At 63.5% G+C, this 56596-nt stretch carries 53 protein-coding genes and 1 tRNA gene (2 of these 54 only partly in view); 32 read left to right on the top strand and 22 right to left on the bottom strand.

Annotated elements, in window-relative coordinates:
* The 3 genes from AC07NV_RS15390 to AC07NV_RS15380 all read right to left on the bottom strand — a co-directional run.
* Window positions 1–892, bottom strand: the 5' portion of a protein-coding gene (locus AC07NV_RS15390; RefSeq protein WP_495167237.1) for a FecR family protein. It extends 95 nt beyond the left edge of the window; the window shows 892 of its 987 coding nt (coding positions 1–892); it begins with the start codon at window positions 890–892; the stop codon falls past the left edge of the window.
* Entirely contained in the window at window positions 889–1467 is a 579-nt protein-coding gene (locus tag AC07NV_RS15385; protein ID WP_495167236.1) for an RNA polymerase sigma factor, read from the bottom strand. Before AC07NV_RS15385 ends, AC07NV_RS15390 begins: the two co-directional genes overlap by 4 nt.
* Before the next feature lie 530 nt (window positions 1468–1997).
* Window positions 1998–2240 carry a hypothetical protein gene (locus AC07NV_RS15380; protein WP_495167235.1) on the bottom strand — a complete coding sequence of 81 codons (243 nt, stop codon included), beginning with the start codon at window positions 2238–2240 and terminating at the stop codon, window positions 1998–2000.
* Window positions 2241–2368: 128 nt separating this feature from the next.
* Between AC07NV_RS15380 and AC07NV_RS15375 the strand changes: the two genes are divergently transcribed.
* From AC07NV_RS15375 to AC07NV_RS15360, 4 genes are all read left to right on the top strand, one after another.
* Complete coding sequence (locus AC07NV_RS15375) at window positions 2369–3496, top strand: helix-turn-helix transcriptional regulator (RefSeq protein WP_495167234.1); 1128 nt, start codon at window positions 2369–2371, stop codon at window positions 3494–3496.
* A gap of 284 nt (window positions 3497–3780) precedes the next feature.
* Window positions 3781–4923 carry an LLM class flavin-dependent oxidoreductase gene (locus AC07NV_RS15370; RefSeq protein WP_495167284.1) on the top strand — a complete coding sequence of 381 codons (1143 nt, stop codon included), beginning with the start codon at window positions 3781–3783 and terminating at the stop codon, window positions 4921–4923.
* A 116-nt stretch (window positions 4924–5039) separates the two neighbouring features.
* The gene (locus AC07NV_RS15365) at window positions 5040–5960 is read left to right on the top strand and encodes an NAD-dependent epimerase/dehydratase family protein (protein ID WP_495167233.1); all 921 of its coding nucleotides are present in this window, start codon (window positions 5040–5042) and stop codon (window positions 5958–5960) included.
* On the top strand, window positions 5953–6384 hold the full coding sequence (locus AC07NV_RS15360; RefSeq protein WP_495167232.1) for a nuclear transport factor 2 family protein: 432 nt from the start codon (window positions 5953–5955) through the stop codon (window positions 6382–6384). Before AC07NV_RS15365 ends, AC07NV_RS15360 begins: the two co-directional genes overlap by 8 nt.
* Window positions 6385–6600: 216 nt before the next feature.
* Here the strand turns inward: AC07NV_RS15360 and AC07NV_RS15355 are convergent, their stop codons facing one another.
* Together AC07NV_RS15355 and AC07NV_RS15350 are read right to left on the bottom strand one after the other, a co-directional pair.
* Entirely contained in the window at window positions 6601–6951 is a 351-nt protein-coding gene (locus AC07NV_RS15355; RefSeq protein ID WP_495167231.1) for a hypothetical protein, read from the bottom strand.
* Between the two features lie 292 nt (window positions 6952–7243).
* Window positions 7244–7384, bottom strand: a complete 141-nt coding sequence (locus AC07NV_RS15350) for a hypothetical protein (RefSeq protein ID WP_495167230.1) — start codon at window positions 7382–7384, stop codon at window positions 7244–7246.
* Window positions 7385–7617: 233 nt separating this feature from the next.
* Here AC07NV_RS15350 and AC07NV_RS15345 point away from each other — a divergent pair, with 233 nt between their 5' ends.
* Together AC07NV_RS15345 and AC07NV_RS15340 are read left to right on the top strand one after the other, a co-directional pair.
* Window positions 7618–8328: an EthD domain-containing protein gene (locus AC07NV_RS15345; protein ID WP_495167229.1), complete on the top strand. Its 711-nt coding sequence runs from the start codon at window positions 7618–7620 to the stop codon at window positions 8326–8328.
* Window positions 8329–8733: 405 nt separating this feature from the next.
* Window positions 8734–9261, top strand: a complete 528-nt coding sequence (locus tag AC07NV_RS15340) for a nuclear transport factor 2 family protein (protein WP_495167228.1) — start codon at window positions 8734–8736, stop codon at window positions 9259–9261.
* Window positions 9262–9386: 125 nt separating this feature from the next.
* Here AC07NV_RS15340 and AC07NV_RS15335 read toward each other — a convergent pair whose 3' ends face one another.
* Window positions 9387–10343, bottom strand: a complete 957-nt coding sequence (locus AC07NV_RS15335; protein WP_495167227.1) for an ABC transporter substrate-binding protein — start codon at window positions 10341–10343, stop codon at window positions 9387–9389.
* 714 nt (window positions 10344–11057) lie between these two features.
* Between AC07NV_RS15335 and AC07NV_RS15330 the strand changes: the two genes are divergently transcribed.
* The 5 genes from AC07NV_RS15330 (at window position 11058) to AC07NV_RS15310 (ending at window position 15124) form a co-directional block, all read left to right on the top strand.
* On the top strand, window positions 11058–11588 hold the full coding sequence (locus tag AC07NV_RS15330; RefSeq protein WP_495167226.1) for a VOC family protein: 531 nt from the start codon (window positions 11058–11060) through the stop codon (window positions 11586–11588).
* Window position 11589: 1 nt separating this feature from the next.
* Entirely contained in the window at window positions 11590–12381 is a 792-nt protein-coding gene (locus tag AC07NV_RS15325; RefSeq protein ID WP_495167225.1) for an SDR family NAD(P)-dependent oxidoreductase, read from the top strand.
* Window positions 12382–12384: 3 nt separating this feature from the next.
* The gene (locus AC07NV_RS15320; RefSeq protein WP_495167224.1) at window positions 12385–13407 is read left to right on the top strand and encodes an alcohol dehydrogenase catalytic domain-containing protein; all 1023 of its coding nucleotides are present in this window, start codon (window positions 12385–12387) and stop codon (window positions 13405–13407) included.
* Between the two features lie 17 nt (window positions 13408–13424).
* Entirely contained in the window at window positions 13425–14105 is a 681-nt protein-coding gene (locus tag AC07NV_RS15315) for a TetR/AcrR family transcriptional regulator (RefSeq protein ID WP_495167223.1), read from the top strand.
* 533 nt (window positions 14106–14638) lie between these two features.
* Entirely contained in the window at window positions 14639–15124 is a 486-nt protein-coding gene (locus AC07NV_RS15310; protein ID WP_495167222.1) for a nuclear transport factor 2 family protein, read from the top strand.
* Window positions 15125–15471: 347 nt separating this feature from the next.
* Here the strand turns inward: AC07NV_RS15310 and AC07NV_RS15305 are convergent, their stop codons facing one another.
* Window positions 15472–16710, bottom strand: a complete 1239-nt coding sequence (locus AC07NV_RS15305; RefSeq protein WP_495167221.1) for a tyrosine-type recombinase/integrase — start codon at window positions 16708–16710, stop codon at window positions 15472–15474.
* A gap of 165 nt (window positions 16711–16875) precedes the next feature.
* Window positions 16876–16962: transfer RNA gene (locus AC07NV_RS15300), tRNA-Leu, on the bottom strand.
* Between the two features lie 203 nt (window positions 16963–17165).
* On the opposite strand from AC07NV_RS15300, the gene AC07NV_RS15295 reads away from it, so the two are divergent.
* The 7 genes from AC07NV_RS15295 to AC07NV_RS15265 all read left to right on the top strand — a co-directional run bounded on the left by AC07NV_RS15295 (window position 17166) and on the right by AC07NV_RS15265 (window position 27587).
* A complete protein-coding gene (locus AC07NV_RS15295; RefSeq protein ID WP_495167220.1) occupies window positions 17166–18104 on the top strand; it encodes a complex I NDUFA9 subunit family protein in 939 nt (312 codons plus the stop codon).
* Window positions 18104–18904, top strand: a complete 801-nt coding sequence (locus tag AC07NV_RS15290) for an undecaprenyl-diphosphate phosphatase (protein WP_495167219.1) — start codon at window positions 18104–18106, stop codon at window positions 18902–18904. The genes AC07NV_RS15295 and AC07NV_RS15290 overlap by 1 nt, the downstream gene beginning before the upstream one ends.
* Window positions 18905–19063: 159 nt before the next feature.
* Window positions 19064–20506 (top strand): NAD(P)-dependent oxidoreductase, encoded by a 1443-nt coding sequence (locus tag AC07NV_RS15285; protein WP_495167218.1) that lies wholly within the window; start codon window positions 19064–19066, stop codon window positions 20504–20506.
* Window positions 20503–21732 carry a DUF2059 domain-containing protein gene (locus AC07NV_RS15280; protein ID WP_495167217.1) on the top strand — a complete coding sequence of 410 codons (1230 nt, stop codon included), beginning with the start codon at window positions 20503–20505 and terminating at the stop codon, window positions 21730–21732. Before AC07NV_RS15285 ends, AC07NV_RS15280 begins: the two co-directional genes overlap by 4 nt.
* Window positions 21733–21758: 26 nt before the next feature.
* The gene (gltB, locus tag AC07NV_RS15275; RefSeq protein ID WP_495167216.1) at window positions 21759–26285 is read left to right on the top strand and encodes a glutamate synthase large subunit; all 4527 of its coding nucleotides are present in this window, start codon (window positions 21759–21761) and stop codon (window positions 26283–26285) included.
* Window positions 26286–26404: 119 nt separating this feature from the next.
* Entirely contained in the window at window positions 26405–26836 is a 432-nt protein-coding gene (locus AC07NV_RS15270; protein WP_495167215.1) for a hypothetical protein, read from the top strand.
* A 79-nt stretch (window positions 26837–26915) separates the two neighbouring features.
* Window positions 26916–27587 (top strand): glutathione S-transferase family protein, encoded by a 672-nt coding sequence (locus AC07NV_RS15265; protein ID WP_248459872.1) that lies wholly within the window; start codon window positions 26916–26918, stop codon window positions 27585–27587.
* A gap of 124 nt (window positions 27588–27711) precedes the next feature.
* Here AC07NV_RS15265 and AC07NV_RS15260 read toward each other — a convergent pair whose 3' ends face one another.
* Both AC07NV_RS15260 and ubiG read right to left on the bottom strand, forming a co-directional pair.
* Entirely contained in the window at window positions 27712–28287 is a 576-nt protein-coding gene (locus AC07NV_RS15260) for a YdeI/OmpD-associated family protein (RefSeq protein ID WP_495167214.1), read from the bottom strand.
* Window positions 28288–28318: 31 nt separating this feature from the next.
* The gene (gene ubiG, locus AC07NV_RS15255) at window positions 28319–29044 is read right to left on the bottom strand and encodes a bifunctional 2-polyprenyl-6-hydroxyphenol methylase/3-demethylubiquinol 3-O-methyltransferase UbiG (protein WP_495167213.1); all 726 of its coding nucleotides are present in this window, start codon (window positions 29042–29044) and stop codon (window positions 28319–28321) included.
* A gap of 160 nt (window positions 29045–29204) precedes the next feature.
* Between ubiG and AC07NV_RS15250 the strand changes: the two genes are divergently transcribed.
* On the top strand, window positions 29205–30452 hold the full coding sequence (locus AC07NV_RS15250) for an aspartate kinase (RefSeq protein WP_495167212.1): 1248 nt from the start codon (window positions 29205–29207) through the stop codon (window positions 30450–30452).
* Window positions 30453–30578: 126 nt separating this feature from the next.
* Here the strand turns inward: AC07NV_RS15250 and AC07NV_RS15245 are convergent, their stop codons facing one another.
* Window positions 30579–31163 (bottom strand): inner membrane-spanning protein YciB, encoded by a 585-nt coding sequence (locus tag AC07NV_RS15245; protein ID WP_495167211.1) that lies wholly within the window; start codon window positions 31161–31163, stop codon window positions 30579–30581.
* 107 nt (window positions 31164–31270) lie between these two features.
* Between AC07NV_RS15245 and AC07NV_RS15240 the strand changes: the two genes are divergently transcribed.
* Window positions 31271–31861: a TetR/AcrR family transcriptional regulator gene (locus AC07NV_RS15240; protein WP_495167210.1), complete on the top strand. Its 591-nt coding sequence runs from the start codon at window positions 31271–31273 to the stop codon at window positions 31859–31861.
* 1 nt (window position 31862) lies between these two features.
* Here the strand turns inward: AC07NV_RS15240 and AC07NV_RS15235 are convergent, their stop codons facing one another.
* The 3 genes from AC07NV_RS15235 to AC07NV_RS15225 are packed head-to-tail and all read right to left on the bottom strand — an operon-like array spanning window position 31863 to window position 33975.
* Window positions 31863–32972 carry an HlyD family secretion protein gene (locus tag AC07NV_RS15235; protein ID WP_495167209.1) on the bottom strand — a complete coding sequence of 370 codons (1110 nt, stop codon included), beginning with the start codon at window positions 32970–32972 and terminating at the stop codon, window positions 31863–31865.
* Window positions 32969–33385: a PaaI family thioesterase gene (locus tag AC07NV_RS15230; RefSeq protein WP_495167208.1), complete on the bottom strand. Its 417-nt coding sequence runs from the start codon at window positions 33383–33385 to the stop codon at window positions 32969–32971. The genes AC07NV_RS15235 and AC07NV_RS15230 overlap by 4 nt, the downstream gene beginning before the upstream one ends.
* On the bottom strand, window positions 33382–33975 hold the full coding sequence (locus AC07NV_RS15225) for a TetR/AcrR family transcriptional regulator (RefSeq protein WP_495167207.1): 594 nt from the start codon (window positions 33973–33975) through the stop codon (window positions 33382–33384). The genes AC07NV_RS15230 and AC07NV_RS15225 overlap by 4 nt, the downstream gene beginning before the upstream one ends.
* A 56-nt stretch (window positions 33976–34031) precedes the next feature.
* Between AC07NV_RS15225 and AC07NV_RS15220 the strand changes: the two genes are divergently transcribed.
* From AC07NV_RS15220 to AC07NV_RS15210, 3 genes are all read left to right on the top strand, one after another.
* The gene (locus AC07NV_RS15220) at window positions 34032–35645 is read left to right on the top strand and encodes a DHA2 family efflux MFS transporter permease subunit (protein ID WP_495167206.1); all 1614 of its coding nucleotides are present in this window, start codon (window positions 34032–34034) and stop codon (window positions 35643–35645) included.
* Window positions 35597–36418, top strand: coding sequence for a hypothetical protein (locus tag AC07NV_RS15215; protein WP_495167205.1), 822 nt, complete (start codon window positions 35597–35599; stop codon window positions 36416–36418). The genes AC07NV_RS15220 and AC07NV_RS15215 overlap by 49 nt, the downstream gene beginning before the upstream one ends.
* Window positions 36419–36768: 350 nt before the next feature.
* A complete protein-coding gene (locus AC07NV_RS15210; RefSeq protein WP_495167204.1) occupies window positions 36769–37206 on the top strand; it encodes a hypothetical protein in 438 nt (145 codons plus the stop codon).
* A gap of 146 nt (window positions 37207–37352) precedes the next feature.
* Here AC07NV_RS15210 and katG read toward each other — a convergent pair whose 3' ends face one another.
* From katG to AC07NV_RS15195, 3 genes are all read right to left on the bottom strand, one after another.
* Window positions 37353–39536, bottom strand: a complete 2184-nt coding sequence (gene katG, locus AC07NV_RS15205) for a catalase/peroxidase HPI (RefSeq protein ID WP_495167203.1) — start codon at window positions 39534–39536, stop codon at window positions 37353–37355.
* A gap of 283 nt (window positions 39537–39819) precedes the next feature.
* Window positions 39820–42267, bottom strand: coding sequence for a TonB-dependent receptor (locus AC07NV_RS15200; RefSeq protein WP_495167283.1), 2448 nt, complete (start codon window positions 42265–42267; stop codon window positions 39820–39822).
* Between the two features lie 161 nt (window positions 42268–42428).
* Window positions 42429–42599, bottom strand: a complete 171-nt coding sequence (locus AC07NV_RS15195; protein WP_495167202.1) for a YezD family protein — start codon at window positions 42597–42599, stop codon at window positions 42429–42431.
* Between the two features lie 191 nt (window positions 42600–42790).
* On the opposite strand from AC07NV_RS15195, the gene AC07NV_RS15190 reads away from it, so the two are divergent.
* The 8 genes from AC07NV_RS15190 to AC07NV_RS15155 all read left to right on the top strand — a co-directional run bounded on the left by AC07NV_RS15190 (window position 42791) and on the right by AC07NV_RS15155 (window position 51036).
* The gene (locus AC07NV_RS15190) at window positions 42791–43795 is read left to right on the top strand and encodes an NAD(P)H-dependent flavin oxidoreductase (protein ID WP_495167201.1); all 1005 of its coding nucleotides are present in this window, start codon (window positions 42791–42793) and stop codon (window positions 43793–43795) included.
* 32 nt (window positions 43796–43827) lie between these two features.
* The gene (locus AC07NV_RS15185) at window positions 43828–44577 is read left to right on the top strand and encodes a hypothetical protein (RefSeq protein WP_495167200.1); all 750 of its coding nucleotides are present in this window, start codon (window positions 43828–43830) and stop codon (window positions 44575–44577) included.
* Between the two features lie 87 nt (window positions 44578–44664).
* A complete protein-coding gene (gene ptsP / locus AC07NV_RS15180) occupies window positions 44665–46965 on the top strand; it encodes a phosphoenolpyruvate--protein phosphotransferase (protein WP_495167199.1) in 2301 nt (766 codons plus the stop codon).
* A gap of 119 nt (window positions 46966–47084) precedes the next feature.
* Window positions 47085–48086: a glycosyltransferase family 2 protein gene (locus AC07NV_RS15175; RefSeq protein WP_495167198.1), complete on the top strand. Its 1002-nt coding sequence runs from the start codon at window positions 47085–47087 to the stop codon at window positions 48084–48086.
* Window positions 48083–48790 (top strand): class I SAM-dependent methyltransferase, encoded by a 708-nt coding sequence (locus AC07NV_RS15170; RefSeq protein WP_495167197.1) that lies wholly within the window; start codon window positions 48083–48085, stop codon window positions 48788–48790. The genes AC07NV_RS15175 and AC07NV_RS15170 overlap by 4 nt, the downstream gene beginning before the upstream one ends.
* On the top strand, window positions 48787–49176 hold the full coding sequence (locus AC07NV_RS15165; protein WP_495167196.1) for a GtrA family protein: 390 nt from the start codon (window positions 48787–48789) through the stop codon (window positions 49174–49176). The genes AC07NV_RS15170 and AC07NV_RS15165 overlap by 4 nt, the downstream gene beginning before the upstream one ends.
* A complete protein-coding gene (locus tag AC07NV_RS15160; RefSeq protein WP_495167195.1) occupies window positions 49173–49919 on the top strand; it encodes a TylF/MycF/NovP-related O-methyltransferase in 747 nt (248 codons plus the stop codon). The genes AC07NV_RS15165 and AC07NV_RS15160 overlap by 4 nt, the downstream gene beginning before the upstream one ends.
* A gap of 4 nt (window positions 49920–49923) precedes the next feature.
* On the top strand, window positions 49924–51036 hold the full coding sequence (locus AC07NV_RS15155) for a glycosyltransferase family 4 protein (RefSeq protein WP_495167194.1): 1113 nt from the start codon (window positions 49924–49926) through the stop codon (window positions 51034–51036).
* On the opposite strand, the gene AC07NV_RS15150 is transcribed toward AC07NV_RS15155, so the two are convergent.
* Window positions 51037–52497, bottom strand: a complete 1461-nt coding sequence (locus AC07NV_RS15150; RefSeq protein ID WP_495167193.1) for a glycosyltransferase family protein — start codon at window positions 52495–52497, stop codon at window positions 51037–51039.
* Between the two features lie 387 nt (window positions 52498–52884).
* On the opposite strand from AC07NV_RS15150, the gene AC07NV_RS15145 reads away from it, so the two are divergent.
* Entirely contained in the window at window positions 52885–53301 is a 417-nt protein-coding gene (locus AC07NV_RS15145) for a GFA family protein (protein WP_495167192.1), read from the top strand.
* A gap of 2 nt (window positions 53302–53303) precedes the next feature.
* Here AC07NV_RS15145 and AC07NV_RS15140 read toward each other — a convergent pair whose 3' ends face one another.
* From AC07NV_RS15140 to AC07NV_RS15125, 4 genes are all read right to left on the bottom strand, one after another.
* Window positions 53304–54665, bottom strand: coding sequence for a serine hydrolase domain-containing protein (locus AC07NV_RS15140; RefSeq protein ID WP_495167191.1), 1362 nt, complete (start codon window positions 54663–54665; stop codon window positions 53304–53306).
* A 13-nt stretch (window positions 54666–54678) separates the two neighbouring features.
* Window positions 54679–55032, bottom strand: coding sequence for an MmcQ/YjbR family DNA-binding protein (locus AC07NV_RS15135; RefSeq protein WP_495167190.1), 354 nt, complete (start codon window positions 55030–55032; stop codon window positions 54679–54681).
* A 14-nt stretch (window positions 55033–55046) separates the two neighbouring features.
* Window positions 55047–55793 carry a hypothetical protein gene (locus AC07NV_RS15130; RefSeq protein WP_495167189.1) on the bottom strand — a complete coding sequence of 249 codons (747 nt, stop codon included), beginning with the start codon at window positions 55791–55793 and terminating at the stop codon, window positions 55047–55049.
* Between the two features lie 75 nt (window positions 55794–55868).
* Window positions 55869–56596 carry the 3' portion of a replication-associated recombination protein A gene (locus AC07NV_RS15125; protein WP_495167188.1) on the bottom strand. It continues 592 nt past the right edge of the window, so 728 of the gene's 1320 nt are visible here — the last part of the coding sequence; its start codon lies off the right edge, out of view — the gene reads right to left on this strand; it ends in the stop codon at window positions 55869–55871.

Here is a 56596-nt window from a genome sequence, read left to right as displayed (position 1 = left end):
GGGGATCGTCGCGCCGGAACGCCCCCGAAAGGCGCCGCGAGGCCAGATCGCTTCCCTCCAGCCGGATGGCGCGCGCGCTCGTCCGGTTGAACGCAGCGACCGCCTCCCCGAGCGGCACGCCGTCGAAATCGATCATCGCATTCGGCCAGGACAGAAAGCCTGCGCTTGCCCGCGAGGGCGCGCGAACTTCGCCATGCGTCACCAGCAGTTGTTCGCCTGGCGCGAGGAAGCGCGATGCGCCTGCGGCAGGCTTCACCGCATCCCGGTCGCGTACTTCGACCGAACCCTTCAGAAGAATGACGCGGACGCTCCCGCCTTCAATTCCGACATCGAAGATCGTGCCATGCGCGACAACACGTCCCTCGCCGGCATCGACGAGAAAGGAACGCGAAGCGTCATGCGCCACCTCGAACCGCGCGCGTCCGCGCAGGAGGACGAAGCGTCGTTCGTCCGGCGTACTGAGATCGTTGAGTGCCGCGCCGCGATCGAGGGTGACGCGCGACCCATCGGGTAGCCGGATCGTCCGGACTGCATCGGAAGCCGCGAGTTGGGTGGGCGCCGACCGCTGGACCACCGCAGGACCGAACCACCCCATCCGTTCGGCGAACAGACTTCCCGAGAGCAATGTGAACAGTCCGATCCCCGCCGCGAGCAGTGCGGCAGGCGGAACTTTTCTCCGCGCCAGCGAAAGATCGCGTGCGCGGCCGACCGGGCGGTTGGCGAGAAACCGGCTTTCATCCCAGGTCGCCTCGAGCCGCGTATAGGCCGCGGCGTTGGCCGGCTGCGCGCACCAGTCCTCAAAGGCAGCGCGTTCTGTCTCGGCATCGGGCCCGTGCATGGCGGTGAACCATTCCGCCGCGCTGCGCCCGTTCTTTCCTGAAATTTCGGTCATGCTCTCACGCGGGATTGACCGAGATAGGCGATGGCGCGCGTCATATGCATTTCGACCGTCTTGATGCTCAATCCCGTGCGGGCGGCGATTTCGGCATAGCTATAGCCGTCAATCCGATGCGCGAGAAATATTTCGCGCGTCCGTGGCTTCAGGCGCATCAGCGCTTCTTCAAGACGTCGGAGCCGATCGCGCGCCTCGAGCGCTGCCAATTGATCGCTGGATTGAAGAGGGACGTCGTCCTCAGCCAGATGAAGGTTGGTCGAGCGCCGTTCGTCCCGACGCGCATCGTCGCGAAGCATATTATCGGCCGCACGCCTGAGATAAGCGCGGGGCGCAACGATTTCCTGCTGCTCCCCCTCGCTCAGACCCGCCAACCGGCAAAAGACTCGCTGAACGACATCCTGTGCCTGCTCGTCGCGCGCCCGGCGGCGAATGAAGCGCAGCAGCCCGTCATGATGCGCGCGATAGAGCCTGTCGAGAAACGCACCGCGCAAGCGCCGGTCGTCCGGCGGCAATGGATCTGACTCCGCGACGATGGCGACGGCCGAATGATCGGGAACGGAGTTCAGGCGCATGAACGCACCCTGGACACGCGAACGACGCGTCCCGCGTCTCGATCGCGCACGCGATGCACGATCGCAAAGCCCAAAGCCATGGGCACATCTCCGGCACGGAGGCCAACCGGCACTGCCGGTTGTCAGGCGCCGGCCCGGAACATACGCTGCCGCCTTTAGCCGCCTGCGCGGCTTGGACATTCGCGGCTGCGGCCCGGAAACAAGATGCTCCGGCCCAATTTCCCGTTTGCACGGCAGTCTTGCCTCATACGCCGCCGCAGGCAGCGCATTGCTTTATCATAAGCGGATATGGAAGCGACGCAAGCGGCCGGGAAACGGACGCCGGTTCCGTATCATCGCCAGCCAGTCGCAGGCCTGCGAAATCCTGACGACCATCCCGGTCTGGCGTCCAGACATCGGCAGCGATCGTTGCCGCAATAGATGAAGCTGGGCGGTTCCCAAAATCCAGCAATGCAGGGCATCGCGCCTCAGGCCACTAGATCGATCGGCATGACCCGTGACGCGCGCCCCGATCCGGCGGAAACGACCGATCAGCGTACCGAGGCAAGTGCGACCACGAATTTATTGATCGATGCATCCGCTGGCGGACGATGCCATCCTCCATTTGCCATGCCTGCCATTTCCGCATTTTCGGCCGCTTCTTCGGCTTTGGCTTGGTTGCCAGAGATTGGCGGCAATTCGGGGCCGGCACCGAATGACATCGGCGCAAACATGGCGGCGGCCGATGCCAAGGCGACTACGGTCAGGCTTGCCGCTACGAGTTTCTTCATCATCCCTCTCCCTTGAGGCAATATGCGTATTATTTTTTCCAATAAACTATGCAATACGTGCTCAAGTGGCAAGGGAAATGTCGAAATTGTCGGATAATGTCTCCGGCGCTACGCAAACGGCAGGATGTACAATGCGGCTGGACGGCGAACAGGTTTCGGAATTGCTATCAACATTGTTCGGAGGCCTGCTCACAGAACGGCCGTGGGAAGCATTCTTGCACGAACTGGGAGCAGCCCTGGACGCAACATTCGTGACCCTCAGTCTCAACCTGCCCGGCAAGAAACGACCGAGCCTATTATTGGCGCCGGGCGCGGATCCGCACAAAACGACGGAATATGCCAAAAGTTTCTACACAAGTGATCCGTTCACCGGGCTTCCGGAGGGTAAGGTCACGGCATTCACCGAATTTGTTCAGCGCGCAGCGCGTGATAGCGGCTTTTGGCGCGATTTCCTTGAGACGGCCGGTGGGGATCAAATCCTGGGTGTCGACCTGCGCTTCGAAAGCCGATTTGAGGCGAGATTGCGCGCGACGCGGGACAGCAGCCGTTCCGATTTCAGCAAACGCGAGCGCGAAAGACTCCAGGCGCTGGTCCCGCATCTTCGACATGCCCTCCAACTGTTTGAAAGACTGCATGCCTCGCAGGCCGAAGGGCGCATCTATCATGCGGCTGTGGAACAAATAGGGGTGGCTTCGATCATCCTCGATCATGATGGAAAGGTGATCCGAGCCAATGCCGTCGGCGAGCGACTGTTGGCCGAATCTGACGGACTGATCGTGTCGCACGGGCGATTGAGGTTGGTCAATGCGACCGCGCGCCGGGCACTTGAGTCGATTCTTCGATTGCTCAACGAGGCCGGTGATCCGATGACCCTCGCGCCACATCGTTTCAGGGTCGAGCGCGCGTCGGGACGACGGGACCTTGCCGTGGTAGCGAAGCCGGTTACGGCACCGGCCTTCATGCGCGGACGGGGAAGCGCAGCGCTTGCCTTGTTTATCCATGACCCGGACCAGGAAGAGCGACTGGATGCGAGCACGATCCGTGATCTCTTTCAACTTACCCGAATGGAGGCATCTCTTTGCGTCGAACTGGCGGGCGGCACTTCGTTGATCGAAGCCGCGGAGCGGCTGGGCATCGCACATAACACAGCCCGATCCCATTTGCGTTCTGTGTTCAACAAGACAGGGGCGCATCGCCAGTCGCAACTCATTCACCTCTTGAGCGCGGAGACATCAAAACTCGGCAATGCTCCGGTTTAATGCGTTCCGCCGCCCGTGCCGTCACAATAATAGTGACGTGGACGCTCCCCTTTCTGCATCGACCAATCCGTAGAGCGCTGCCGAATTCTGAATGTGATTTGACCCTTAGCTTGGCAGCAATGCCGGAAGCTGGAGCCTCGCCAGGAGTGTTGTCGCGCTGACCAAAGTCGCGCGATCGCCATCGGGAAAAAACCGCCGCCAATTGATCCAAACAGACGAAGTCCGCGGCGACATCCCTAACTTATGCTGCGCAGCATTATACGGCTGATGAGGATCGCATGACCATGAAATTTTCGATCATTTACGAAGCGCAGATGGTGGACACTTCGCGCGAAAATGAAGCGCGCTGCTTTCAGGAGATCATCGAACAATCGCTGCTCGCCGAGGAGATGGGGTTCGATACTGTCTGGGCGGTCGAGCACACCGCGCTCACCCAATATGCGCATATGTCGGCGCCCGAGACCTTCCTCGCCTTCCTCGCCGGCAAGACGACGCGTCTCGGCATCGGGCATGGCGTCGTCTGCCTCCCGCCCGCGATGAACCATCCGGTCAAGGTCGCCGAGCGCATCGCGACGCTCGATATTCTCTCCAGGGGCCGCGTCCATTTCGGCATGGGCAAGGGCGGGACGCAGCAGGAGGCGGGAACCTTCGGCTACGACCTGGGCGAACTTCAGCCGATGATCGATGAATCGATGTATCTGATCCCCAAGATCATGGTCGAGGACGAGATCGAGCATGACGGCGAGTATATTCAGATCCCGCGCCGCCCGATCCATCCCAAGCCGTATCAGGATCCGCACCCGCCGCTCTATATGGCGTGCACGCGCGCCGATGCGCTGACGACCGCCGGCGCGCGCGGCATCGGCGCGCTGGTGCTCGGCTTCGCAGGCCCCGACGACATCGCGGCGAAGAATGCGATTTATCGCGCGGCGTGGGCCAATCGCAAGGCCGAGGACCAGGTCGGCTTCCGCCCGACCGAACATCTCGCCGCGCTCTGTCCGGCGCTGGTGCTCGATGACCGCGAAAAGGCGCGGCGCATCGGCCTGCGCGGTCAACGCTTCTTCGTCGAGTCGATCGGCTACTGGTATCAGGGCGGTCCCAAGCCGACGGTCGAGGATCTGTCGGGCGACGAGCAGGCGGCGATCCTCCAGCAGGAAAAGGCGGCGGTCGTCGCCTATCTCTCCGAAGAAAAGATCAGCATCGGGACCGAGCATACCGGCGCGTATGAAGAGGTGCAGGACGCCTATGGCACGACAGAGGACTGCATCCGCTACGTCCAGCGCCTGTTCGACGCCGGCGCCGACGAGATCCTCTTTCTCTTCCAGATGGGCGCGGTGCCGCACGACGTGATCCTCGAAACCATCCGCAACATCGGGACCCACGTGATCCCGCATTTCAGGGCCCAGGCCGCGGTGGCGGCAGAATAGAGGCTTCCGCGTCGGCCCGGCGAACGGCTTCGCCGGGCACCTTCGAGTGGATGGACAGCCGCTGAGAAGGACATGAGAGCCCCACACAAGCCATCGGGCATCCCAGGAGAGATAGAATGAAGATAATCGTAGTCGGCGGCACCGGGTTGATCGGAGGCCATGCCGCCTTGTTGTTGCAATCGCGGGGGCATGATGTGACGATCGCCGCGCGCAACCCTGCCACGCCGGGGTCCGCCCTCGCCGATTTGCCCTTCCTTCGGGGCGATTATGTCGCCAACGATTTCACGCCGGCCGACATGGGCAAATTTGACGCTCTCGTTTTTGCAGCCGGCAACGACATCCGCCATGTCCCTTCGGGCGAAGGCGAGGATGCGCATTGGGAACGCGCCAATGTCGAGGGCGTGCCGCGCTTCTTCGCCGCCGCGCGCGACGCTGGCATCCGCCATGCCGTCAATATCGGCAGCTTCTATCCGCAGGCCTGCCCGCGCGTACTCGACGTCAGCGCCTATGCCCGTTCGCGCCAGGCTGCCGACGAAGGCGTCCGCTTACTGGCTTCGCCCGATTTTCGCGTGATGAGCGTCAACGCGCCCTTTGTGGTCGGCGCGGTTCCCGGGCTCGTCGTTCCAATGTTCGAGGCCTATACGCGCTATGCTGAGGGGCAGTTCGCTCCTATGCCGGCCTTTGCGCCGCCGGGCGGCGTCAACTTCATCTCGACCCGATCATTGTCCGAAGCCGTTGCGGGCGCCTTGGACAACGGGGTGTCGGGCACCGCCTATCTCGTTGGCGACGAGAATCTGAGCTACCAAGACTATTTCGGGCATTTTTTCCGCGCGGTCGGCAAGCCAGCGCCCGAAATCATCGATCAGGAGCATCCAATGCTCCCCGATGGCGCGCTGCTCGCGGGGCGCGGCAGCACGATCTACTATGAGCCCGACGCCGGCGAGGCTGCCTTGCTCGGCTATAGCAGGGGCGACATCGGACGTGCGATCGACGAGACCGTCGCGCAATATCGCACGAAGGAGCCCAGCCATGGGTGAAGTTACCCCCGCGGACGTAGTCGCGCTACGCCGGACCGCCGAACTATACGCCATCGGTGCCGACCGGCGCGACAAAGCGCTCTGGTCGTCAATCCTGACCGATGATTGCGTTATCGAGGGGCCGGGTTTCACCCTCGTCGGCCGAGATGAGGTGCTCGCCAGCCTCGATTTCCTCGCGGCCAGCTATGCCGCGACGCAGCACCGCGTCCACAACCAACTCGTCGAGGTGCACGGTGATAGCGCCGAAGGCGAAACCTCTAGTACCGCCGATCATCTCTCCCGCGACGACAGCGGGGAACGTCTGCTCTGTTGGGCGTTGCGCTATCAGGATCAGTGGCGGCGCGAGGATGGCGTGTGGCGCTTCAGCCGACGGACGCTGTTGCTCGATTGGCAGGAAACCCGCACTGTCCAAGGCAAATTGTGACAGAGGCTTTGGCGGGCAACGGCGCCCGGTAACGGACGCGATGTGCGCTCGCTTCCGCAAAACTGCTGGCGGAGGCCCTATGATTTAGCCCTTCTGCGGAATGGAGTGCTTGTCCGTCTGCAACGTCACCGCTTCGAAACAATACCTCGGCGAACCTCGGCCTTCGATGTCATTTTCCTTTGGGAAAGTGCGCCTAGCGTTTCCATCGCAATCAAGTCACCCGTGCGCATACATATGGTCTGCGGCAGATAGCTTAGCTTCCACATCAGCGCCATTTTGATCAATTTTGAACAATATCAGGAGATACGGATGACCCGAGACCGTAAATTGCTCCACGAGATTCTCCAATCGAGCGACGTTTATTTTGATCCGTCCGAGGCGAACAGCAGCCTTTATCTGTGTTTTCCATCCGGAACCGATCCAGCCCGCATAAACTCGGTTATCGACGTACTTCGCCAAGCGGGCGCGTGGCATGATGGGATCAAATCCGTCGCAGCAGATCAGAAACGGACTTATGCTGAGCAGATCGGGTTTGTTGAATGCTTCATGGCGGGGACCGGGAGCCATTCAGTGATCGCACTAAGAGCAACCCATCCCAAATTTCCGAGCCGCAAGGAGAGCTGGGAGGTCTGGCGCGGGCAGCTACTCCCCGACTGATGCGCCCCGCGGTCAGCGAGCACACCTACTATCGCTGGCGAAAAATGGCGGTCTGGAGGACCGATCAGCCGCGACGGATGAAGGGTCTGGGGAAGGAGAATATGCGGCTTCTACGAGCAATCTCCGGCCGGACACCGGACAAGCTGGTCACAGGAAGCGGCTCTGGGAAACGTCCCAGTCCCGTGCCGACGACCGATATCGATCACATGCTGTGCGCAGCTGCAGAAAGTCGATCCTCGGCAAGACCCATTACAGCGGTCAGGCCGATCTGGTCCGCCTGTTCCATCGCGGTGTTTCCGTTCTCGGCGGGCGCGTCGGCCGAAGCGCCGGACCAACGTCGCATCGCGTCGCCATATCTAGTCCGGTTGAGCGATGCGCGGGCGGGGGCCCGGGCGATAGGGTCGATGCGTACTCGCCCGTCAGACGCGGCCGGATGAGGAGCAAAAAGGTTACGGCCACCTAATCTCGAGGCCATTGATATCGCATCGCGCTTGGCGCCGTCGCAGCCGCCGCACGCGACGGGGGAAAGCAACAATCCCGTTACCACTTTCGACTTCGCAGCCTGAGGGAAGCATTATGGAAAAGATCATTTACGCTTTGTGGAAAGACAGCGCTGAGGAAAGCGCACGCTTCAACGCACGGCTGCTTGGCGACATCGCCTCGCGGCTCAGCGACACCGCGCATGCGGTGCGTATCAATGTTCAGGACGACAGCGTCGCGGCCGGCAATTCGCCGCGCATGACCTCGACCCGCCCGCAGATGGACGCCGTCATCCAGCTCTGGCTGCCGAGCGCGAACGAGCCCGAGCGCGCGGCGGTCGATGCCATTGTGACCGACGCGGCGCCGCGCCATGCCGCCTGGCTTGCGAGCGAATCCACCATCATCGCCAACACGCTGCATCCATCCACCCCCGGCGCGCGTACAGAAGGCTTTTCGCAGATCGTGTTTCTGGGCCTGCCGCCACGGCTGAACTGGGATGGCTGGCGCGACGCCTGGCAGCGCCAGCATTCGGCGGTCGCGGTCGATACGCAAGCCAACTTCGAATATGTCCAGAATCTGATCGTGCGGCCGCTGAGCTATGGTGCGCCCGCCTATGTCGCGATGGTCGAGGAATGCTTCCCCGCCGCCGCACTCACCGATGAAGCGGTCTATTTCGACGCGGTGGGAGACAGCGCGCGGCTGGCGGATAATCAGCGGCTGATGATGGAAAGCTGCGCGCGCTTCATCGATTTCGACCGGATCGACTGCATCCCGACCAGCCAGTTCGATATATCGAAAAGGACATAGCATGCCCAACATCGATGAATCGCTACACTGTCGACCCCGATGCCATCGCCCGCTCGGAACGCGTCGAGATCGACGCTCGCGATAGGCCACTGGTCAATATGACGATCAAGCTCAATACGGTCTTTCCCGATTGCGAATATGTCTGCACGTTCGAAGTCGAACGGCTGCTGTCATGGGATCTGCCGCATGACGAAGCCTGGCCCCATCCGGCGCGGCGCGAACAAATCATCGAGCCGCTGGATAAAAATGCCGGTGCCAATCATTCAACCGACGTCTTTCCGGGGGCCCCAACAGCATTCACGCCATGCACTTTACTGCCCCCTGGGGACACGGGCTTTCGACGACAGCTAGCACTCAAGGCGCGCGCCGAAGCCCTGCACGCAGCCGCAGACGAGAGGAGCATTCATGACCTACACACTCCAGGAGCTTTCCGACATCGAGGATATCCGAATACTCAAGCATCGCTATTTTCGTGGTATCGACACGGCCGACGGGGCTTTGCTCGCCGGTCTATTCACCGAGGATGTCAGCGTCGACTATCGCGGCGGCAGCTATCGCGTCCGCTTGGACGGACGGGAGAATATGCTCGAATTTCTCGCCAACGCCTTTCATTCGGGAGCTCTTGCCATGCATCATGGCCATATGCCCGAAATTCGCCTGACAAGCGACAGTAGCGCCGAGGGCATCTGGTATCTTGAGGATATCTTCATCGATATCGAGGCAGGCACGCAAATGTTGGGCAGCGCCATTTACCGCGACCGATATCTGCGCGTGGGCGACAATTGGCAGATCGCGCACACCGAATATGACCGGGTAATGGAAATTGTATTGCCCCTTGCCGAAAATGCCGAAATCGTCGCACATCATCTCGCGCGTGCCGGGCGGAAGCCCGCCGAGCGAACCGATATCGCGCATCTCGTCGGCTGGGGGTAGCCCTTCTGGGAAACGTGAGTGCTTATCCGTCTGGAAAAGTCTCCGCTTCGAAAGAATGCCTCTGCGAACCTCAGTCGCGTTCCCAGGCAAGGCAATTGAGCCCTAGCCGTCGTTCGCCGGCTCCCTCAACTTAACCGCGCGCTCTTCGGCGGCAGGAATGCGCGGGTGAAGATGCTGCCTGTTGTCGGGGTTCGCGGGAGGGATTTGGTTTCGACCATCGCGGCGATCGCACGCGACAGGCGTGCGTCGCTGGCATCGCCAATACCCAGCGCGGCGCGTTCTGCATGGTTCATTTCGTGGCGCAGCGTTTCGGTGAGGCGTGATAACTCCACTTCGCGGCGCAAACCCGAATCGCGGCGCATCACCGCCGCCACGGCGGCTTCCGGATCGCGAGCGGCATCGACCACGCCGCGATTGAACGCTCGCACGATCCGCTTCACATCGCCGGCGTGCGTCGCCACCATATCCGCCGACGCCATTATCGCGCTGCCGTAGAAATCGGGCAACACCGCATCATAGCGCAAGAAGCGGAGGCGGTTTTCGGGATCGAGACCTGCGGTCAGCGCCGCGGCGGTTTGCGTCGTGAAATAACCGAAGACGCCGTCGCTCTTTCCCGCAAGCATGTCGGTGACGAGTTCGGTCATGCTGGCATCGGATGGAACGACGGTGATCGCAGCGGGGTCGAAACCGGTAGCACGGGCGTAAGGCGGAAAGGTGCCGAGGGCGACATCGGTCGGATGCGCCGCGATCCGTTTTCCGGCCAGATCCTGCAGTGAGCGGATCGGTCCATCAGCCGCAACGCCAATGACAGAGGGGGACTGGTTGAACATCATATAGACGCCGACCGGAACCCTGGCGGGCGTTGTGCTGTTCGCCGCGACTTCGATCAACGCATTGATGTCGCCATAGCCCAGGTCGAAGCCTTCGGCCGTCATACGCGGCGCGGCAGTGTAGGCTCCGCGCCCCGAAGTAAAGTCGATTTCTATCCCCTCCTCGCGCAGATACCCCTTGTCTTGGGCGATAACGAACCAGCTGTTTACCCCGCTGTAACCCGAGTTGAGCAGCATGCGATAGCGGCGCAAAGGCTTGGGGGGCGCCGCGTGCGCAATGCCGGGACAAGCGGCCCCCATGAGTGATGCCGACAGTCCCGCTAGCAATTGGCGACGGGTGGTTGGAACTGTAGCGATCCAGTCGGCCGGGAAGCCATCTTCTTGATCCCTGTTGTCAAACATCGCGCTCATCATGGCCTCCCCTTCTCGCCGCTTACCGCGTCGCAATGTTGTTGTGCCCAGCCTGCCGCTCCTCATCAATGGAAATCATAGACCAAAGCCAGCCAGCGCCAAGTCCGCCTCGGTCAGGCCAAATTGGATCGACTTGCGGTCGACAAAGGCATCGATGGCGGGGGCTGCCGACGGCGCGCCACCGCGAGCACCGACAGCGCAAATCCGGACAATCCCCACCCCTGATAGCCCGCCCCCATCATCCCGCAACGCTGCGGCGCATGCGGCGCGCGGAACAACGTATCGGGGAGCGCATCCGGCGGTTCAAGGACTGAGTCTCGACCGTTCCATCTGTATGCAACACAGCTCCTCATGTCGCCGCGAATTTTCGGTCGCCCTTTCTCCGATCAGCGAAAACATGGACCGTTTTCATCCGAACATCTGGTCAACTGTGTCTGACGGAATCGAACCGCACCAGCATTCGGGCTCACTCACCGAACCAATTGACCATACTAATAGTTCACTATAATCCAGCAAGCAATCCCATGAGGTCGGAACAGAAGAAAGGGGAACCGGGTGGCAGATGCAATGTTGGGGGCAATCGATCAGATCGGTTTTGTAGTGGCCGACCTCGATCCGTCGATCGCCGCCCGGGTGCGCACGCTCGGCATCGGTCCCTGGACCGTCTTTCGCGGCGTGACGCTCGACGGACGTTTCCGGGGACAGCCGACGCAGGTCAGGATGCACGTCGCACTCGCCTATCAGGGCGATGTCCAGATCGAGCTGATCCAGCCGGTCGACGACGCCCCCTCCCCTTACCGCGGCGCCAACGGCGCCCCGCTTTGCGGGATGCATCATATGGCGTGGATCGTCGACGACCTCGACGCGGCGGTGGCAAGCGCGGCCGCGCGCGGATTGTCGGTGGTGTTCGAGGCGTCGACCCCCTCGACCCGCGTCGCCTATCTGGAGGCCGAAGGCGACGCCGACGTCCTCTATGAATTCATCGAAGGCGCCGGAATGCGCGAGATGGTCGCCGCCGGCATCACCGCGGCGCAGCGCTGGGACGGCAGCGACCCGGTGACAACGATTCACCTAGGGGAGCAATGACATGATCGACGGACGGCTAGCCGGAAAATCGGCGTTGGTGATGGGGGTCGCCCCCGGCAATGTCGGCGAGGCGATCGCGCGGCGCTATATCGAGGAGGGCGCGCGCGTCACCGTCGCGGGCCGCCGCGCCGACGCGCTCGCCGAGGTCGCCGAGGCGATCGGCGCCGACCGCCAGCTTTGCGACATCACCGTCGAAGGCGATCCCGAACGGCTGGTCACGGCCGTCGCGGCGCGCCATGGCGGACTCGACATCGGCGTCAACGCGACCGGCTGGGGGCTGCTCAAGCCTTTCCTCGCCATGACGCGCGAGGATCTCGACACGATGAACGCAGTCCAGTTCACGGGGCCGTTCCGTTTCTTTCAGGCGCTCGTCGCCGCAATGCCGCAGGGCGGGTCGGTCATCCAGATTTCGTCGGTGACCGCGACGATCATGTTCGACGATCACGCCGCCTATATGGGCACCAAGGCGGGGATCGACCATGTCATCCGCTGCATCGCGCACGAGTTCGGCCATCAGGGCATCCGCGCCAATTCGATTGCGCCGGGCGGGATCGCCGACGCGCCGATGTCGGGCGGCGGGCTGATGCTGGACAGCGTCGCCGCGCTCTATCGGCGCGAGGTGCCGCTTGGACGATCCACCCGCTGTGCCGACGTCGCCGACGCGGCACTATGGCTGGCGAGCGAAGAATCCGCCTTCGTTACCGGCCAGACCATCCATGTCAGCGGCGGCCAGACGCTGCGCCGCAACCCGTCGATCGGCGAAGTCTATGCCGCCTACGGCGCGGCGGGCTGACCGATGCGCGCAGCACTGTTTCAGGGCACAGGCCAGCCGCTGACGATCGAGCAGGTCGCCGACCCGCGCCCGAAGGCGGACGAGGTCGTGATCGCGGTCGCGCGAGCGGGTATCTGCGGGTCCGACCTGCACATGGCCGAATATGGCTTCGCGCCCGCGGGCATGATCTTCGGCCATGAATTTGCCGGGACGATCGTCGAATGCGGGACCGATGTGCGCGGCTGGGCGGTCGGCGACCGGGTGACCGCGCTGCCGCTCCATGCCTGTTCGCAGTGCGACGCGTGCGACGAGGGGCTGCCCGGCCTCTGCCGCACCGGCGTCTTCACCGGCACCTCGCCGCTCGCGCAGGGTGCCTACGCCCAATTTGTCGTCGCGCGCGCGACCATGCTGCAACGCCTGCCCGCTGGGGTCGGCTTCGATGAGGGGGCGATGGTCGAACCGCTGGCCGTCGCGCACCATGCGGTGGCGATGGCCGACCTTCGTGCTGCTGACGATGTGCTCATCATCGGCGCCGGGCCGATCGGCGTCGCGGTCGCGCTGTTCGCGCGGCTCGCGGGCGCGCGCAACGTCGTCGTCAGCGAACGCTTCGCCGACCGGCGCGCGCTCGCCACCGCGGTTGGCGCCACCGCGACGATCGACCCTGGCGCCGGGCCAGTCGCGGACGCCTTCGCAGCGATCGCCGATCGCCCGCCGCCGGTCGTCTTCGAATGCGTCGGCGTGCGCGGGCTGATCCAGCAGTGCATCGACCTGGCCGGCATCCACGGCCGCATCGTCGTCGCCGGCGCCTGTTTCCAGGAGGATGCGATCAAGCCGATCGCCGGGCTCGCCAAGGAGGTCTCGCTACGGTTCAGCCAATGCTATACCGAACGCGACTTCGAGGCGGTCATCGGTGCGATCGCCGCGGGCCGCGCCGACCCCGAACCGCTGCACACGCGCACCATCGGTTTCGACGACCTGCCCGCCGCCTTCGAAGCGCTTCGCACACCGTCGGCCGATTGCAAGATATTGATCGACCCCGCCGCCTGACAGGTTAGGGAACGAACATGAGCAGCGCCCGACCATCCTCTTCGTCACCGCGTCCCCGTGGCCTGCGGGCGGGCGGGCGTAACGGTTTCCAGCAGCAGCGAAAGGAACAGACGCGCGCGGCGATCCTCGCGGGCGCGGCGACGGTCTTTACGGCCACCCCCTATGTGTTCGCGACAATCGACGACCTGATTGCCGCGGCGGGGGTCAGCCGGGCCACCTTCTACACCCATTTCGATTCGAAACTGTCGCTGGCGCTTGCGATTTACGATTCGATCGAGAGCGATTGGCAGGATCTGTACGACGAACTGACCCGTATGACGCACCCCGATCAGACCGGGCTCGAGGACTGGCTCCGCCGCCTCGCCCATATCTATGTCGAACATGGCTATGTCACCTCGCTCGTGATCCAGCTTGCGACCTTCGAACCCAGCTTCAGGCAGCGGCTGCGCGACGACGGCGACCGACTGATCGGCACCTTGGGCGGCGCGGGCGTCGACGGCTTTCGAGCCGCCTTGTCCGGGGATGCCGAACGCGTGCGGGCTCGCCTGATCCTGCTTCGGCTCGACCAGATTTGCTCGGAACTTGCTGCGGGCGCCATGCTGTCGCCCGACGAGCGAGCGCTTTACATCGCGGTCGGTGCCGAAGAGCTCCGCCATTTTATCGCGACGAATGGGGAGGCAGCAGTGACCCGCGAATAGCGGACTACCCCGGCGCCGAATGATCGACGCCTTGGGCCGTTTTCTGCCGATCCACTTTGGGTTTGCAAGTCATCATGAGCAGCCGCTCGGCGCATCGTCCGCTCAATCCCTTTCCTCAATCCTATATGTGTGGAGTGGCGAGCTTCCGCCGGAGGGAGCCTTGAGCCTTTCGATAGGTTGCCAGAGATTTGCGACGTGGAGCGGGGCCAACGGATTGAGCGCGAGAACCCGCTCCGAGAAGCGCGGCGAAGCGGTTGCCGTATCGGCCTCGGGCGAGCCGCCGGCATTGCTTACGACAAGATCGAGGTCGGCGGCATCACAGGTCGCATCTCGTCAGCCATCCGCGCAGGCCATGCCGCGATCCTTCGGCACGAGCTTCAGCGCAGCACCTGATAGGTGGGCTGGCTGGGGAGCGCCGCATTCGGCATCATAGCCTCCCCACTTTTACGCAAATAGATCAATTTATCGCAAAATACGTTGCTTATGCGTTCGCGATATGCACGAACAAGGTGCTGATTGGACATAGGAGAACGATGGTGCCCGACGAAAGGGACATGACGGCGCTGCAAAGGCTGCTCGACCAGCGGGCGATCGAACAAATCTACATCCGCTATTGCGAGATCGTCGACACCAAGAGCTTCGATGATCTTCACGAGGTGTTTACGAAAGATGTGACGGGCGACTACACGCAGGCATTGGGGCCAGGTGTGATAAGTCCCGACCGCGCCAGCTTGGTCGCGTCGATGCACGCCAATCTCGGAAACGGCTCGAATTGCGGGTCGACGCATCACAATGTCGGAAATTTCCGGATCGCGATTCACGGCGACACCGCATCGGCAAAGGTTCATTATTATGCCGAGCATGTGGGACGGGGTGACTATCCGGACGAACATTATTCGATGTGGGGACAATATGAGGACGAGCTTGTCCGTACGCCCTCCGGTTGGCGGATCGGCAAGCGTATCTATACTTGCGCGATCAAACGCGGTCCCGTGGTGACAAGCGTCCGCGCAACCTGAATCGCATCGGAATAAGGCGACCCGGGATCAGATCACTCCGGCTCACCCAAGCCTGATGTGAAACCGAAGCGGATCACGAGCCCCCTATCTGAGCGGGACTTCCGTCTTTCGCGCATGACTGTTTTCGTTCAACTCTCTCAGAGACAAGCTCAGTCTATCTCTACAAAACTCTCGGATGCGACCCTCGTGAGAGTTGATGGGGCTTCGACCGCAGAGGACAGAAAAAGCTCCGTCGAAAGATGGGGCTTTTTCTGTCCTCTGCGGTCGATCCATCCCTCACGCCATCGCCCCTCGGGGTTTCCGGACGCGATCATGTCTATGATGCGAAGCGCCTCGACTGACGATGCTCAGCCCGCGGCAGCGCGCCGTCCGCCAAAGTCCGGTTTGATCAGCTTCGCGCCGCTGCGCAACCGATCGAGTTCGTCGGACCAGAATTGCATCATCGTGACCCGCTCGTCCCAATATTCACCGCGCGTGTAAGCACGCCGCACGCCATTGGTGTCCATATGCGCAAGCTGGCGCTCGATCGCATCGGGATGAAAGCGCCCGGTTTCGTTGAGCAGCGTTGCCGCCATGGCCCTGAAACCATGGGCAGTCATTTCATCCTGCCCGAACCCGAGAGCGCGAAGGGCCGCGTTCACCGTGTTCTCCGACATCGGCCGGCGGTCCGTGCGGAACGAGGGGAAGCAATAACGCCCCGCGCCGGTCAACTCCCAGAGCTCTTCGAACATCCCTACCGCCTGGGTCGAGAGCGGCACCCGGTGCGCGCGCCGCATTTTCATCTTCTCCGCGGGGATGTTCCAGATGGATCGGTCGAAATCGAACTCGCTCCATTCGGCCTGGCGCAGCTCGCCGGGACGAACGAACAAGTGCGCCGACAGCCGAAGTCCGAACAGGGTAATCGCGTGGCCGGAATAGCCTTCGATCGCGCGCATCAGCTCGCCGGCGCGGTTCGCGGTGGTAATCGCAGCGAGATGCTTGGGCTTGGGCACCGTGAGCGCGCCGCGCAGATCGCTCGTCGGGTCCCGCTCGGCGCGCGTCGTGGCGACGGCATAGCGGAACACCCGTCCGAGGACGCTGCGCATCCGGCGCGCGCTCTCGTAGCGGCCGGTCGCCTCGACCGACCTGAGAACGAGGAGCACCTCGTGAGGGGTGATCTTGGCGATCGGACGTGCGCCGATCTTCGGATACGCCTTGTCGAGCAGCCAGCGGATTTTGCTGAGCGTGATTTCGGCCATGCCTTCCCGCTCGTTCTTCTCAATCCATTCCTTCGCCACGGTCTTGAAGGTGTCGTTCTCCGCGACGCGAGCCTTGGCCATCAGGACCTTCCGCTCGTGCGACGGATCGAGACCGGCGGCAATCAATTGACGCGCTTCATCCCTGCGCGATCGAGCCTCGGCCAAGCCGACGTCCGGCCAAGCCCCGAAAGCAAGCGTCCGGTGCTTTTCGAGATAGCGATAATTGAAGCGCCAAAGCTTCGAGCCATTCGGGCGAACAAGGAGATAGAGACCACGGCCATCGGACAGCTTATAGTCTCGATCTCGAGGTTTGGCGTTGGCGACGGTCGTGGCAAAAAGGGTGCCCATGGGAGATACTGTCCTCGCTAAAGGACGGAATCACACCCTCGGATATACCCACTTTGTTCCCGATTGGTGCCGTATCCGCCCGGATTTGACCGGACGGCTATAGCACAAAAAATGGCTGAAATCTCCCGTTTTTCGGACGTCCTCGGACACCCTCGGGAGAACAAATGGTGCCCAGAAGAGGACTCGAACCTCCACGACCTTGCGATCGCCAGCACCTGAAGCTGGTGCGTCTACCAATTCCGCCATCTGGGCACGGGGTAGGAGCGGGCGCTTAGCGGGGCGTCCATCGGCTTGTCAACTGCGGCGCGCGAACCAAGATGCATTTTATCGCAAAGCCGCGGGTTTTGCGCCGGAAAGCCGCCTTCGCCCCTTGCCCCCTTCTCCGCTTCGCGGCATGGGGAAGCCGTGCGGCGCGCCCTGCGCCGGTAAAAAGAATCACGGAACAGGCGGACGCGATGCAGAAACTCGACGGGCAATTGATCACGGTGCTGGGCGGCGGCGGCTTTCTCGGCCGCTATGTCGTGCAGCGCCTGCTCGCACGCGGCGCCCGCGTCCGCATCGCGCAGCGGACCCCGCGCGCCGCAACCTTCCTGAAGCCGCTCGGCGGGCTGGGCCAGACGCAGTTCGTCGCGGCCGACGTCCGCAGCCCCGCCAGCGTCGCGCGCGCGGTGCAGGGCAGCGATGCCGTGATCAACCTCGCCGGCGCATTTGACGATATGCAGGCGGTGCAGGCCGATGGCGCGGGCCATGCCGCCGCCGCCGCCAAGGCAGCCGGTGTCCCCACCCTCGTCCATGTCTCGGCGATCGGCGCCGACCGCAATAGCCAGCCGGCCTACGGCCGCAGCAAGGGTGACGGCGAAGCCGCCGTGCGCGCGGCCTTTGCCGATGCCGCCATCCTGCGCCCCTCGATCCTCTTCGGGCGCGAGGACCGGTTCATCAACCGCTTTGCCACGCTGATCCGCATGTCGCCGGTCGTCCCGGTCATCGCGCCGAATGCGAAGTTCCAGCCCGCCTATGTCGGCGATGCCGCCGATGCCGTCGTCGCGGCGCTGGACAGCTCCGCCGCGGGCAAGCTTTTCGAAATCGGCGGGCCACAGGTTCTGACAATGGGCGAATTGCTCCGCTGGATCGCCGACGCCACCGGCCGCAAACCGCTGTTCGTCGATGTTCCCGACCTGGTCGCCTCGGCGCTCGCGTCCGGCTTCGGCTGGGCGCCCGGCGCACCGATCACCAAGGACCAGTGGCTGATGCTGAGCCATGACAATGTCGTTGCCGATGGCGCCGCCGGGCTGGCCGAGCTTGGCATCACGCCGACCTCGCTCGCCTCGGTGGCCGACGAATGGCTCGTCCAGTATCGCCGCCACGGTCGTTTCGCCGAGCTTGCTTCGCGATAATGGGCATCTGGCTGACCGCGATCATCCTCGGCATTGTCGAGGGCCTGACCGAATTCCTGCCCGTCTCCTCGACGGGTCACCTCATCCTCGCGACCGAGCTTCTCGGCTATGACGCGGCGCGCTGGGCGATTTTCAACATCGCGATCCAGCCCGGCGCAATCCTTGCGATCGTCGTCCTGTACCGGAAACTGTTCTGGGACATGTTCACCGGCTTCTTCCGGCGTGATCCGGTCGCGATCGCCTTTGTCCGTAACCTGCTCCTCGCTTTCTTTCCGGCGGTCATCCTGGGCCTCGCGCTCGGCGACTATATCGAGGTGCTGCTGGAAAATGCCGTCGTCGTCGCCTGGGCGCTGATTGTCGGTGGTTTTGCGATCCTGCTCGTCGAACGCTTCGCCAAGCCGAAGGAAAGCGGCGGGGTCGCCAACCTGTCGGCGCGCCAGTCGATGCTGATCGGCCTCGTCCAGTGTATCGCGATGATTCCGGGCGTCAGCCGCTCGGGCGCGACGATCCTTGGCGCGATGTCGCTGGGGGTCGACCGCAAGACAGCGGCCGAGTTCAGCTTTTTCCTCGCGCTCCCGACGCTGACCGGCGCGACCGTGCTCCAGCTGTTCAAGCATCGCGACGCGATCACCAGCAACGATCTCAGCCTGATTGCCGTGGGCGCGTTTGTTTCCTTCATCGTCGCATGGGCGGTCATCAAGGCCTTCCTCGCGGTCGTCACCCGCTACGGCTTCACGCCCTTCGCCTGGTATCGAATCATTGTCGGGGTTGCCGCCTTGATCTGGCTCGGCATGAGATAGGTCCGAAACGATACTAATAGACGAAAGATAATTGCGCGAACCCATTTTGATGCAAATTTGGCATCCATTTTAGGTTAGCAATACTGTCCCAACTCGCAATTCGCTCGTGACAGGGCTTTTCGAGCCATGCAATTCCGCCTTCAACGAAGGGGATACTGCATGGCTTCCGATCGCATGCTCCAGTTTGTGGAGCGTGAACAATCCTATCCGGACAAGCGCTCTGCCGAAGACCGCGCGCGCGACTTTCGCGAGATCGCCGAGCGATACGCCGCGCCCGACGCCGACGCACAGGCGGCGCGCTGTTCGCAATGCGGCGTGCCCTATTGCTCGGTGCACTGCCCGCTCCACAACCATATTCCCGACTGGTTGCGCCTGACCGCCGAAGGCCGGTTGCGCGAAGCCTATGAATTGTCGAACGCGACCTCGACGATGCCTGAAATCTGCGGCCGCATCTGCCCGCAGGACCGCTTGTGCGAAGGCAATTGCGTCATCGAGTTTTCGGGCCATGGCGCCGTCACGATCGGCAGCGTCGAGAAATATATCACCGACACCGCCTGGGCCGAAGGCTGGGTCGAACCGCTGCACCCCGGCGCCCCGACCGGCCAGTCGGTCGGCATCATCGGTGCCGGCCCGGCAGGGCTGACCGCGGCCGAATATCTGCGTGTCGCGGGGCATGAGGTCCATGTCTATGACCGCCACGACCGTGCCGGCGGCCTGCTCACCTATGGCATCCCCGGCTTCAAGCTGGAAAAGGACGTCGTGACACGCCGCGTCGAGCGGCTCGCCGAAGGCGGCATCCACTTCCATCTCGGCTTCGACGTCGGCGGCGACGCGACGCTCGACCAGCTTCGCCAGAAGCATGACGCGCTGCTCATCGCGACCGGGGTGTACAAGGCGCGCGAGATCAACGTGCCGGGCAACGCGGCCGAAGGCGTGATTGCCGCGCTCGATTATCTGATCGCATCGAACCGCAAGGGATTTGGCGACGCGGTTCCTGCGTTCGACGACGGCCGGCTGAATGCCGAGGGCAAGCATGTCGTCGTCATCGGCGGCGGCGACACCGCGATGGACTGTGTCCGCACCGCGGTGCGGCAGGGCGCGAAGTCGGTCAAATGCCTCTATCGCCGCGACCGCGAAAATATGCCCGGGTCGCTCCGCGAAGTGTCGAATGCCGAGGAAGAAGGCGTCGAGTTCGTGTGGCTGTCGGCCCCCGAAAGCTTCACCGCCGACAAAAGCGTCAAGCAGGTCGCGGTCGCGGGCATGCGCCTCGGCGCCCCCGACGCGAGCGGCCGCCGCAGCCCCGAGGTCGACCCCGGCCGCCAGTTCGACGTTCCCGCCGACATGGTGATCAAGGCGCTCGGCTTCGATCCCGAGGAACTGCCGCACCTGTTCGGCTCGCCCGACCTGTCGGTGACACGCTGGGGCACGCTGCGCGTCGATCATCAGACGATGATGACCAGTTTACCCGGGGTTTTTGCAGCGGGCGACATCGTCCGCGGCGCCAGCCTGGTCGTCTGGGGCATCCGCGACGGCCGCGATGTCAGCGAACAGATGGCAAAGTGGTTGAAAGTCAAAGCGAAAAGCGAAAAGAAGGCGGCATGACCAACAAAGAAGGAAAAATCATGATGCCGACGTTCAAATCGATCCTGCTCGCCGGGACGATTGCGACCCTGCCGCTGGGCGCACCGGCCATGGCCGCGTTCCAGGAACCTCATGCGGTCGAAGTCACGATCGCACCGGGGGAAGCCGCCGTACCCACATCGCCGGAGGTCGAGGACGAAGCATCGAGCGAGGGTGACAGCGAAGCCTATGCCGCCGAGGCAAAGGCCAAGATGCAGAAGGAAATGGACGAGGCGATCGCGCTGGTCGAAAAGATGTTCGACACCAGCAGCCTGCCGCCGATCGAACCCGCGCGCCTCGCGCTCGGACAAAAGACGATGAACGCGCTGATCCCCGTCGGCAGCCTCGAGCGGATGATCGACAATCTCTACGGCAAGATCTTCAAGACGATCATGGGCGAACTGGGCGGCCAGTCCGATCTGATGATCTCGATCCAGACCGGCGTCGACAACGACAAGATCTCGGCGCTCGACGAAGCGACAAAAGGCAAGATCGCCGACATGTTCGATCCGCACCGCAAGGAACGCGAAGACCAGATCACCAAGGTCATCAAGCCGTTGATCAGCGAAGCGCTGACCGACATGGAAGCGCCGATGCGGGGCGGCATGGCCAAGGCCTATTCCCGCAAATTCACCGCCGCGCAGCTTACCGACCTCAACGCCTTCCTCGCGACGCCGACCGGCACGCTTTATGCCAATGAATGGATGGCGCTGCAGGCCGACCCCGAAGTGATGGTCGCGGTGATGAAGGCGCTGCCGCCGCTGATCACCAAACTCATGGATCGCGGGCCGCAGATCGAAAAGGATATGAAGGATCTGCCAAAGGAAAAGCAGCTCTCCGACTTCAACGACAAGGATCTCGCAAAGCTCGCCAAGCTGATGAAGGTCAGCGTCAAGGAGCTGAAGGAACATCGCGACCAGTGGAACAGCGACACGGCGGAAACGACCGAAGCCGTTGCCGTGGACGCCGCCGAAGCCGCCCCGGCGGATGATTATGCCGCCGCCGCAGACGCGGCGGAAGCGGCGGCGGACGCCGCCGTCGCGGCGGTCGAGGACCCCGCCGAGGACCGCAGCAACTGGTCGGCCGCCGACCGCAAGCGCGTCGAGGATCTCGAGACCGCGTACGAAAACGCCTCGCTGGCCGCGCAGCAGGCCGCCGAAGAAGCGGCGACCAACGCGCGCAAGCGATCGAAGCTACGCAACAACTAGGCGCCTAACCCGTCAGGACGATCAAGATGACCCACTACCCCACCCCCGATCACGCCCGCCTTGAAGCGGAAGGCATGTATCGCCCCGACATGGAATCCGATGCCTGCGGCGTCGGCATGGTCGCGGCGACCGACGGCAAGGCCTCGCGCCGCGTCGTCGAGGCGGCGATCGAAGCGCTGCGCGCCGTCTGGCACCGCGGCGCCGTCGATGCCGACGGCAAGACGGGGGATGGGGCGGGCATTCATGTCGACCTGCCGGTCCGCTTCTTCGACGATGCGATCGCCGCGTCGGGGCACAAGGTGCGCCCGAACCGCCTCGCCGTCGGCATGGTCTTCCTGCCGCGCACCGACCTGGGCGCGCAGGAGGAATGCCGCACGATCGTCGAGGCCGAGATCATCGACGCGGGCTTCACCATCTATGGCTGGCGTCAGGTGCCGGTCGATGTGTCGGTGATCGGCGACAAGGCGCAGCGTACGCGTCCCGAGATCGAGCAGATCATGATCGCCGGGCCGCTGCCCGACGAACAGTCGCTCGCCGAGTTCGAAAAGCAGCTCTATCTCGTTCGCCGCCGCATCGAGAAAAAGGTGATCGCGGCGCAGATCGCCGATTTCTATGTCTGCAGCCTGTCGTGCCGGTCAATCATCTACAAGGGCCTGTTCCTTGCCGAGAGCCTCGCCGATTTCTACCCCGACCTCACGAACAAGCTGTTCGAAAGCCGCGTCGCGATCTTTCACCAGCGCTATTCGACCAACACTTTCCCGCAATGGTGGCTGGCCCAGCCGTTCCGCTGCCTCGCGCATAATGGCGAGATCAACACGATCCGCGGCAACAAGAACTGGATGAAGAGCCACGAGATCAAGATGGCCAGCCTCGCCTTCGGCGAGCATTCGGAAGACATCAAGCCGGTGATTCCGGCGGGCGCATCCGACACCGCCGCGCTCGACGCGGTGTTCGAAACCCTCTGCCGCGCCGGCCGCGACGCACCGACCGCGAAGCTGATCCTCGTCCCCGAGGCGTGGACCAACGAATGCGACGTGCCCGACAACCACCGCGCCATGTACTCCTACCTCGCCAGCGTCATGGAGCCGTGGGACGGCCCCGCCGCGCTCGCGATGACCGACGGCCGCTGGGCGGTTGCGGGCATGGACCGCAACGCGCTGCGCCCGCTGCGCTACACGCTGACCGCCGATAATCTGCTCGTCGTCGGGTCGGAGAGCGGCATGGTGCTGCTCCCCGAAGCGAGCATCCGCAAGAAGGGCCGCCTCGGCCCCGGCCAGATGATCGCCGTCGACCTCGAAGAAGGCGTTTTGTACGAAGACCTCGCGATCAAGGACAAGATCGCCGACACGCACGACTACCGCTCGCGCGTCCGCGGCTTCCGCACGATGGCCGATCTGCCCAAGGGCGGCAAGTCGAGCCTGCCGGTGTTCGACCGCAGCGAGCTGCTCCGCCGCCAGGTCGCCGCCGGACTGACCATGGAGGATATGGAGCTGATCCTGTCGCCGATGGTCGAGGACGCCAAGGAAGCGATCGGTTCGATGGGCGACGACACGCCGCTCGCCGTCATCTCGGACAAGCCACGCCACGTTGCGCAATTCTTCCGCCAGAATTTCAGCCAGGTCACCAACCCGCCGATCGACAGTCTGCGCGAACGGCATGTGATGAGCCTGAAGACGCGCTTCGCCAACCTCGCCAACATCCTCGATGAGCGCGGGCAGAGCGACCATGTGCTTGCGATCGATAGCCCCGTGCTCGTCGGCGACGACTGGGATCGCTTGCGCGCCTATTTCGGCGATGCGGTTGCCGACATCGATTGCACATTCGCGGTCGGCGGCGATGCCGCGACGCTGCGCGAAGCGATCGCGCGCGTCCGCCGCGAGGCCGAGGACGCGGTCCGCGCGGGACGCAGCGAATTGTTCCTGACCGACCAGTCGATCGGTGAAAACCGCGTCGGCATGGCGATGGTGCTGGCGGCCGCGGCGGTCCATACCCACCTCGTGCGCAAGGGACTGCGCAGCTACGCCTCGATCAACGTCCGTTCGGCCGAAGTGCTCGACACCCACGCCTTTGCCGTGCTCGTCGGCGTCGGCGCGACGACGGTCCACGCCTATCTGACCGAAGCCGCGATCGCCGATCGTCAGGCACGCGGCCTGTTCGGCGAATTGAGCCTCGACGATTGCCGCCTGCGTTTCCGCAAGGCGATCGACGACGGCCTGCTCAAAATCCTCGCCAAGATGGGAATCGCCGTGATCTCCAGCTATCGCGGCGGCTATAATTTCGAAGCAGTCGGCCTGTCGCGCGCGCTCGTCAACGACCTCTTTCCCGGCATGCCGGCCAAGATTTCGGGCGAAGGCTATCAGTCGCTCTTCATCAACGCGACCGAGAAGCATGAGGCGGCGTTCGACAAGCGCGTCACCACCCTGCCGATCGGCGGCTTCTATCGCCAGCGCGCGGGCGGCGAGGCCCACGCCTATTCGGCGCAGCTGATGCACCTGTTGCAGACCGCGGTCGCGACCGACAGCTATTCGACCTATCTGCAATTCGCGCGCGGGGTGGCCGACCTGCCGCCGATTTATCTCCGCGACCTGATGGAGTTCAACTATCCGGCGCAGGGCGTCCTGCTCGACAGCGTCGAGGCGATCACCGAGATCCGCAAGCGCTTCGTCACCCCGGGCATGTCGCTCGGCGCGCTGTCGCCCGAGGCGCATGAAACGCTGGCGATCGCGATGAACCGCATCGGTGCCAAGGCGGTGTCGGGCGAAGGCGGGGAAGCGAGCGAACGCTATCGCCCCTATGCCAATGGCGACAACGCCAACAGCAATATCAAGCAGATCGCATCGGGCCGCTTCGGCGTCACCGCCGAATATCTCGGCGCGTGCGACGAGATCGAGATCAAGGTCGCGCAAGGCGCCAAGCCCGGCGAGGGCGGCCAGCTTCCGGGCTTCAAGGTCACCGAGTTCATCGCGCGCCTGCGCCATGCGACGCCGGGCGTGACGCTGATCAGCCCGCCGCCGCACCACGATATCTATTCGATCGAGGATCTGGCGCAGCTCATCTACGACCTGAAGCAGATCAACCCCAAGGCGCGTGTCTGCGTGAAGCTCGTGTCGAGCGCGGGCATCGGCACCGTCGCCGCCGGCGTGGCCAAGGCACACGCCGACGTCATCCTTGTCGCGGGCAACACCGGCGGCACCGGCGCCAGCCCGCAGACGAGCGTCAAATATGCCGGCACCCCGTGGGAAATGGGCCTCAGCGAAGTCAATCAGGTGCTGACGCTCAACGGCCTGCGCCATCGTATCCGCCTCCGCACCGACGGCGGGCTCAAGACCGGGCGCGATATCGTCATCGCGGCGATCCTCGGCGCCGAGGAATATGGCATCGGCACGCTCAGCCTCGTCGCGATGGGCTGCATCATGGTGCGCCAGTGCCATTCGAACACCTGCCCCGTCGGCGTCTGCACGCAGGACGAGAAACTGCGCCAGAAGTTCACCGGCAGCCCCGAGAAAGTCATCAACCTGATGACTTTCATCGCAGAGGAAGTTCGGGAAATCCTCGCCAAGCTGGGTTGCCGCAGCCTCGACGAGGTGATCGGTCGCACCGAATTGCTGCGTCAGGTCAGCCGCGGCGCCGAACATCTCGACGACCTCGACCTGAACCCGATCCTCGCCAAGGTCGACGCCCCCGACGATCAGCGCCGCTCGCAAGGCCCGAGCTTCCGCAACCCGGTGCCCGACAGCCTCGACGCGCAGATCCTGAGCGATGCGAAGCCACTGTTCGAACGCGGCGAGCGCATGCAGCTCACCTATAATGTCCGCAACACGCATCGCGCCGTCGGCACGCGCCTGTCGGCCGAAGTCACCGCGCGCTTCGGAATGAGCGGCCTCGCCGACAATCATGTGCAGGTCCGCCTGCGCGGCACCGCGGGCCAGTCGCTCGGCGCCTTCCTGTGCAGCGGCATCACGCTCGAAGTCTTCGGCGATGCCAACGACTATGTCGGCAAGGGCCTCTCGGGCGGCCGCATCGTCGTGCGTCCGACGGTGTCGAGCCCGCTGGTCAGCCAGCACAACAGCATCATCGGCAACACCGTCCTCTATGGCGCGACGTCGGGTACCCTCCTCGCGGCTGGTCAGGCCGGCGAGCGTTTCGCAGTCCGCAATTCGGGCGCGAAGGTCGTCGTCGAAGGCTGCGGCGCGAACGGCTGCGAATATATGACCGGCGGCACCGCGGTGATCCTTGGCCCCGTCGGCTCGAACTTCGGCGCGGGCATGACCGGCGGCATGGCCTTCATCCTCGACACCGACGGCCAGTTCGAACGCCGCGCCAATGCCGAATCGATCACTTGGCAGCGGATCGACAGCGCACATTGGGAAATGGTGCTGAAAGAGCTGGTCGAAGATCACGCCAAGGCGACGGGAAGCAAATGGTCGAACGAGGTTCTTGCCGACTGGGACCGCTGGCAAGGACAATTCTGGCAGGTGTGCCCGAAGGAAATGCTCAGCCGCCTCGCTTATCCGCTGAGCGACGCCGAAGCCGAGGTGATTGCGGCCGAATGATCTCGTCGCGCAGGCGGTGCGGCCCGTCGCACCGCCACATGACGTTCAGCGCAGCGAAAGCGTTGCGTGCTTACACACGCCGCTTTGATGAACCATGCGTCCTTTGAAAGGATGGAGTCATGACCCGCTTTGCCCTGATCGCCCTCCCCCTGCTCGCGCTCGCCGCGCCGCTGCCTGCTGCGGCCGCCGATAGCCAGATGCGCGGCGCAGTCGCAACGTTGAACGACCCGGCAGCGCAGGACCGGATGGCCGACACCATCACCGCGCTCGTCGGTGCGTTGATGCAGATGCAGGTCGGACCACTCGCCAAAGCCGTCGCACAGGTCGACCCCGAATCGGACGCCGCCTATATTCCCCCCGACGCCACGCTGGGCGAAGTGACCGGCCGCGATCCCGAATATGCAGAGCGAATGGGCGACGATGTCCGCGCCGGAACGCGCATGGCCGGACATGCCGCCTCGGCACTCGCGGCTTATGCCCCGGTCCTCAAAGACATGGCGCGCGATCTTGCGGCACAGTGGGAAAGAGAGCGCGCCGACGCGCGCCGCTAGGGCATAATCCACAATTCTGATCGTCCCGGGCGCGCCATAGCCGTTGCGCGTGGCGCCCCGCTGCCGCTATGCCGGGGGCATGTGGCAACTCTATCAATTCCCGCTCTGTCCCTTCTCGCGCAAGGTCCGCCTTTTGCTGGGCGAAAAGGGCGTCGGTTATGAATTGGTGCGCGAATCGCCGTGGGAACGCCGCGACGAGTTCATCGATCTGAATCCGGCCGGGCGCACCCCGGTGATGGTCGATCAGGCGCGCGGCCAGGTGCTCATGGACAGCATGGCGATCGCCGAATATTTCGAGGAAACCGTCGAAGGCAAGGCGATGATCAACGGCACGGCGGCCAGCCGCGCCGAGATCCGCCGGCTGACGTCATGGTTCGATCATGACTTCTATTATGAAGTCACCGGCCCGTTGCTGTTCGAACGGATGCAGAAACGCATCGTCCACCGCCAGCCACCCGACGGCGGTGCGCTGCGCGAGGCGATGAAGGCGGCGAACAACCATCTCGACTATGTCGATTATCTGATCGACCACCGCACCTGGCTGGCCGGCGCGACGATGAGCCTCGCCGACCTGACCGCAGCCGCGCATATCTCGGTCGCCGACTATCTCGGCGGGATCGACTGGACGGGGCACGAGCAGACCAAGGGCTGGTATTCGGGGCTGAAATCGCGCCCGAGCTTTCGCCCACTGCTCGCCGAGCGGATGGAGATTGTGACGCCGCCGAAATATTATGAGGATGTGGATTTTTGACGCTTCGGAATGCGAAGCGTTCCGAAGCGTCAACCCCCGCGAAGGCGGGGGTCGCTGGCGTCTGGAACAGCAGCGTAGTGACAAGCCGACTGCGGCCCCCGCCTTCGCGGGGGCGATGTTCTAGTCAGCAACCCTTATACTTCCAGTTCCGGTCCTTGCCCTCGGCGACCTGCGCGACGATCGTCTCGATCCGCTTGACGCGCGTTTCCTCGCGCTTCGCCTCGATCGCCCATTCGATATAGTCTCGCCGCTTCCCCGGCGAGAAGGCGTCCCAATGGCTTTGCGCTGCGGTATTCGCCTTCAGCGCCGAGCCCAAGTCGGCGGGCAAGTCGAGCGCCGCCTTCGGCTGCGGTGCCGGACGCTTCGGTTTCCCTTCGGCACAGAGCGCCGCCGCCTTGGTGATCATTGCCGCCATCGCTTCGTCACCCGGCAGGTCGGCCAGCGACGCGAGCCGCCCCATGCTCCCCAACGCGCCCTTGTTGCGCGGCGAGCCCGTCACTTCCTCGTCGCGCCAGAAGCCGAAGGTCGCATGATCCTTGAATGCCGCCATGCCCGCCAGATTCTGTCCGCCGAGTACGAAATGCGGCACACCCCATTTCAGCGTCTCTTGCGAGCCCGGCGCATGGCGGTGCACCAACACGCGCAAATGGGTCAGGATCGGTTGCGCGAAGGGCAGCGCCTTCGCGATATAGGCGTCCACGCGTGGATCGCGCGCGCCAGTCACTCGGCGCTCAGCCCGGCCACCGCGCCGCGACCAGATAGTTCAGCGCTTCGCTGCCGCCGAGCTTGAAGCCCTTCGCGGGCGAAGGCGACAGGCCGGTCCGGTCGATGACCTCCAGCCCCGCGCCTTCGAGCAGCTTGGTCAGCTCCTCGGGCTTGAGAAACTGGTCCCAGTCGTGTGTTCCGCGCGGCACCACGCCGACCCGTTCGGCCGCCTCGACAAGCAAAAGTTTTGACAGCGCGGTGCGGTTAGGGGTCGACAATATCATCAGCCCACCGGGCGCAAGACGCGCCGCGAGTTCGGCGATGAAGGCGGCGGGATCGGTGACATGTTCGACGACCTCCATCGAGGTGACGAGGTCGAAGGTCGCGGGCGACAGCGCGGCGAGTTCGCCGGCATGATAAGTGATCGCAAGCCCCTGTCCCGCGGCATGATCGCGCGCCGCGGAAATATTCTCCGGCGCCGCATCGACGCCGGTCACCGTGGCCCCCATTCGCGCGAGCGGTTCGGCGAGCAGGCCCGCGCCGCACCCGACGTCGATCGCGCTGCGCCCCGCAAGCGCATAGCGATCGCGCGCATCGACATGCCAATGCGCGTCGACCTGCGCGCGGATATAGGAAAGGCGCACCGGGTTGAGCTTGTGCAGCATCGCCGACGAGCCATGCGGGTCCCACCAGTCGGCGGCGAGCGCGCCAAAATGGGCGGCTTCGTGCGGGTTGATCGTGGCAGCACTCATGCCCCGCGATGTGGCACTCCGCCTCGCGCCATGCAAGAAATTCTATCCGCCGCATACGAAGCCGGTCTTGCCATCCTCCTTCCCCTTGCCTAACGACGCGAGCGCCGCGGAAATGCTTGGAAAAGTTGCGGCCGAAACCAGATCAGGAAAGCGGGGCGACATGGCGCGGATCGTGATGAAATTCGGGGGCACGTCGATGGCGGGCACCGAGCGGATTCGCACCGTGGCGAAACTCGTCGCGCGCGAAGTCGCCAACGGCAATGAAGTCGCGGTCGTCGTCTCGGCGATGGCGGGCGAAACCGACCGGCTTGTCAATTTCTGCCGCGAGGCGAACCCGCGTTACGACCCCGCCGAATATGACGTCGTCGTCGCCGCGGGCGAACAGATCACGTCGGGCCTGCTCGCGCTGACCCTGCAGGCGATGGGGACCCCGGCGCGCAGCTGGCTCGGCTGGCAACTTCCGATCCGCACCGAGGAAGCGCACGCCCGCGCGCGCATCACCGACATCGACACCGGCGCACTCGCCGCCGCGATGGCGAAGGGCGAAGTCGCGGTCATTCCGGGGTTTCAGGGCCTGATGGACGACGGCCGCGTCTCGACGCTCGGCCGCGGCGGGTCGGACACCAGCGCGGTCGCGGTTGCCGCGGCGCTCAAGGCCGACCGCTGCGACATCTACACCGACGTCGACGGGGTCTACACCACCGATCCGCGCATCGTCGCGCGTGCGCGCAAGCTCGATTATGTCACCTATGAGGAAATGCTCGAACTCGCGAGCGTCGGCGCCAAAGTGCTCCAGACCCGCTCGGTCGGGCTCGCGATGAAAGAGGGCGTGCGCGTGCAGGTCCTGTCCAGCTTCGTCGAAGGCGACGAAGCCCCCGCCACCGGCACGATGATCGTCAGCGACGAGGAAATAGAGGAACATCAGATGGAACGGCAGCTGATCACCGGCATCGCCCACGACAAGAATGAAGCCAAGGTCATCGTCACGCGCGTGCCCGACAAGCCGGGCGCGGTCGCCAACATCTTCGGCCCGCTCGCCGCAGCCGGGATCAACGTCGACATGATCATCCAGAACGTGGGCCGCGAGAAGGGCGAGACCGACGTGACCTTCACCGTTCCCGCCACCGATCTCCTCCGCTCGATCGACCTGATCGAGGGTTCGAAGGACAAGATCGGCTTCAACCGCATCATCAGCGACGACAAGGTCGCGAAGATCAGCGTCGTCGGCGTCGGCATGAAAAGCCACGCCGGGGTCGCCAGCACGATGTTCCGTGCCTTGGCCGACCGCGGCATCAACATCCAGGCGATCTCGACCAGCGAGATCAAGGTCAGCGTGCTGATCGACGAAGACGAGACCGAACTCGCGGTGCGCGTGCTGCACACGGCTTACGGGCTCGACGCCGACTAACTGACCGCTCGCGAGAGTTGTGTTCCCCGGCGAAGGCCGGGGCCCAGCTGGCATGGCGCGACAACGCGTGGACCCCGGCTTTCGCCGGGGCGCACCAAATGAGCGTCAATGAGATGGTTGGCGCGGCTATTTGGCCGCAAGCGGCTGTCGTTCGCTGCCCGCGCCGCGGCGCAGCCGCGCTTGCCCGATGACATGCACCACCGCGATGTGGACCGCGAACAGGCCGAATTTCGACGCCAGCGGGAATATCCCGATAAATAGCGGCCACCACGCAGTGAAGAAGATCGCAATGATCAGATTGAGGCCCGCGCTTGTGAACATCAGCGCCGCCCAGATCATGCCGAACCGGTCCATGACGTCGCCGACCAGCGCCAATTGTTCGGGCACGATATAGCGATTGAGCCAGCCACGGCGCAACATCACGCTCCCGACGATCAGATAGACGATCGTGGGCTTCACCATCACAAAACGCGGATCGCCGGTGAAAAGCGTCGCGGCGGCGGTGAAAAGCACCGAGGCCAGGCTGATCCACTGCAGGGCCGCGACCCTTTTGCCGCGCACCAGTTCATAGCCGACGACCGCGATGGCAACCGCGGTGCCCGCAATCGTCGCGGGCACGATCCCCGCACCGGCGACCAGCAACACTGCAAAGACGATGACGCCCAAGGAGTCGAACAGCATCGGCCCGAGAGCATAAAGCAAGGTTTTCATCCGCCTGTCCTTCCAGTCAATGTTTCCACTGTCAATATTGAGGATCGCGAAGATCCAAGTCAAGCGCAAAATTGACATCGTCAACATTGGAGCGCTAAGCGGACTTCATGACCAAGCCCTATCATCATGGCGACCTGCGCGCGGCGCTGCTCGTGGCGGCTGAAGAGATCGTAAACCGCGACGGCGTCGCCGGCCTGACCTTGCGCGGCGTTGCACGCGATGTCGGCGCCTCGCACGCGGCGCCCAAAAATCATTTCGACGATTTGACCGGTCTCGTCAGCGAACTTGCCGCGGTCGGCTTCACCCGCTTTGCCGACCGGATGCAGGCCGCGGCCGCGCAGCACGCCGACCCGCAGGACAAGCTCAACGCCATCGGCCGCGCCTATGTCGAATTCGCGCTCGCCGACCCCGGGCTGTTCCAACTGATGTTCCGCGGCGAACGCCTCGACAAGACACGCCCAGCCCTGCACGAGGCGATGCTGCGTGCGTTCGGCACGCTGACTGGCTCGGTCGCGGCCACCCACGAAGGCGATCCCGACGCCGCTAGAGCCACCCGCGCCCACGCGGCGCGCGCGTGGAGCATGGTCCACGGCTTTGCGATCCTGCTGCTCGACGACCGGCTCAACCCGTTGCTCGACGCCGACGCGCCGCGCGCGGACGCGCTGGCGCTGCTCGACGACATGCTCACGTTCGACTGATTTAGCGCAGCTTCACCTTTGCGGTAACCGACAGCCCGGGCCGTAACCGCGCCAGCGCCGCCTGCCCCGGATCGAGCCGGATGCGGACGCCCACGCGCTGGACAATCTTGGTGAAATTGCCCGATCCGGGCTCGAACGGCAGCAGGGTGAACTCGCTCGCCGATCCGGGCGCGAGGCTCTCGACCGTACCCGTCAGCGGATCGCCACCGAGCGCGTCGACCGCGACCTCGGCCTTTTGCCCGGGGCGCATCTCGCGCGTCTGGGTTTCCTTGAAATTGGCGACGACATAGATTGAGCGCACCGGGACGACCGACAGCAGGCGCGATCCCGGCTGGACATAGTCGCCGACCTGGATGCGGCGGTTGCCCACCACGCCGTCGATCGGTGCGGCGACCAAAGTATGGCCGCGGTCGAGCTTCGCGAGTGCAAGCGCCGCGCGCGCTTTTGCCGCGGCGGCTTCGGCGGCCTTCACCTGCGCGGCGAGGATCGGCCCGCGCGCGCGCGTCACCGACGCTTCCTCGATGCTGGCGCCCAGATCGGCGCGCGAGCGCTGTGCTGCCGACGCCGCGCCGACCGCGGTCGCATCGACCTGCTCGGCATCGCGCCGAGTGACGAAACCATCGACGAGCAGCGCATTATAGCGCCGGCGATCGGCGGCGGCGCGGGCCGATTCGGCGTCCGCCGCGGCGATCTGCGTATTGATCGACCGGATATGCGCCGCCGCCAGCTTCTGCTCTGCGCCCAGCGAGGCGAGCGTCGCGCGCGCCGTGGCGACCTGCGCATCGGCGTCGGCGACTGCGGCCTCGGCCGCCAGCACGCGCGAGTCATAGTCGCGCACGTCGATCCGCACGAGCGGCGCTCCGACCCGCACAGCCTGATTGTCGCGCACCAGCACCGCGGTCACCAGCCCGCCGACGCGCGGTGCGACTTCGCTCGCATCGGCCTGCAGATAGGCATTGTCGGTCGATTCGGACGTGCGCGGCGCGGTGAGCCACCAGATGCCGACCGCCGCGATAACGAGCGCGATCAGTCCGACCACGCCCGCCTTGCGCGGCACGGCGAAGCGCGTCTTCACGGGCGCGTCGGTATCGAAGGTCGCGGGCGCATTCATGGCGTGATCACCAGCAGCGTCGAGGTTGCCGTCGCGAGCAGCCGCCCTTCCGCGTCGGTCAGTTTCGCCTCGGTATAAGCGACGCGGCGACCGATCGAGATCACCCGGCCCTCGGCGCGCACCTTGCCCGTCGTACCGGTCATCGCCTTGAGGTAGGATGTATTGAGCTCGAGCGTCGTCATCGCCTGATCGTCGGCAAGCTTCGTCACCACCGCGATACCGCAGGCCGAATCGAGCAAGGTCGCGGCATAACCACCATGGACGGTCCCCATCGGATTATAATGTTCGGGACCCGGCACGCCCTCGAACGCCGCCCAGCCTTCCCCCGCATCGACAAGCTGGAACCCCAGCGTGTCGCCGATCGGCGGACGGCCACCGGAGGCGATCAGCCCTTGCACCTTCGCGAGCGTCATTGCGGCGTCTCCAGTCCGTAGCGCGTGACAATGCTGGCATGCGTGTCCGCAAGCATCGCATCGGACAGTGCGGGATCGCCAACGGCACGCGCCAACGCGACACCGCCGACAAGCTGAGCGAGCAACGCGTGCGATTCCGCCTCGGCATCGGCGTAACCGAGTTCGGCCAGCGGCGCCGCGAGGCGGCTCGCAATCCCCTCGACCCCCGCCCCGAAGCGTTCGCGCGTCGCGGGTTGCGAGCGCGCAAAATCGCCCGACAAGGTCGGCAGCGGGCAGCCGCGATCACGGCTGTCGCGATGCGCTGGTGACAGATAGAAATCGACATAGGCGCGCAGCACCGCGCGCGGGTCGCCGGCCGCATCGATCCGTTCGGTGCGCTTGCGCGCATCGGCGAACATCGTCCCGATCGCCTCTTTCACCAGCGCGTCCTTCGACGGGAAATGGGCATAGAAACCGCCGTGGGTCAGCCCGGCGCGCGCCATGATGCCCGACACCGCGACATTGTCGGGTCCCTTCGCGCGAATCTCCTTCGCCGCCTCTTTCAAAACACGGTCGCGGGTTTCTGCCTTGTGGCCACTTGAATAGCGCACTTGTCGTCTCCTTTTATATGACGCATATAATATAAAGACGACAGGACACAAGACCCATGGCCTCCATCCCGCTTTCTCCCGGGCAATCCCCCGCCGCCGCAGACGCGCTCTTCGATCCGGCTGCGATGCCCAACGCGCGGAAATATCTGATCTTTGCGGTGATGGCGTTCGGCCAGTTCATGGCGCTGATCGATATCCAGATCGTCGCCGCATCGCTCAACGAGGTGCAGGCGGGACTCAGCGCCGGCCCCGACGAGATCAGCTGGGTGCAGACCGCCTATCTGATGGCCGAACTCGTGATGATCCCCTTCTCGGCCTTTCTCGCGCAGGCGCTGTCGACGCGCTGGCTGTTCGCGACGTCGGCGGGGCTGTTCACGATTGCGTCCATGCTCTGCGGGCTCGCATGGAACATCGAATCGATGATCCTGTTCCGCGCCGTGCAAGGCTTTGTCGGCGGCGCGATGATCCCGACGGTGTTCGCGACCGGCTATATGCTGTTCGAGGGCAAGCAGCGCGCGATGATCCCCGCGATCCTCGGCATGGTGTCGGTGCTCGCGCCCACATTGGGCCCGACGGTCGGCGGCTGGATCACCGACGCGATGGGCTGGCGCTGGGTCTTTTTCATCAACGTCGTGCCGGGCGCCGCGGTGACGCTCGCGATCGTCGCGCTGGTCAAGATCGACAAGCCCAATCTACCGATGCTGCGCCGGATCGACTGGGTGCATCTTGCCTCGATGGCAATCTTCCTCGCCGGGCTCGAGTTTGTGCTCGAGGAAGGACCGAAGCATGAATGGTTCAGCGAGCCGTCGATCGCGATCGCGGGCTGGCTGTCGTTCGTCGCCTTCGGCCTGTTCCTCGAACGCTCGTTCCGCTCCGACGGGCCGATCGTGAAGCTCACCCCCTTTCGCAAACCGACCTTCGCCTTCGCCTGCGTGTTCAACTTGGTGATCGGTTTCGGCCTTTATTCGAGCACCTATCTGGTCCCGATCTTCCTCGGCCGCGTGCAGGGCTATAATGCGTCGGAGATCGGGACGACGGTGTTCGTCTCGGGGCTAGCCCAGCTGCTCGGCGTCCCGATCGCCGCCGCGCTGTCACAGAAGGTCGACCAGCGCATTGTCATCACCTTCGGGCTCACGCTCTTCGCGGTGGGGCTCTGGATGTTCAGCTTCATGACCCCCGAATGGGGCTTCGCGGCGCTCTTCTGGCCGCAAGTGGTGCGCAGCTTTGCCATCATGCTGTGCATCGTCCCGTCGGTCGGGCTTGCGCTCGGCAATTTCGAAGGGCCCGAACTGCGCTACGCCTCGGGCCTGTTCAACCTGATGCGCAACCTCGGCGGCGCGATCGGCATCGCGCTCGTCAACACCTGGCTCGGCGACAATCTGCGGCTCCATATGCTGCGGCTATCGGAAGCGCTCGGCCGGTCGAGCGAGGCCGCGAACGAAGCCGCAGCGGGGCTGGCACAACATATCGGGCGCACCGTTTCCGACCCCGCACTCGCGCAACAGATGGCCGGGGGGATGCTCGGCCGCATCGTCGGGCGCGAGGCGCTGACCCTCGCCTTCGACGACGTCTTCCGCCTGATGGCCTATCTGTTTCTGGCGGCGCTGGTGATGGTGCCCTTTTGCAAACCACCCCCGATCGGCGGCCCCGCGCCGACGGACGCTCACTAACCGATTGGCTGGGAAACGGGTCGCGACCAGCCGGTTGCAAAAATTGCTCAGGGCTGCAAAATCGCGCGTCGAAAGGCGGGCCTCGGGAGGAGGCAAAAGCAGCAGATGGGGTTTTTATGCGAATCGAAGGCGATTATGCTGAAGACGGTTTTGCAACGATCAGGGGCTTGATCCCTCCAGAGGTCGCCTCGAATCTCTTCAAGCAATTGCAGATCGACCTTTCGGCTGCAGGAAAGTCTTTCGAGAGTTTCGCCCAGTCGCACCCCCTTTCGAAGCAACAGACTGTCGACATCTCCGGTCATTTCTATCGCCCGCTGACAACCTTTCTGTGGGGCCTCACACCGATCGTCAGCGAGCTTACCGGCGCCGACCTGCTGCCCAGCTACGATTATTTTCGCATCTATCAGAAGGACGATATCTGCCGCGTCCATTCGGATCGCCCTTCGTGCGAGCACAGCGTGTCGCTCACGCTTGCTTATAGCGACGATTTGCCATGGCCGCTTGAAGTCGGATCCCTGCGCGTGGACGGCGAAGCCCCGTGCGTCGAGGATTTCGGCGACGAACCCTTTTCTGCGATCGAGATGCAACCCGGCGACGCGGTGCTGTATCGCGGGATTGATCTGCGCCACGGCCGGACCAAGCCCAATCCCAACCGATGGTCCGCGCATCTTTTCCTGTTCTGGGTCGAGCGTGGCGGCGATTTTGAGCAGCACGCATTCGATGAACAACGCCTCAAGTCGGAATTGAAGCGCGTCACCAATGTGACGGTCTAGGCGAGGCCGTGTGACCGAGGCCTGGCGGCAGGTCCGCTTCGGCCAGAAGCTGCCCCACCTATCATCGTCACCATAGGCTTGATCCGGGGTTCATAACTTCAGCGCTGCGACGGACCCCGGATCAGGTCCGGGATGACGAATGTCGTCTTACGACCGATTGCTGCCGATAGAGATGTGTGCCCCGGCGAAAGCCGGGGTCCAGAAGCCTGACGCGGACCTCGCGTGTTTCCGCATGGGCCCCGGCTTTCGCCGGGGTGCACAAGTGGCAGCTTCCCACCCCAAAGCCGACGTTCGAGCCGACGTTCGAATAGTCCTTTCCTACATTATCCGGCCATGCTCCATACTGTCCGATGGAACACAGCCCCTCACTCACCCCGCTCCTCGCCGACACTTGCCTCGCCTTCGCGCCAGTACTGCAGCAGCGCAACCGCGCCGACGGCTGGACGCCTGAAACGCAGGCCAATTTCATCCGTGCGCTCGAAGCGATGGGCTCGGTCGGCAAGGCAGCGCGCGCCGTCGGCATGGGCCGCGCCTCCGCCTATCGCCTGCGCGAACGGCCCGAGGCCGTCAGCTTCGCCGCCGCGTGGGACCGCGCGATCTTTATGGGGCGCACGCATCAGTTCAGCATCGCGATGGACCGCGCACTCAACGGCGTCACCACCGTCCGCGTACTGAAAGGCGGCGCGATCGACGTCAGCGGCGGCCCCGATATGGCCGTCGTGCACGCCGCGCTACGCGACGAAGCAACCCCGCCGCACCTCCTTAAAGCGACAAAGGAGACATTTTGAACGCGCACGTCCGACTCTTTTGTCGCTTTAAGGCCAAAAAAAGACCCGCCCCCGGGCCCATGTTCCCGAGGGCGGGTCGCGACCCGTCGTCTTGTGTGGCCGCCGCTGCCCCCGCGGCATGATGCGGGGACAGCGGCGCCAGAAGATCAGGCCAGGTCGAAACGGTCGGCGTTCATCACCTTGGTCCAGGCCTTGATGAAGTCGCGCGCGAACTTCTCTTCATGGCCCTTCTCGGCATAGACTTCGGCGGTCGCGCGCAGCTGCGAGTTCGAGCCGAAGATCAGGTCGGTACGCGTCGCACGCCAGCGTTCGGTGCGCCCGCCGCGGTCGTAACCGATGAACTCCTCGTCGGCGCTGGTGTCGACGACTTCCCAGAGCGTGTCCATGTCGAGCAGGTTGACGAAGAAGTCGTTCGTCAACTGACCCACACGGTTGGTGAACACGCCCTCCTTCTTGCCGCCCGCGTTCGCACCGAGGACACGAAGCCCCCCGATCAGCACGGTCAGTTCGGGCACCGACAGGCCGAGCAGCGACGCGCGGTCGAGCATCAGTTCCTCGGTCTTCACGCTGTGCTTGGTCGAGAGGTAATTGCGGAAAGCGTCGGCTTTCGGCTCCATCACCTCGAAGCTTTCGGCGTCGGTCCATTCGGCGGTCGCGTCGCCGCGGCCACCGGTGAAAGGCACCGACACGTTGAAGCCCGCATCCTTCGCCGCTTTCTCGACCGCCGCCGAACCGGCCAGCACGATCGCGTCGGCCAGCGACAGCGACCCGCGCAGTTCGTTGATCTTGCCGAGCACCTTGGCAAGCTCCGCCGGATCATTGACCGCCCAGTCCTTTTGCGGTGCCAGCGCAATGCGCGCCCCATTGGCGCCGCCGCGGAAGTCCGACTTGCGGAAGGTCGAGGCCGAAGCCCACGCCGCCTTGACGAGCTCGCCGACGCTCAGGCCCGAGCCGAGGATCGCGCTCTTGAATGCCGAGACATCGCCATCCGAGGGCTTGGTACCGGCCGGAACCGGGTCCTGCCAGATCAAGTCTTCGGCGGGCACTTCGGGGCCGAGGTAGCGAACCTTCGGACCCATGTCGCGGTGGCACAGCTTGAACCACGCCCGCGCAAACGCATCCTTGAACGCTTCATGGTCATTGCGGAACTTCTCCGAAATCTTGCGATAATCGGGGTCGACCTTCAGCGCCATGTCGGCGGTCGTCATCATCGTCGGGACGCGCTTGCCGGGATTATGCGCGTCGGGCGCCTTATCCTCTTCCTTCTGGTTGATCGGCTGCCATTGCTGCGCACCCGCGGGGCTGCGCACCAGCTCGTAATCATAGTCGAGCAACAGGCGGAAGAAATTCTCCGACCATTCGGTCGGCGTGTTGACCCACGCACCCTCGAGCCCGCTGGTGATCGCATGTGCACCGACGCCGGTCTCGAAGCTCGACGACCAGCCAAGGCCTTGCAGCGCGATGTCCGAGCCCTCAGGCGACTCCCCGACCAGGCTCGCGTCGCCCGCGCCATGCGCCTTGCCGAAGGTGTGGCCGCCCGCGGTCAGCGCGACGACTTCCTCGTCGTTCATCGCCATACGTTCGAAGGTGACCTTCATGTCGCGCGCCGACAGCAGCGGGTCGGGGTTGCCGCCCGGCCCCTCGGGATTGACGTAGATCAGCCCCATCTGGATCGCCGCGAGCGGGTTTTCGAGGTCGAGTTGCTTGTCGGGGTCGATGCGCGTCTGCACGCCCTCGCTGACCCACAGATCCTCGGCGCCCCAATAGATGTCGCGCTCGGCCTCATAGACGTCGGCGCGGCCACCGCCGAAACCAAACACCGGCCCGCCCATCGATTCGATCGCGACATTGCCGGTCAGGATGAACAGGTCGGCCCAGCTGATCTTGCTGCCATATTTCTGCTTGATCGGCCACAGCAGGCGCCGCGCCTTGTCGAGATTGCCATTGTCGGGCCAGCTGTTGAGCGGGGCAAAACGCTGCTGCCCGCTATTGGCGCCGCCGCGTCCGTCGGCGGTGCGGTATGTCCCCGCGGCGTGCCACGCCATGCGGATGAAGAAGGGGCCATAATGACCATAGTCGGCGGGCCACCAAGGCTTGCTGTCGGTCATCAGCGCGGTGATGTCGGCTTTCAGCGCCGCATAGTCGAGCAGCGCGAACGCCTTGGAGTAATCGAAATCCTCGCCCATCGGGCCGGGCGAAGCGCCACCCTGATGCAGGATTTCGAGCGGCAGCGCGTCGGGCCACCAGTCCTTGTTCGTCCGGCCAAGCAGGCCACGGTTCTTGCCGACCGGGCAGCCTTTTGCGGGATCGATGGGGGTGGGGTCGTTCATGCAGTCTCTCCTTTTATGGTTTATCGGAAAGTGTGGCGCCGGCCGATGACCGGCGCATGACGAGCGGGCGACTTTGGGGTCGCCGGATGGCTTCCGGTGCGGGCGCGTGGCGAGTCGATGCCGTCATCCTTTCGCTCTGACCGGGGGAGGATAGGCCGCCCTTCCCGATCGACCTAAACGAATAAGCTGAATTCAGTGATTGAGTGGTCCGATTACCGACAGCATGAAAAAGGCCGCCCCCCTGGTGGGGAGCGGCCCGTTTCCTTGCGCTGCAGAAATGCGGTTAGAAGCTGAACTTCACCGTCCCGCCCCATGTCTGCGGATCGCCCGGCTGGCCGGCGATCAGACCGACATTGCCCGGCGCGACCTGCAGCGTCTCGATATAGTTCACATCGAAGGCATTGCGGACCCAGCCGAAGATGTCGAAGCCCTCAGCCCGGAAGCCGACGCGGAAGTTAGTCAGGGCATAGCCTTTGACGTCGGTGTAGATCGACGGCGATGCGTTCGAATTCCAGTGCGAGCGATAATTGCCGTCGACGCCCAGATAGATCTGGCCTTCCTTCGCCAGCAGCGTGACCGGCGCATTGGCCTCGGCACCATAGGAGAAGGCCCATTTCGATACGCCCGGCAGATCGAAGCCGGAGATGTCGCACTGCCGCGGGCTGAGCGCGCCCGGAACACCCGGCTGCGAATAGTCGGGCGCAGCACCGGGGGCCTGCAAGGTGCCGCCGGAAAGCTCGGGCGGGCACGGCGCGTTGGTGAACTTCTTATATTTGGCGTCGGTGTAGGCGCCGTTGGCATAGGCCGTGAAGCGGTCGCTGGGGCGGATCTTGAAATCGGCTTCAAGGCCTTGCGAGACGACCTTTTCGGCATTGGCGAGATAGCCGCGGACGGTGCCGAACTGGCCGCCGTTCACCGTCGCCTGAAAGTCCTTGATCTCGGTGCGGAAGGCCGCGAGGTTAAACGTCGCGCGGCGGTTCCAGAACGAGGTTTTGAGGCCGACTTCGAAATGGTTGACCGATTCAGGCTTCACCGTACTCGCGGACAGATCGGGCAGATTGGTCGCGCTATTGAGCGGCAAGCCGTTCTGGTTGATGCCCACCGTCTTGAAGCTCTTGGCATAGGTCGCATAGGCCAGAATGTCCGGCGTGATCTTGTAGTTCACGTTCAGATCGTAGCTGAAGTTCCAGTCGCTGACCGACGGCGAGGTACTCTGCGGCTGATAGACGCCGCACTGCGCCGCGAGCGGCGTATTGGCAGCTGGCACCGGTGTGCAACTGATGACCTGCCCTGCGCCGTTGGTCACCACGCGCTGGTAGAAGCCGTCTTTCTTGTCGTAGTTGACCCGGATACCCGGCTGAATGGTCAGTTCGGGCGTCAGCTTGTAGCTGAGCTGGCCATAGAGCGCCGCGCTGGTGCTTTTGAGGAACTGCGTGTTGCTGGCGGTCAAGCCGTTGAGGATCGCGGGATTGTTTGCGCCCTGCGCTGTTGTCAGGCTCCACAGGCTCGCATTCGGACCTTGCTGTTCGGTGCCCTGGGTGTCGATCCGCTGTTTGAAGCCGAACAACCCGACGACGAAGTCGAGCTTGTCGCCCGAATAATTGTAGCGGAATTCCTGGCTGTACTGATCCTGCTGCGACGGGTTCTGCGACTTGGAGACAATCGACGCGCCGGTGAAGTCACGGTCGTTCTCGGGCTTCCAGTCCCAGAAGCGCCACGCGGTGATCGAAGTGAAGGTACCGGGCCCCACATCCCACTTCACCTTCGCCGAAACGCCGCCGATCTTGTTGCCCGCGTTGAGACTGGCGTCGATGTCGGTCAGCCGGTCATAGACGTTGCGGCTGGGCACAGCATAGTTCCGCCCCGGATTGGCGGCGTTCAGCTTCGCGATCAGCGCATCATACTGGCGGTCGAGCGCGCGCTGCGTCCTGCCGACGCGGACGAAGGCCGTGCCATAGCCTTCGGGGTCCTGCTTGCTGTAGTCACCCGACAGCGTGATGCTGAGATCTTCGCTGGGTTTGAACAACAGCTGGCCGCGAAGACCCAGATTGTCCTGTTCGTTGATCCAGCGGTCGCTCGTGACATTGAACAGCGTCCCGCGCCGGCTGGTCGCGGCGATCGCGATGCGCGCGGCGATGGTATCGGTCAGCGGACCGGAGACCGCGGCCTTGGCCTGCCGGTAATTGAGGTTGCCGACGCTGAGTTCTGCCCGGCCTTCGAAATCGAAGGTCGGCTGGTTGGTCGTGATGTTGATCGCGCCCGCGGTGGTGTTCTTGCCGTACAGCGTGCCCTGCGGCCCGCGCAGAACCTCGACCTGATCGACGTCGAGAAAATCGAAGGTCGCGGCGGCAACGCGCGAATTATAGACGTCGTCGACATAGATGCCGACGCCCTGTTCGAAACCGTCGCTGGTCAGGCCGTAGGGTACGCCAAGGCCGCGGATGTTGACCGACGTGTTGCGCGGGTTGGTGGTATAAACCTGGAGTGTCGGCGCAAGTTGCTGAAGCTTCACGACGTTGAAGTTACCCGTGGCCTCGATCGAATCGCCGCGGATCACCGAAATCGCCACCGGCACTTCCTGTGCGGTTTCCTGACGGCGGCGCGCGGTCACGATGATCACATCGCCGCGGCTGACGTCATCGGTCTGGTCGGCGGCAACGGCTGTGCCCGCAGCCGCTTCGTCGATCGCAGCGCTGTCCCCCTCTTCCGCTGCTGCCTGCCCGGGAAGCATCAGAAGGAAAGACAAGGTCAAAATTGATGCCGGAACTCGCCGGCGGATGGACGGATATTTCGCAGTCATGGGTCGGTTCCTGTTGCAATAGAAATCACCACATCCGGGTGTCCGGTCTGCGGCAGAGAGGGGGACATGATCCCCCGTTGGGAGCTGTTGAATCAGTTGGGGTAGCGGTGACGCTCGGTCACATCGACCTGCACCAGCCGCCCTTCGTGGACGGTCAGCTGAATCGCGCCGAACTTCAGCTTTTCCAGGGCCTCCAGCACGGTCTGGACGGCGCGCGGCGCCTGTTCGGGGCCGCCGTTGGCGGCCTCCTTAACGGAGCTCATGATAATTCCTTTCCCTTCTGGATTCGTCGGCGCACTTTTATTCTAAGTGAATTAGTAGACAATGATTGTTTTGCTTTCTGCGTCGAAAGGTTCGGTTGTCGCGCCAAACGGATTCGGGCGTGCGACGGGACGACGGACACGATGCCGCAAGGGATTGCGCGCGAGTCCCAGTGCTGGCAAAGGCAGCTTCAATGAGCAAAATTAACGATCTGATGGCCCGCGGAACCGAGCTTCTCGGCAGCGACTATGCCATCCTTTGCGGTGCGATGAGCTGGGTCTCCGAACGCCATCTGGTCAGTGCGATCAGCAATGCCGGCGGCTTTGGCTTGATCGCGTGCGGCGCGATGACCCCCGAACTGCTCGATACAGAAATCGCGGCGACCAAGGCGCTCGCGACGCGCAATTTCGGCGTCAATCTGATCACGATGCATCCGCAGCTATTCGAGCTGATCGACGTTTGCGCGAAGCATGGCGTCGGTCATGTCGTGCTGGCGGGCGGGCTGCCGCCAAAGGGCAGCCTTGAGGCAATCAAAGCTTCGGGCGCGAAAGTCATCTGCTTCGCGCCGACGCTGGCAATGGGTAAGAAGCTGATCCGCTCTGGGGTCGATGCGCTGGTAATCGAAGGGATGGAGGCTGGCGGCCACATCGGCCCGGTCTCGACCAGCGTGCTGGCGCAGGAAATTCTGCCGACGCTGGCGGAGGAAGTCCCGGTCTTTGTTGCGGGGGGCATCGGGCGCGGCGAAGCCATCGCCGCCTATCTCGAAATGGGCGCATCGGGCGTCCAGCTCGGCACGCGTTTCGTGTGCGCGACCGAGAGCATTGCGCACCCCAATTTCAAAAAAGCCTTCCTCCGCGCATCGGCGCGCGAAGCGGTCGCAAGCGTCCAGATCGATCCGCGCCTGCCTGTCATTCCCGTCCGCGCGCTGAAGAATGCGGGGACCGAAGCCTTCACCGCGAAACAGCGCGAGGTCGCCAACAAGCTCGACAAGGGCGAAGTCGACATGATGGAGGCTCAGCTTGAAATCGAGCACTACTGGGCGGGCGCATTGCGTCGCGCCGTCATCGACGGCGACGTTGAAAATGGTTCGTTAATGGCAGGGCAATCTGTCGGTATGGTATCGGAAGAAGAGAGTGTGCCGGCGATCGTCGCATCTCTGGTGCAACAGGCCGAAGCTGCGTTGCGCGCTCGGGGTTAATGCCGCATGGTGATGCGGCTGGGGAGTGGGTCATGAATTTGTCGCGTAAGATCATCGTAGCGGGCTTACTGGCGAGTGTCGCCGCCTGCGCGCCCAAACCCCCTCCGCCGCCCCCGCCCCCGCCGCCTCGCCCCGTCGTCGTTGTCGTGCCGCCGCGCCCGTTGCCGCCGGGCAATGCGTCGCTGACGCAGATTCTGCCGGGGCGTGCGATCGACGGCCACTTTGTAACCGCGAACAGCAATGTCACCGGCGACCGCGCTTTCTGGCAGCTCAAAATCGGGCTCAACGTCGCGGCCATCGGCTGCCGCGGGCTCGAAGAGACGACGCTCATTTCGGCGTACAACAATATCATCAAGACCCACGGTAAGGTGATCAAGTCGACCGAGAAGTCGGTGATCACCCAGCTCGGCAAGGATAATCGCAACAATGGCATCGCCCCGCGCGACCGCCTGTCGACGCAGCTGTTCAACTATTTCGCGCAGCCCCCGGCGCAGCGTGCTTTCTGCGCCCGTGCCAACGAGATCGCCCAGCTCGTGTCGGCTACACCGACCGCGCAGCTCGTCGAACAGGCGCCCGCACATCTCGCCCGGCTCGATCAGCCGTTTCACGATTTCTATGAAGCCTATGCCCGCTATCAGTCCGATGTCGCCGCGTGGGACGCCAAATATGCGCCGCCGCCGGCGATCATGAGCGCGCCCGCACCGCTCGGGCCGACGGTCACCACCGGCACCACGCCGGGTACATTGGCAACGGCGCCCGCCACACCGACCGGAAACCACTGACGCGGCGCTCACCGGGCGCCAGAATAGATCAGACAATCGCGCGCGGGGTATTGGCGCTGGTCGCATCCATCTGTTAGCAGGGTTGCGATGACCAACGCCCCGCCTCCGCCCTCGTCGGCCGCCCAGTCGGCGCGCACCATCCTGACCCGGCTGCACGAGGTCATGGCATCGCGTGCCAACGCGCAGGGCAAACTGAACCAGGTTGTCGGGATCATCGGCGAATGCCTCAACAGCGAGGTTTGCTCGATTTATCTGCTGCGCGAAGGCGCGCTCGAACTTTATGCGACGCGCGGACTGAAGCAGGAGGCGGTGCACGTGACCCGCCTCGGCCTTGGCGAAGGGCTGGTCGGCATGATCGCCGATCAGATCGAAACGCTGAACCTCGACGAAGCCGCAGCGCATCCCGACTTTTCCTATCGCCCAGAAACCGGCGAGGAACTGTTCCACAGCTTTGCCGGCGTGCCGATCATCCGCCGCGAACGTGCGGTCGGCGTGCTTTGCGTCCAGCATAGCGACCCGCGCCGCTATGACGATATCGAGATCGAGACGCTGCAGACCGTCGCGATGGTACTGTCCGAACTCATCTCCAACGCCGACCTCGTCGACACCGCCGCGCGCACCGACGCCGCCGCGGCCGACCAGTCGGCGCAGCGGCTGAACGGGCAAAAGCTGGTCGACGGCATGGGCGCCGGGGTCGCGGTATTCCATCAGCCGCGCATCACCATCGAACATACCGTCGCCGACGATACCGAGGCCGAGCGCCACCGCGTCTATGCCGCGTTCGACAAGATGCGCGAGCAGATCGACCGCATGGCGAGCTCGGCCGATTTCGGGGTTGGCGGCGAACATGAAGAGGTCATCGAGACCTACAAGATGTTCGCTTATGACGAAGGATGGTCGCGCCGGATCAACGAAGCGATCGACAGCGGGCTGACCGCCGAAGCGGCGATCGAACGCGTCCAGCAACGCACCCGGATGCGGATGCGCCAGATCGACGACCCGTTGCTGCGCGACCGCATGCACGACCTCGAGGATCTGTCGAACCGGCTGATCCGCATCGTGTCGGGACAGATGGGCACCGCGGCGCAAATGGGGGGACTGCGACAGGATTCGATCCTGATCGCGCGCAACCTCGGCCCCGCCGAATTGCTCGAATATGACCGTCGCCGCCTGAAGGGCGTCGTGCTCGAGGAAGGGTCACTGACCGCTCACGTCATCATCGTCGCGCGCGCGATGGGGGTTCCCGTGATGGGCCGGGTCAGCGACGTGCGCGCTTCGATCCGCGAAGGCGATTTGCTGCTGCTCGATTCGGCGGCGGGCACGGTGCATGTCCGGCCAACTCAGGCGGTGCAGGATGCCTTCGACGCCAAGTTGGAAGTGTCGCAAAAGCGCCGCGCAAATCTCGCCTCGCTGCGCGACCTGCCTGCGGTGACCAAGGACGGCGTGCCGATCGAGCTGATGATCAACGCCGGGCTGCGCGAGGATATAGCCGCGCTCGACCTGACGGGCGCGCGCGGGATCGGGCTGTTCCGTACCGAATTCCAGTTCCTTGTGTCGGCGACGCTGCCGTCCCGCGACCGCCAGCAGCGGCTCTATCGCGACGTGCTCGACGCGGCGGGTGACCGGCCGGTGATCTTCCGCACGGTCGACATCGGCGGCGACAAGGCGCTGCCTTATATGAACGTCGGCGACAACGCGCAGGAAGAAAACCCGGCGATGGGCTGGCGCGCGCTGCGCCTCGCGCTTGAGCGCGAGGGATTGCTAAAGGTTCAGGCACGCGCACTGATGGAAGCCGCCGCCGGGCGGACGCTTAACGTCATGTTCCCGATGGTGTCCGAACCATGGGAATATGAAGCCGCACGTAACCTCTTCGTCGGCCAGCGGGCGTGGCTCGCCAGCCACAACAAGAAGCTGCCGGCCGCGATCCGCTATGGCGCTATGCTAGAGGTGCCGGGCCTTCTCGAAACGCTTGACCTGATGCTGCCGCATCTCGACTTTCTGTCGATCGGAACCAACGATCTGACGCAGTTCCTGTTCGCCGCCGACCGGGCGCACCCGCGGCTCGCCGAACGCTATGACTGGCTGTCGCCGATCGTCATGCGCTATCTGGCCCGCGTCGTCCGAACGGTGTCGGGATCGAAGGTGGCGCTGGGCGTCTGCGGTGAAATGGGCGGCCGGCCGCTGGAAGCCATGGCCTTGCTCGGCATCGGCATCGAACGGCTGTCGATCACGCCCGCCGGCGTCGGCCCGGTCAAGGCGATGATCCGGTCGCTCGATCTCGCCGCGCTGCGCGCCGATATGCCGGCGATCCTTGCCCAGCCATCGCCCAACCCGCGCGGCCAATATCAGGCGTGGGCAGAAACACATCAGGTCGATCTGGGCGATTGAAAAGACCGAAAAGCCTGCCTGTATCGCCCCGGTGGCACCCCGGACCTAACAGCTTGTTAACCAATCACCTCTAGCTTCTGGCAAGACTTTGGTGGGGTCTGGCAGGGGTTTCCAGAAAAATGTTCATGCGTCTTGGGCCGTTCGATGCGTCGCATTCGCTTCTGGAAGCGGGCGTATCGCCAACAATTGCCGTACTGCTGCCCTGCTATAATGAAGGCTTGGCGATCCACGCGGTGATCGAACGTTTCCGCGCCGCGCTGCCCGACGCCAAAATCTATGTCTATGATAATAACAGCACTGACGGATCGGCGACGATAGCCCACGCCGCGGGTGCGATCGTCCGCAACGAACCCCAACAAGGCAAGGGTCATGTCGTCAGGCGCATGTTCGCCGACATCGACGCCGACATCTATCTGATGTGCGACGCCGATGAGACCTATGAAGTCGATGTCGCCCCGCAGTTGGTCGACCGACTCATCGATCAAGGACTCGACATGGTGGTTGGTACCCGCACCGACGTCAGCGGCACCGCCTATCGACCGGCGCACCGGTTCGGCAACTGGATGCTGACATCGCTGGTGCGCGCGATGTTCGGGGGCGGATTCAGCGATATGCTGAGCGGCTATCGCGTTTTCTCGCGACGGTTCGTCAAATCCTTTCCGTTGATGTCGCAAGGCTTCGAAATCGAAACGGAGCTGACCATCCACGCGCTGCAATTGGGAATGCCGACCAGCGAGATGCCGACGCGCTTTTCCGATCGCGTCGCGGGATCGGAAAGCAAACTGCGGACCGTATCGGACGGCATCCGAATCCTGTGGACGATCGTGACCCTGTTGAAACAGGAAAGGCCGTTCTTCCTGTTTGGCCTGGCTGCGCTGGCGATGATGGGCCTGTCTTTGCTATTCGGCTATCCCGTAATCACCGAATATATGCGTAGCGGGACGGTGCCGCGGCTGCCGATGGCGGTCCTGGCGACCGGCACGATGATCCTCGCGTCGCTCAGCCTGTTCACCGGCCTGATCCTCGACACGGTGACGCGCGGCCGCAAGGAAGCAAAGCTGCTGCGTTACCTGGGGCTGTCGGGCATTCACGCGCGGATCGCGGAACGCAGCGGGTTATGACATCTGACACCAATCATCCCGGACGACGCCTCCACCCGCGCATTTTCGATACCGACTGGTTGATGCTCCGCGGAATGACCCGTTCGCTCAGCCGCCTGATCGCCAACCATGTCCGCGTCGGCGATACCGTCCTCGATTTCGGGTGCGGCAACATGCCGTATCGACCGTTGATCGAAGACCGCGGCGCCATCTATCTCGGCGCTGATTTCGGCGACGAAGCGGCGGTTCCCATCTCCGCAGACGGGCTGCTAGCGATTGCGGACGCCACTGTCGATGTGGTTATTTCGGTCCAGGTGCTGGAACATGTGCGCGATCTCGATGCCTATTTCGCCGAAATCGCGCGTGTGTTGAAACCCGACGGCACCTTGTTGCTTTCGACGCATGGCACTTGGCTGTATCATCCCCATCCGGAAGACCATCGACGCTGGACCCGCCCCGGCCTAGTCAACGACATCGAAACGCGCGGCTTCGCTGTCCGCCATGTCGATTCCATCGTCGGCCCTCTTGGCACCACGACAATGATCCGGCTGACCGGATTCGCCTTTTTCCTGCATCGTTTGCCGTTGATCGGCCCGCTCGTGACGGCGCTGCTCGCCATCGTTATGAATGCTCGTGGCTGGATAGAGGAAAAACTCACGCCCGAACCTATCCGCTATGACAATGGCTGCGTCTATGTAACGCATTGCGAAAAGCTGGCGGCGTGATCGATATCCCGCAAACCTTTCGCTATTCGATTGTTTCTGGCGCCTGCTTGCTGCTCGGGCTGACCCTGATTCCGTTGTTGAACTGGTGGGGGCTGCATTATGCACTGGCAACATTTGCTGCCTTTTGCCTGATCGCCGTCATCGGTTTTCTGGCACATTGTTACTGGACGTTCGGTGTCGAACGAAAATTTTCGTCCTTTGTTCGTTATGTTTCAGCGATAGCGTTGAACCTTCCACTGACGATCATCCTGATCGGCATCGGTCACGATCTTTTGGGAATATCCGTCGCCGTCTCGACCGCCGCCGCGTCTGCGACGCTATTTGTCTGGAATTATCTTGCTGCGCGCTGGGCGGTCTTGCAGCATTCACCGGGAGCATCACAGTGAGTTTCAGCGAAACCGTCGGCCGTTATTGTGAACGTGCGCTCAACAGTCAGGCAGCACTGAAGTGGAGAATGCCGGACGTCGATGTCGGGGCGCGGGAAATATTTCGGCGCGTTGCGCCTTTTACGATGACCTCTCCGGAACGCATCGCGGCCCTTTGCGATGCGGTGCATTATGTGACGAAGGCCGGGATTCCAGGCGCTTACGTCGAATGCGGCGTGTGGCGCGGGGGAAGCAGCATGGCGGCAGCGCTTAGCCTGATGACGGACGGAGACAGCGACCGAGACCTTTTCCTGTTTGATACGTTCGAGGGCATGTCGGCGCCTACCGAGCATGATGTTCGCGCAGAAGACAGGACGTCCGCGGCGAAGCTGCTCGATAGCTCGACCAAAGCAGAAAAAATCTGGTGCCGCGCGTCGATCGAAGACGTAACAGCCAATATGGCGTCGACAGGCTATCCTTCCGACAAGATTCATCTTTGCAAAGGCATGGTAGAGGAAACCCTGCCCGGTCAGGCACCAGACAAAATTGCCCTGCTGCGCCTCGACACCGACTGGTATGAATCCACCAAACACGAGCTTGAACATCTTTACCCCCGCCTTGCGGTAGGCGGCGTCCTGATCATCGACGATTATGGATATTGGGCGGGCGCGCGGAAAGCGGTCGACGAATATTTCGTCGACCACCCGGTCTTGCTCAACCGAATTGACCGGACCGGGCGCATCGCCATCAAGGTCACATCTTGATCCCGTGCATATCCTTTCTATCAGCAATTTCTTCGACACGCATGGCGGCGGACTTGAAAGGGTCGCGGGACAGCTCAGCCGGGAGTTCATCGCGGCCGGACATAGCGCGGCATGGGCGGCAAGCGATGCCGATGGGCTGCCCGAAAGCCCGGCACAGCTGATCGGCCTGCGCTGCGCCAACCCGACCGAGAAATTGACCGGCCTGCCCATGCCGTTGCCCGGTCCCCGCTCGACCGCGCGGTTGTGGCGCGCAATCCGTGGGGCCGATGCTGTCGTGATTCACGACGCGCTATATGTGACATCCGTCCTCGCGATGCTTTTCGCCAAAATCGCACGCAAGCCGACCGTCATGGTCCAGCACATCGGTACCATCCCTTTTGCCAGCCCACTGCTAAATGCGATGATGCGTCTCGCCAACGCCGTCGTCACCCGGCCGATGATGAGCGCCACCGACCAGCTTGCCTTCATCAGCGCGACCGTGCGCGACGATCTGTTGGGGGCACCGGCACAGCAGAAATCGCTGCTCGTGTTCAACGGCGTCGACCAGTCAGTCTTTAACGCGCTGCCCCGGTCGCAGCCCGGCGAAACGCGCACGCACTGGGGCCTGCCGATCGATGCGAGGCTGGCGGTGTTCGTGGGCCGGTTCGTCGAAAAAAAAGGCTTGCGTGTCCTCAAACTGCTCGCGGAGCGACGCCCCGACGTGCATTTCGCCCTTCTCGGGCAGGGAGCGATCAATCCGCGCGAATGGGGTCTGCCGAATGTGCATGTCCTCGATCAGCAACCCCAAGACCTCGTCGCCGACCTTTATCGCGCCGCCGATATGCTGCTGCTGCCAAGCGTCGGCGAAGGTTATCCGCTTGTCGTCCAGGAAGCCATGGCGTGCGGGCTCTCGGTAATCTGCGGCGAAGGTAGCGCCGAGGCCGATCCGGCAGCCAGCCAGTGGCTGATTGGCATCGACATCGACCTCGCCGATCCGCATGGGTCGGCCGCTCGCTGTGCTGCTGCCATCGACAGGCTCGCCACGTCGCCGGTCGATACGGCCGCCATGGCGCGGTATGCGGCGGAAAATTACAATTGGCGCCGGATGGCGACCGCCTTGCTCGACGGCTTGCGCTAGTCACTCAACAATCGTCGTCCGGCATCCAAGCTGCCGTAGCCGAGCAGCGACCGTCCGATTGGCATTTGCAGTGAGGGCATTTCGATCGGCAAAGCCGTAATAGTCCCGGATTGGCTGGACCAGTCCATCGCCAGCAAAAGCGACCGACGGTGCCGGCTGCCCCGAGCAGAGAGATCGCGCAAGATCGATGTCGATCTGGCCGCGCACCAGTCGTATCGGCCTTTCGTCAAGCCGCGGCGGATTAATCACCAGATCGATGACAAAGGGCGCATCACCTTCGCCGACCACCGCATAATCGGCAGCGCTGGCTGCAATGCGCTGCGACGCGCGCGCGGCCGGTGCATAAAAGCTATGCGCCATCCACGCCTGCAAGGGAAAGAGGATGATCAACCCGGCCGCCGTCGTCCGCACCAGCAGGGGCCGCCAACGCGCTTGCATCTCGCCCAACGACATCCAGCCATAGACGGCGAGAAGGACAAAATTGCCGATCAGGCCATGGAAATAGCGATAGCCAAATCCATGCCCCTGATAAGGCAGGATGATCAGCATGACAGTAGCCGTAAGTATGATTCCCGCTACCAGCGCGCCGGCGAGCCGGTCCTTGCGCGCGATCGCCATCCCCAAAAACAAGAGGGGTAAAAGCAGCAGATGTTGCCATGCAAAAAAGCGAAGGACGTTCGACACCATGTTGACGAGGCGCGCGCCGTCACCCTGGATGACAGTCGTGACGAGCCGACTGACATAGTCGATGCCCTCGGCTTTGGGAGCCAGAGCATTTCCCTCGACCAACGACCACATCGCATTGGGCCACCACGCCCAGAAGACGCCAATAGCGGCATATCCAAGAAAATACACGACCGCTCGGCGCCATTCACTTTCCAGCACCAGCAGGAACAGGATGGGAGCGACGAACATCGGATGCATGATCGGTTGATGTAGCCCCACTGCGACGAAGCCCACGGCAAGCGCCGCGAAATCAGCCGGCATGGTGCGGCGCAGAAAGAGCCAAAGCCAGCAAAGGTTTAGCGCGAGATGCGCCGGCATGGCATAGGCCGTCATGCCGTTGAACAGGACTTGCCCCGATCCAAGATAGAGCAGAAACGCCACGACCGCTGCCTCGCGGTCACCGGGCCATATGCGCCGTGCACATCCCCATAGCGCCGCCGCGCCGAGAAACAGCATCGCGGGCCCGGTCAAGGCGGCGTCGCCAATCAGACCAAAGAGCGCCCGCAGCGCTGCATTCAACGGCAGATAGGCTGATATCCAGCCCGCCGTCTGGCTCGTGGGATACATGAACATCGTATTGAGCGCTTCGGCATGATAGCGCCAAATACCTCCCAGCGGCGCCACGAGCTGCCCCCGGGCAAAAACGGCGGCATCGAAAGTTGCCATTTGCTCGTCGCGGCTCATGTCATGTCCGGACAATATCCAGTAATGCCCCGCGAAAGCGACGATCGCCATGACGGCTCCCATTACGAGCACGAGCCGCCAGCCGCCGGTGAAGGCCGGCACGCGCGCGGAAAGCCGCCAGATACAAAGCGCAAGCAATAGCGCGCCGGCAAGCAGCAGCCATCGATCTTGCCGATGCAGAAAGAATAGCGTCAGATTGAGGTCAGGAGGCAGCAGCGCCGCAAGCGCAAAAGCCGTCGCCGCAAAAATCGCCGGGCGCTGCACCGTGAGGCCGAGAAACTCTTTCGTTGTCACTGGTCGATTGAATCCGTCATCGCAGCCTCGTGACACATCATGGATAATTCGACGTTAACTTCCAACGAAACACATCGTCAAAGCTTTTGCCGCATCATAATGTTTATGTTATGTTCTCTACTCGATTCCCCGAGGAGAGAGATAATGAACGAGCAAGCCCCCCGTGCGAGCGGCCAATGTCATTGCGGTGCGATCAGCTATTCGATGAGCACTGCGGTCCAGCATCATGCACTGTGTCATTGCAAGGATTGCCGCCGACATGCGGGTGCGCCGATGGTTGGGTGGGGGCTGGTCGGACAGGATGAGATCGACATTAGCGGAACGGCGAAAATCTATGCTTCGTCGGAGCATGGCCGACGGCACTTCTGCGACAATTGCGGCACCGGACTTTTCTATACCAACGAAGCCATTTTCCCGGGCCAGATCGACGTGCAGGTTGCAACGCTGGATGATCCCGATCTGATCCCGGCACAGGCGCAGATCCAGACCGCCGAACGCATCGGCTGGATGGAAAAGCTCGATAGCCTTCCGGCCTTCGAACGGTATCCGCCGTTCGAATAGAGTCAGCGGGCCCCGTCGGCGGCAACGACCGCTTTGACGAACGCCGCTATATCGAGGCGGTTCTTGTCGTCGTCATAACCTTGACGCACGATCACGAGCTGGCGTGACGGGATGATAACCAGATACTGGCCGCGATTGCCGAAGGCGCCAAAGGCGTCGGCGGGGATGCCCTCTGATTTGTTGAGCAACCAGAAGCCCGCACCATAGCCGAACTCACCGTCGGGCTGCGGGCCGCTGGGCGTGGTGACGAAGGTCCGCCAATCCGCGGGCAGCAAGCGCTTGCCGTCCCACACGCCGTCATTCTGATAGAGCAGCCCAAGCCGCGCGAGATCGCGCGCGGTCGTCCACACTTGGCTCGACAGGATATAATCGCCATCTTTGTCATGCTCGGCAAAGGTGCGCGTCATGCCGATCCGGTCGAAAAAGGCGGAGGGATCAAGCGTCGCTCCTGCCTTCTTTTGCGCGGCTTTCAATGACAGCGCCGCGAGCATCGTATCGTTGTTGGCATAGCGATAGCGCGTGTTCGGCGGGTTCAGCAGCGGCCACTGCGTCGTCCACTGCCGCACCGATGCGCCACCCATATAGATTGCGTCGCTGCGATTGCCCGCGGTGTCGCTCGTCAACCCGCTCGCCATGCGCATCAGCTGTTCTGTTGTAATCTTCGAGCGCGGATCGCCGGGTGTCTGCCATTCGGCGATCATCGCGGGCTTCGTCACGTCGATCTGACCCTCCAACGCTGCATGGCCGATCAAAGTCGCCGCCATCGATTTGGCGACCGAAAAAGTCCGCTGCGCCGTCTGGCTGTTGTGACTGCGCCGATAATGTTCGCCGACAATTATGCCGCCCTTGACGATCAGGACGGCGCTCGTCTGCCCGCCGAAACGCGCGGTATCGATCGCCGCAAGCTCAAAAGCGGTGGGCAAATGTGGTATCACAGCACGTCCGCCCACGTCACCGAGCGGCCAGGGCCGCTCATCGAGATCGGGGCGCGGGCGGTTTGGCGGACCTTCGATCCGCGTCGACTGTGCGCCGATCGGCAGCGTGACGCAGCCGGCGCGGCTATCCCATTCTGCGATCCGCGGCGGCATATCGTCGCGATACCGCACGCTCACCCGCTTCGCCTTGTCGTCGACATCGGCCTTGAGCACGCGAACATCGGCTTCGATCTCGGGATAAATGCCCGTCAATTCATCCCGCTCGATCGCTTCGAGCGGCTTGCCCCCGCCGTTCCACAGGGAGGAGCAGACGAAGCTCGCGCGGTAGCCCGCGGCCCAAGCGCGGTTCAGCTCGGCATTCGCTTTCGGCACGGGCGTCTGGGCATAGGCAGGAAGCGCGCAGCCGGTCAGCGCCAGGCCCAAGATCAACCGGCACAACATATCAGGGCCGCTCGCCAAAAGCCTGTCGCTGCTCCTTTTTCGCGCGATCCCACCATGCACGCCGCAGGACATTGGCGACGCGCTCTGGATCGCCAGACCCGAAACGGACGAGCAGCGCGTGCCAGCCGACATAATGCGGTGTCTGCCAGAAGGTGTCCGGATCGGTTTCAAGCAGGATTTCCTTTTCGTCGGGTTTGCACATCACGGCAAAACTGCCCGGCTCGCGTCCGGGCGACGCGAGCGCCTTGCCATTAAGCTTGGGACAGGGGGTGCCGTAAAAAGAGAGCATTTCGACATCAGGAAATGCGCACGCAAAAGCGACCACATCATCCCAGCTGTCGAATTTAGCCGCCATTACGTCCAGCCGTATCAGTCTTCGAGCGTCCCTGCCGTGACCTCGACGTCACGCCCCAAGGGCTGCATGGGCTGGAAGCGCAAGCGCGTCAACACCAGCCGGTCGCCCTGAATGTCGAGGTCGTAATAGGCGGTCCCGCCGCGCGGACAGCAAGTACCGTCACCATCGCGCGCAACGGGCACCGACGCGAACATCTCGTCGAACGAGAAGCGCGCCGGACCGCGCAGCCAATAGCCTTTCGGCAGCATCCGGCTCCCTTGCTCTGACCAGTCGGACAAATCGACCCTGCGCCATTTGGGCGTCACCTTGTCGCTGGCGAACAACGCATCGGCATTGCCGCCGCCGCTCCCCGCAAGCGTCCCTTCGACATGGACGAGGCGGCTCCTCTCGCCATCGACGACCAGATCGGGCGTCCCGATCGATCCCGAGCTTTCGGTAAATCCTGCGAGCACGGCCTTCCCTGCCTTGTCCTGCGACAGCAGCACCAGCATCCGCGCGCCCGGCCCGTCGCGCGGCGCCAGCAACATCCTTTGCCAGAGCAAGATCCGGCCCGGTTCAGCCGTGTTGATCCGCCCGCTCGCTTCGACGCTGCAGCGCCCCCCAAAATCATAGAGGCATCGTTGCGCGATGGTCGACACGCGCGCGCGCGTCAGCACGATCTTCGCCGTCACTTCCGCAGCGGTGCATCTGGTTTCGATAGAGCCGCCTGGACAGGACAGGATCGGTGTCGCTGCAGCGGCAAGGACAAGCGCCAATGCCATGATGACTACCCCGGTTCCGGCGCGACCCGAACAGCCGAAAACTATACCTGTGCGCGTTGCGGCGCAAGGCTGACGTCAGTCGCGCACGCGGCGTCTTTCGTCCCACCAGGCAAGCCGCTCGGCGATGCGCTTTTCGAAGCCGCGATCCACAGGGCTATAGAATTCCACAGGCGCCATCTCGTCGGGCCAGTAATTATCGCCCGAAAATCCGTCGGGCGCATCATGGTCGTAGCTATAGCCGGCGCCATAGCCCAGGTCTTTCATCAGCTTGGTCGGCGCGTTGAGGATATTGGCGGGCGGCGCGAGACTGCCGGTGTCCCGTGCGGCAGTCCATGCCGCCTTTTGCGCGGCATAGGCCGCGTTCGATTTCGGCGCGGTCGCCAGATAGAGGCACGCCTGGACGATCGCGAGTTCGCCCTCGGGCGATCCCAGAAACTGATAGGCATCCTTCGCCGCGAGGCATTGCACCAGCGCCTGCGGATCGGCGAGGCCGATATCTTCGCTCGCAAAGCGCACCAGTCGGCGCATCACATAAAGTGGCTCCTCGCCCGCGACGAGCATGCGCGCAAGCCAATAGAGCGACGCCTGCGGGTCGGAACCGCGCAGCGCCTTATGCAGCGCCGAGATCAGGTTATATTGACCGTCCCGATCCTTGTCATAGACCGGCATGCGGCGGTGGAGGAATTGCGCGAGTTCGGCGGGGTCGAGTGGCGTATCGATCGCGGCAGCGAACAAGGTTTCGACCTGATTGAGCAGGAAGCGTCCATCGCCGTCGGCGCTGGCAACCAGCGCCGCCTTGGCAT

Source organism: Sphingopyxis sp. GW821-FHT10B01, from assembly GCF_059415685.1.
The sequence above is the reverse complement of the archived record's forward strand: the minus strand, read 5'-3'. Positions and strand labels throughout refer to the sequence as shown.

Excerpts from the sequence above, each read along its gene's own strand:
- AC07NV_RS15385 (WP_495167236.1), bottom strand. The coding sequence starts at position 1,467 with ATGCGCCTGAACTCCGTTCCCGATCATTCGGCCGTCGCCATCGTCGCG.
- gltB (WP_495167216.1), top strand. The coding sequence starts at position 21,759 with ATGACCCACTACCCCACCCCCGATCACGCCCGCCTTGAAGCGGAAGGC.
- AC07NV_RS15340 (WP_495167228.1), top strand. The coding sequence starts at position 8,734 with ATGACCTACACACTCCAGGAGCTTTCCGACATCGAGGATATCCGAATA.
- AC07NV_RS15195 (WP_495167202.1), bottom strand. The coding sequence starts at position 42,599 with ATGAGCTCCGTTAAGGAGGCCGCCAACGGCGGCCCCGAACAGGCGCCG.
- AC07NV_RS15130 (WP_495167189.1), bottom strand. The coding sequence starts at position 55,793 with ATGGCATTGGCGCTTGTCCTTGCCGCTGCAGCGACACCGATCCTGTCC.
- AC07NV_RS15170 (WP_495167197.1), top strand. The coding sequence starts at position 48,083 with ATGACATCTGACACCAATCATCCCGGACGACGCCTCCACCCGCGCATT.
- AC07NV_RS15315 (WP_495167223.1), top strand. The coding sequence starts at position 13,425 with ATGAGCAGCGCCCGACCATCCTCTTCGTCACCGCGTCCCCGTGGCCTG.
- AC07NV_RS15245 (WP_495167211.1), bottom strand. The coding sequence starts at position 31,163 with ATGAAAACCTTGCTTTATGCTCTCGGGCCGATGCTGTTCGACTCCTTG.
- AC07NV_RS15370 (WP_495167284.1), top strand. The coding sequence starts at position 3,781 with ATGAAATTTTCGATCATTTACGAAGCGCAGATGGTGGACACTTCGCGC.
- AC07NV_RS15230 (WP_495167208.1), bottom strand. The coding sequence starts at position 33,385 with ATGACGCTCGCGAAGGTGCAAGGGCTGATCGCCTCCGGTGGCCGTCCG.
- AC07NV_RS15360 (WP_495167232.1), top strand. The coding sequence starts at position 5,953 with ATGGGTGAAGTTACCCCCGCGGACGTAGTCGCGCTACGCCGGACCGCC.
- AC07NV_RS15240 (WP_495167210.1), top strand. The coding sequence starts at position 31,271 with ATGACCAAGCCCTATCATCATGGCGACCTGCGCGCGGCGCTGCTCGTG.
- AC07NV_RS15135 (WP_495167190.1), bottom strand. The coding sequence starts at position 55,032 with ATGGCGGCTAAATTCGACAGCTGGGATGATGTGGTCGCTTTTGCGTGC.
- AC07NV_RS15295 (WP_495167220.1), top strand. The coding sequence starts at position 17,166 with ATGCAGAAACTCGACGGGCAATTGATCACGGTGCTGGGCGGCGGCGGC.
- AC07NV_RS15285 (WP_495167218.1), top strand. The coding sequence starts at position 19,064 with ATGGCTTCCGATCGCATGCTCCAGTTTGTGGAGCGTGAACAATCCTAT.
- AC07NV_RS15350 (WP_495167230.1), bottom strand. The coding sequence starts at position 7,384 with ATGCGACGTTGGTCCGGCGCTTCGGCCGACGCGCCCGCCGAGAACGGA.
- AC07NV_RS15145 (WP_495167192.1), top strand. The coding sequence starts at position 52,885 with ATGAACGAGCAAGCCCCCCGTGCGAGCGGCCAATGTCATTGCGGTGCG.
- AC07NV_RS15320 (WP_495167224.1), top strand. The coding sequence starts at position 12,385 with ATGCGCGCAGCACTGTTTCAGGGCACAGGCCAGCCGCTGACGATCGAG.
- AC07NV_RS15235 (WP_495167209.1), bottom strand. The coding sequence starts at position 32,972 with ATGAATGCGCCCGCGACCTTCGATACCGACGCGCCCGTGAAGACGCGC.
- AC07NV_RS15355 (WP_495167231.1), bottom strand. The coding sequence starts at position 6,951 with ATGGCTCCCGGTCCCCGCCATGAAGCATTCAACAAACCCGATCTGCTC.
- AC07NV_RS15345 (WP_495167229.1), top strand. The coding sequence starts at position 7,618 with ATGGAAAAGATCATTTACGCTTTGTGGAAAGACAGCGCTGAGGAAAGC.
- AC07NV_RS15175 (WP_495167198.1), top strand. The coding sequence starts at position 47,085 with ATGTTCATGCGTCTTGGGCCGTTCGATGCGTCGCATTCGCTTCTGGAA.
- ptsP (WP_495167199.1), top strand. The coding sequence starts at position 44,665 with ATGACCAACGCCCCGCCTCCGCCCTCGTCGGCCGCCCAGTCGGCGCGC.
- AC07NV_RS15365 (WP_495167233.1), top strand. The coding sequence starts at position 5,040 with ATGAAGATAATCGTAGTCGGCGGCACCGGGTTGATCGGAGGCCATGCC.
- AC07NV_RS15380 (WP_495167235.1), bottom strand. The coding sequence starts at position 2,240 with ATGATGAAGAAACTCGTAGCGGCAAGCCTGACCGTAGTCGCCTTGGCA.
- AC07NV_RS15310 (WP_495167222.1), top strand. The coding sequence starts at position 14,639 with ATGGTGCCCGACGAAAGGGACATGACGGCGCTGCAAAGGCTGCTCGAC.
- AC07NV_RS15325 (WP_495167225.1), top strand. The coding sequence starts at position 11,590 with ATGATCGACGGACGGCTAGCCGGAAAATCGGCGTTGGTGATGGGGGTC.
- AC07NV_RS15280 (WP_495167217.1), top strand. The coding sequence starts at position 20,503 with ATGACCAACAAAGAAGGAAAAATCATGATGCCGACGTTCAAATCGATC.
- AC07NV_RS15265 (WP_248459872.1), top strand. The coding sequence starts at position 26,916 with ATGTGGCAACTCTATCAATTCCCGCTCTGTCCCTTCTCGCGCAAGGTC.
- AC07NV_RS15210 (WP_495167204.1), top strand. The coding sequence starts at position 36,769 with ATGGAACACAGCCCCTCACTCACCCCGCTCCTCGCCGACACTTGCCTC.
- AC07NV_RS15375 (WP_495167234.1), top strand. The coding sequence starts at position 2,369 with ATGCGGCTGGACGGCGAACAGGTTTCGGAATTGCTATCAACATTGTTC.
- AC07NV_RS15185 (WP_495167200.1), top strand. The coding sequence starts at position 43,828 with ATGAATTTGTCGCGTAAGATCATCGTAGCGGGCTTACTGGCGAGTGTC.
- AC07NV_RS15250 (WP_495167212.1), top strand. The coding sequence starts at position 29,205 with ATGGCGCGGATCGTGATGAAATTCGGGGGCACGTCGATGGCGGGCACC.
- AC07NV_RS15150 (WP_495167193.1), bottom strand. The coding sequence starts at position 52,497 with ATGGCGATCGTCGCTTTCGCGGGGCATTACTGGATATTGTCCGGACAT.
- katG (WP_495167203.1), bottom strand. The coding sequence starts at position 39,536 with ATGAACGACCCCACCCCCATCGATCCCGCAAAAGGCTGCCCGGTCGGC.
- AC07NV_RS15200 (WP_495167283.1), bottom strand. The coding sequence starts at position 42,267 with ATGCTTCCCGGGCAGGCAGCAGCGGAAGAGGGGGACAGCGCTGCGATC.
- ubiG (WP_495167213.1), bottom strand. The coding sequence starts at position 29,044 with ATGAGTGCTGCCACGATCAACCCGCACGAAGCCGCCCATTTTGGCGCG.
- AC07NV_RS15305 (WP_495167221.1), bottom strand. The coding sequence starts at position 16,710 with ATGGGCACCCTTTTTGCCACGACCGTCGCCAACGCCAAACCTCGAGAT.
- AC07NV_RS15220 (WP_495167206.1), top strand. The coding sequence starts at position 34,032 with ATGGCCTCCATCCCGCTTTCTCCCGGGCAATCCCCCGCCGCCGCAGAC.
- AC07NV_RS15290 (WP_495167219.1), top strand. The coding sequence starts at position 18,104 with ATGGGCATCTGGCTGACCGCGATCATCCTCGGCATTGTCGAGGGCCTG.
- AC07NV_RS15190 (WP_495167201.1), top strand. The coding sequence starts at position 42,791 with ATGAGCAAAATTAACGATCTGATGGCCCGCGGAACCGAGCTTCTCGGC.
- AC07NV_RS15270 (WP_495167215.1), top strand. The coding sequence starts at position 26,405 with ATGACCCGCTTTGCCCTGATCGCCCTCCCCCTGCTCGCGCTCGCCGCG.